The organism is Anaerobutyricum hallii DSM 3353 (genome assembly GCF_000173975.1).
In the GTDB taxonomy this organism is placed as follows: Bacteria; Bacillota; Clostridia; order Lachnospirales; family Lachnospiraceae; genus Anaerobutyricum; species Anaerobutyricum hallii.
Genome location: NZ_ACEP01000033.1, coordinates 1 through 52,513 on the forward strand (window position 1 = coordinate 1; position 52,513 = coordinate 52,513).

Here is a 52,513-nt window from a genome sequence, read left to right on the forward strand (position 1 = left end):
ATAAGTATTGCATTTTGTGACTTTGCACTATGGAATTCTGACCATAGGAACTTGGGACTCGTTTTTCCCAAGTTCCTGTTTTTCTGGGCAGAATGGAATGTTTAGTGCAACGGAACAAAATCTAACTTATAACAATTCTTTTTTCTTTAGAATACTCCATACAATCCAGCTCTGTATCTTCTACTAAAGCGGCGTCTGTATCCCCGCAAATTATTATTTAGATAACTTCTCAATTGCAGCCTTAATTCTGCTTACTGTCTCATCCTTACCGATAATTTCCATAATCTCTGTTGCTCCGCCCGGAGTCATGCGCTTTCCGGAAACAGCGGTACGAACTGGCCACATAACAAATCCTGGTTTATAACCTTTTTCATCTGCAAATCCACGAAGCATCTGATATAATGCATCGTTTGTGAAATCTTCCTGTGCTTCGATTACTGGAAGTAATTCCTGTAATACTGGTAAAGACTTCTCTGCATTTGTCTTATTTTTCTTGTTAGTATACATATCTACATCGTATTCTGGAACTGCTTCAAAGAAATCAATCATTTCACCAATTTCAGGGAATACTTCGATTCTTGTTTTAACAAGTGCTGCAATCTTCTTTAAGTCCATATCCTTCTTGATGACTTCCTTGATATAAGGCTCTGCCATGTTGTAGAAAGTATCAGAGTCCATTGCCTTTAAATATTCTCCGTTCATCCATTTTAACTTAACCATATCAAATACGGCTGGAGATTTGCTGATATGCTTGTAATCAAATGCTTCTACTAATTCTTCTAAAGAGAAAATCTCTCTGTTATCTGGAGAACTCCATCCAAGAAGTGCTACGAAGTTTACAACAGCTTCTGGAACAAATCCCTGCTCGATTAAATCTTCGTAAGAAGAATGTCCAGAACGCTTTGAAAGCTTCTGATGCTCTTCATTCGTAATTAATGGACAGTGAATATATTTTGGTTCTTCCCATCCAAATGCCTTGTAAAGACGAGTATATTTTGGTGCAGAAGAAAGATACTCATTACCTCTTACAACGTGTGTAATCTGCATCAGATGGTCATCTACTACGTTTGCAAAATTGTAAGTAGGATATCCGTCTGACTTGATAAGAATCATATCGTCAAGCTCTTCATTTGGCTGCGTGATGTCTCCATAAATCTCATCATGGAAAGTTGTCTCTCCCTCATTAGGCATATTTGCACGAATAACAAATGGCTTACCTGCTGCAAGGTTCGCTTCTACTTCTTCTTTGGAAAGGTGCAGACAGTGCTTGTCATATACACTGATTTCTTTACCACCTACATTCTGTTTTAAGGAATCTAATCTTTCCTGATCACAGAAACAATAGTAAGCCTCACCTTTTTCAATAAGCTGCTTTGCATAGTCCATGTAAAGTCCGGACGCTACACGCTCACTCTGAACATAAGGGCCAAATCCGCCGTCTTTATCCGGACCTTCATCATGCTTTAAGCCAGTCTTCTCTAAAGTACGGTAAATAATTCCCAGTGCTTCTTCACAGTAACGTCCCTGATCTGTATCTTCTATTCTTAAAACGAAATCTCCACCTTCATGCTTTGCAATCAAGTAAGTATATAAAGCAGTACGAAGATTTCCAACATGCATTCTTCCTGTAGGGCTTGGTGCAAATCTTGTTCTAATCTTTGCCATCTCTAATTCCTCTCTTTCTGAATCTATAAAATATAATCTAACTATTTAAAACCCACCTTATCCAAAATGTATCTGGAAAATGTATTAGCAATAACTATATATACCATCACTCTGCACATCTTCTATGAGACTATTGTATAGCTGACAATAAACTCTGTATCCCTTATACACCCGGAAATATACAGCTTTAAATAGTTTCCAATCGACTCGTATTATCATACCATCTTTTCGCGTAAAAATCTATAAAATCCTCTATATGAAATAATTTGCGGAATATTCTTTATTATGCTACTCTTATTTTAATCCATTGTCAGTAATTTACGGATTCTGAACAGATAGCTGCTGCTAATAATCATTCCTTTTTTGTTAGAAGTGGATACCGGTTCATCTGACACTACTTATATATAACTTATATAACTCACTGTCTCTTTGTACAGCACCGAGATATACATATTTCTGTACACAACTGCAAAAAATTTATAAAAATATATTACGAAAGAAGGTTCTCTTATGCTATCACTACTAAATATTGATTACAGCTCCATGATAAGCACACTTCCACTAGACTCCGGAAGCAGCGACAGTCTGAGTAATTTTATAAACAACGGACTTGTCGGTCTCGTCACCGAAGCCAATACAACTTACAAAATAGCTGGCTCTGTAATTGCTCTCATTTTAGCTCTCATCGGATGCTTTTTCGGCTATAAACTGTCCCGGCTCTTTATGGGCATTACCGGATTTATTGCTGGCGCTATAATCGGACAGATAGTTGCTTCCCAGATTCTGCATGTAGAAGGATTTGCCTCCGTCCTTTGTATCATACTTTGCGGAGCATTCATTGCCTCTCTCGCCTTTTGGATTTATCGTATTGGAATTTTTATTCTCTGCTTTGCATTAGCCTTTAGTGCCGCAGGAACATTATTTCCATTTGAAGGTGATGTACAGTTCTTTGCGAATGTAATAACTGGTCTTATCGTTGGAGTTCTCGCTGTCAAATATATGCGTCCAGTCATTATACTTACTTCCGCAATCGTATGTGGAACTTCCGCTGCCGGGCTACTTCCGGGAGTTACGGAATATATGGGAATTACGACACTTTCTTCACTGAACTCCAGTGCAGCGCTGACACTGGCATTGTGTGTGCTCGGGATTGCCGTACAGTTTCTTACTACGAAAGAACCGGTGAAGAAAACTGTTCCCAGACATAAACATGGGTAGGTGATTTGCCACAGGCAAAAGAGACGCCCTCTGAGAATGAAAGAATCCTTATTTGTGACTTTAGTCGCGGCGTGTTGAATACTCGTTCTACTCGCTCGTATCCAACACTTGCTCCGAGGTCACAAATAAGGATTCTTTCATTCTCAGAGGGCTGTCTTTGGCTATTGAAGCAAACTCAGAATTTGTTTTTGAGAAATCTGAGGAAGTTTTCAAAAGATTATGACTTTTCGGAACAGCCAATGCACAAAACTCTACTGTTCTTCCCAAAGAACAACTTCTCCTGTTTCCAGCGTCTTCTTCACATCAATAATTCTCTGATTAGAAGAACCGCGGAATTTAAGACTAATATTCTTTTTTTCCATAACAAACGGACCATCTACAAGATAATCGATCTGTTCTAACATCTTCTTTGTATACTTCCACTTTGGAATCATTCTGTGTAAAATGTCCTTTTCATAAACATAACCAGTAAAGCACCAGATACTCTTCTCTGGGAAGCGTTCTTTTACCTTTTTTAAAAATGGAAAGAGGACTTCCTGATTCATATATTCCATAGGTTCTCCGCCCAATACTGTAAGTCCAGATATATAAGATGGTTCCAATAATTTCAAAATCTGTTCTTCTGTTTCTTCTGTAAAAGGCTTTCCATACTCAAAACTCCATGTTTCCTCATTAAAACAGCCCTTACAATGATGGGTGCATCCACTTACAAAAAGGGATACTCTGACACCTGGTCCGTTTGCAATATCACATTTCTTAATTTCACCGTAATACATAACCTATTCACCTCTTTCAAAAATCAAATAGAGTGCCCATTATATTTAGCAACTACCCAAACCAATCTTTCGTATTATATATACAATACTTCTTCTATATTTTACATGGTTCTTACTAATTACATTTTATAATATTGGCACTCTATTTACAATCAATAATCTACTATTTTATATATTTTGAGACAATTTTATTTTTTAGTAACACATAATTTGGCAGTATATTCATTATCTCAGCTTATATTTTGTTGGTATTTTAAAATTATTCAAATTTCCCCATACAAACATTACCACAAAATAGTAACTTCAACTCCAGCAAAAAACAGCGCCCAAAGGGAGAAGATACCTTCTCCTTTTGGGCGCGTCTCCCTGCCTGCTTTCTACAAATGCATTACACGTTCCTTAATCTCCTGGGTTCTTCCCTGATTCCAGAACTGTGTTCCAATATAACCGCAAGTTCTTCTTGCTACGTTCATCTTTGCCTGATCCTGATTACCGCAGTTCGGGCATTCCCAGATGAGCTTACCGTGTTCGTCTGTTATAATCTGGATTTCTCCTTCATAACCACAGCACTGGCAGTAATCGCTCTTTGTGTTAAGTTCTGCATACATGATGTTCTCGTAAATATGCTTCATAACAGCTAATACAGCCTCGATATTATTCTGCATATTTGGTACTTCTACATAGCTGATAGCTCCTCCTGGAGAGAGTTCCTGGAACTGTGCTTCAAAGCTTAATTTATCAAATGCATCAATTTCCTCTGTTACATGGATATGATAGCTGTTTGTGATATAGTTTTTATCTGTTACTCCTGGAATCATACCAAAACGCTCCTGAAGGCATCTTGCAAACTTATAAGTTGTAGATTCCAGTGGTGTACCATAAAGACTGAAGTCAATATTACTTTCTGCTCTCCACTTATTACATGCATCATTCATATGCTGCATAACTTTGAGTGCAAATGGTTTTGCTTCTGGGTCTGTATGGCTCTTGCCTGTCATATATCTTGTACACTCACAAAGTCCTGCGTAGCCAAGAGAGATTGTTGAATAACCATTATATAAAAGTTCATCAATGGTCTCTCCCTTTTTAAGACGTGCTAATGCACCGTTCTGCCAGAGAATAGGTGCTACGTCAGATGGTGTACCTTTTAAACGGTTGTGGCGGTACATAAGTGCCTCGTGGCAAAGTTCAAGACGCTCATCAAAGATTTCCCAGAACTTATCCATATCTCCACCTGAAGAACAAGCTAAATCTACTAAGTTCAGTGTTACAACACCCTGATTAAATCTTCCGTAGAACTTTGGATTATCGTTCTCATCATGATATACCGTTAAGAAAGAACGGCATCCCATACATGGGTAGCAGTTTCCGTCTTTTAACTTCTTCATGATTTTCTCGGAAATGTAATCTGGAACCATACGTTTCGCTGTGCATTGTGCAGCTAACTTTGTAAGATACCAGTATTTGCTGTTCTCATGAATATTGTCTTCCTCAAGAACGTAAATAAGCTTAGGGAAAGCGGGTGTGATATATACACCTTTTTCATTTTTAACACCGAGAATACGCTGATTAAGCATTTCCTCGATAATCATTGCAAGGTCATCTCTTGCAGGACCTTCTTCTACCTCATCAAGATACATGAATACGGTAACAAAAGGAGCCTGTCCATTTGTAGTCATCAGTGTGATAACCTGATACTGAATAACCTGAACTCCCTGCTTAACCTCTTTTCTTACACGCATTTCTGCGATTTCATTTATCTTCTGCTCATCAAGTTCCATTCCTTCTACTTCGAACTCCGCCCGAACGTCACGACGATACTTCTGACGGCTGATTTCGACAAATGGAACCAGATGGGAAAGTGTAATACTCTGTCCACCGTACTGGGAACTTGCGATCTGGGCTACTGCCTGTGTTGCGATGTTACATGCTGTAGAAAAGCTCTTTGGCTTCTCAATCATAACGTCGCTGATTACTGTTCCGTTCTGGAGCATATCTTCTAAGTTTACCAGACAGCAGTTATGCATATGCTGTGCAAAGTAATCAGAATCATGGAAATGAATGATTCCTGCTTCATGTGCATCCACAATCTTCTGTGGAAGGAGGAAACGTCTTGTAATATCCTTACTTACCTCTCCTGCCATATAATCCCTCTGTACACTATTGACCGTTGGGTTCTTGTTAGAATTCTCCTGGATAACTTCCTCGTTATTACACTCTAACAGACTCAGAATCTGCTTATCTGTAGAATTGGACTTTCTAACCAACGCTCTCTTATAACGGTAAGTAATATAATTACTTGCCAGACGGAATGCCTTCTGGTTCATGATCTGATTCTCTACTAAATCCTGAATCTCCTCTACATTGAGCGCACGATTCATTCCCTCACAGATAGTCTCAACATTCTCTGCAATTTTCTCTACCTGTTCGTCGCTTACTTTTTCACCTTCTACGACACTGTTGTTTGCCCTCTTAACCGCTGCGATAATCTTGCTGCGGTCAAATTCAACTTCCATTCCACTTCTTTTAATGATCTTCATACCAACACTCCAATTATAAATTTTTAAAAATCATGCATTGCCATTGTAACACATAATTTTGTATGATGCAATGATACTTTATACAAGATATTGTGTTTTAGTCGCATAAAAATCTCACAGCAACACAAAATATTATCTTGCTGTGAGATTTGCCAATACCCATTATATGATGTTTTCCCGTAAATATCAATATGCTCTATGAATAATCTTGTACTAATATTTTCCCTGTTTTTTCATCAGATTGACAACCGCTTTATAGAGTGCTTTTCCATAAGCGCTTGTATTTGCCTTCATTCGGGCAGACTCTTTTTTATTACTGATAAATCCGTATTCAATAAGACATGCTGGCATATTTGTGTGTTTTAAAACATACAGATTTGGTCTGTCGACAAGTCCCCTGTTTGTAAATCCTGTAGCTGCAACCGCTGCACTCTGCATTGCTTTAGCAAGAGTCTTGGAAGTTAAGCCTTTTTTCTGTGTTGCAGAGTTTCTGCTCTTACTCCATAAAGTCTCTGTTCCATGTGCAGAAGCACTTGCTGAATTGATATGTACACATAAAAACATATCTGCATTCTTATTATTCGCCAGCTTAGCTCTCTGAGACAAACTTGGATACGTATCGGATGTTCTTGTATAGGATACCTGAAATCTGCTGTCCTTATCAAAAGAACGCTTTGCAGCGAGTACAATAGCTAATGTCAGGTTCTTCTCTGCCATTCCATTCCCTGTCGCACCAGAATCTGATCCACCGTGTCCTGCATCAATGACAATCTTAATCTTATCTTTGCTGCTTGTCGTACTCGGTTTCGTTGTGGTTGTCGTTGTGCTGCCTGTCGTATTATTTGAACTACTCTGTGTCGTTCCTGAAATATAAATCCTTCCCTTTGACAGCTTGTAGTTAATACCAAGTCTTGTACACACACTATTAAGCGGAACAATCCATCTTCTCTTACCTGTAGCTGTGTATGTTCCATGAACTACTGGTGCCCCCATTGTACTTTTCTGTCCATTCGTTACTGCTATTCTGCTGTCTGCCCGTACAATAACTGTGTTTGGACCATAAGTTAAAGTTAATTTATCACCCTTAGCTGTTGCCTTCACCTTTAACTTACTGTTCTTTAAAATCGCTCCTACCGGTCCCATATATGCTCCGGACTTCTTAAAAATCGGATACTTTGTTAATTTCCTCTTCTGTCCATTCACATAACAATAACTCTTTCGTCCGGTATAAGAACTGGTAACCCCTTTTACTGTTCTCACGCGAACCTGTGCTGCCGCATCTGTATTAACCGGCATAATCATACAGATACATAATAACAATGCTGCCAGCACACCGACTACTCGCTTTGCTTTCATCAAACTCTCCTTTCTCATCTCTCTGAACTTCACATCCTCTTGTCTTAATCCATTCTATAACAATTTCATAAAACAATGCAATAGAGCCTTATAACATTTTATAAAACCTCTACAAATATCTTATACATCAAAACAGTATCCAACTCCATAAACCGTCTTAATATACGGATATTCTTTGGTTAACTTAGCTCTCAGCTTCTTCACTAAAGTATCTACACTGCGGTAGCCGCCTATATAGTCAAACCCCCATACAGAATCAAGTATCTTATCTCTGGAGAGAATCATCCCTTTATGCTTTACAAAATATTCTAGTAAATCAAATTCCTTCGCAGTTACCTTGAGAACCTTGTCTGCAAGATAAATCTTTCTTCCTTCATAATCAATGGATAAGGCTCCAACCGATTCTACTGGATTCCTCTTTTCCGCCGTCCTGCGTATTACTGCCTCTACATGGGCCTCTAATAATGGTAACGGCGCTGGCTTCACCATATAGTCATCTATCTTTTTTGAATAAGCGTATAACTGGCTGTCCAATTTATCATCCTGTGAGAGCATCAGCACTGCCATATCAGATAAACTCCTTATCTTTTCAAGTGCCTCATATTCTCGTCTCTTCGGTAGATCTACATCAAAAATCAGTAAATCTGGTTTGTTCTTTCCCCTGGAAAGAATTTCTGTCGCCTCATCATATTCGGTGCACCAGATTACGCTGTAACCACTGTCCTGGAAATAAGCTGCCATCTCTTTGCACTCCGCTTCTTTCTGATTTAGAATCAGCAATCTGCTTGTGAGCATTCGACATCTTCCTTTCATCATTATTTGTTAAAATTATATTACAACATCATGACCCAAAAATGACTTATTTAAAATTATTGTAACATAGACAGTAATTATGAACAACCCTTGTTACCATCTTACAGGGTATGGAAGTAAAATTCAAGTGGTTTTTTTACAGACGAAAATCCGAACCTTAGAACGTGTAATAAATACTTCGTTTCACTGCGTTCCAAATGCTCGTCCGCATTTGGAACTTGCTCTAAGGCGTATTTATTACACGCTCTAAGGTTCGGATTTTCTGTCCTTAGTAAAAATTTTGTTCAAATTGTTACTTTCCATTTGGAGGGGAGGTGGAGAAGAAATTCAAAATGATATTATAAAATATAAATTATAAAGGAATATAGTAGAGATATAAGAAAAATCAATATCATTAGTTCTCAAGAAAGGAACTGGATAAAGTTGGTACGAGATTATTTGAATCAAAAAAACAGAGGAAATAAAAAAGAATTATAAAAGATTAAAATTTCTTTTTCGTTTCCTCTGTTTTTGATTATAAGAACATATTTATTTTGATCTATAATTAGAAATTATAGGAATCGCCGGGATTATAATAAATCAGCGATTTCGTAAATTAAGCGTTCGGATTTCTCCCAGCCGAGGCAAGGGTCGGTAATGGATTTACCATAGCAGCCGCCGCCTACTGGCTGATTGCCGTCTTCGATGTAACTCTCAATCATGAGACCTTTTACAAGTCCTCTGATATCTTTGGAAAGATGGCAGCTATGCATTACTTCTTTTGCAATACGAATCTGCTCAAGGTAATGTTTACCGGAGTTTGCATGGTTTGTGTCAATAATTACACCTGGATTCTTTAAGCTACTCTCCTGATATAACTCAAACAATTCATTTAAATCTTCGTAATGATAGTTAGAATATGTCTTACCATGTTTGTCAACATATCCTCTTAATAATGCATGTGCATATGGATTACCTAATGACTGTACTTCCCATCCACGATACAGGAATACATGCTGTCCCTGTGCGGCTGTAATAGAGTTCATCATAACGGATAAATCTCCACCTGTTGGATTCTTCATTCCTACTGGGATTCCAACACCACTTGCAGTCAGACGATGCTGCTGATCTTCTACAGAACGTGCTCCGATTGCGACATAAGATAATAAATCAGAAACATAACGATGATTCTCTGGATATAACATCTCATCTGCACAAGTAAGTCCACTCTCAAGAATCGCTCTCTGATGAAGTTCACGAACCGCAATAATACCCTGAAGCATATCTGGCTTCTTTTCCGGGTCTGGCTGATGTACAAGACCTTTGTATCCGCCGCCTGTTGTACGAGGCTTATTCGTGTATACTCTAGGGATAATCATAATCTTATCCTTAACTTTCTCCTGCACTTTTGATAATCTTGTCAGATAATCAAGGACAGCATCCTCTCTGTCTGCAGAACAAGGTCCGATAATTAATAATAACTTGTCAGACTTTCCCTCAAAAATTCTTCGGATTTCAGGATCTCTTTCCTGTTTAATCTTTACGATTCTCTCATCTGCCGGAAACTGCTCTTTTAATTCCTTTGGTACTGGCAGTTTCCTGAAAAATTTCATATCCATATCCATAATCGTCTGTTCTCCTTTATATTACTTTCTTCTTTGTAAAAATGATTGCGTATTTATAAATCTTCCTTATCTTAACATAAAAGATGTATTCACACAACACTTTTTAGCTTTAAAGTGTGGAAAAATATTTTTCAACTATTTTAGAACGTGTTGCAAAAATGATTTTTCAAACACGCTCTATATATTTTGCGAGAGATTTCAATATTTTTTTTACTTTTACCTTCTGATGCTTTATAATAATATCATATAATAACGCCAAAGCACGTTTGAAAAATATTCTAAAAATTTTCAGGAGGAATTTATTGTGGATTCTACAACCAGCACAATCACAGAAGCTTACTCTATGGATTCTGCAGCTAACACAAGCATAGAGTCTTATACTATGGATTCTGCGGCCAGCACAATCACAGAAACTTACTCTATAGATTCTATAGCCGACACCCTTGCAAAGGCTTATTCTATTATAGAAGAAGGAGGACAGCCTTTAGCTTCGGAAACTACTTGTATACAATACATATTTTTATCTCCTTCTCACATTGAAGCTTTCCACAATAATGAACTGTATTTAGAATATATCCAGAATCTCGTAAAAGAAAGGTTCAATGTTTCCTTTCCTGAAGAAAAGTCTACATTTGACCAATATTTTTCAGATTGCATTCAGCTAAAAGAACAGTTAGAGTCCCACGGAAATTTTGATAAGACTGTATGGCTTTCTTATACAACAAGCCTTCTTGAGTCTTTAAAAACACCGTACTATTCCGTGTATTCTTTTACTTTACTGACGTTAGAGTCCTGTTTTACAGACCCACAGCTTTTTGATAAGGTTCAGAAGTCTTTTTACTCTGTACTAATCAAATCTTCCGAAAAAAAACAGTCTATTATAAGAAAAATTATTGAGCACGCACCAGTTTATAAAAAATATTCTTATATCAAAGAAAATCTTCTTTCTGATATTTTGATAAATACCCTGGCTCTTTTTGGTGATGAAAAAGAATACTGGCTGGCATCTTTTATTAATCTTTTTGAAAATAACAATGCCGTACATTCTTTACCTAAAAATACAAGTAACAAGGAATGGAATACTCCCTCTCTTTTAATGACATTTTTTGAATGGGAGGAACTCTTCTTAAAAAACAGAGCATCAAAAGATTTTTCTTCTTTTTCTGAGTATCTTTCCAGCAGGACTTTATATTTTTATAAACACGCCGGAACTACTTCTGATAATTTACTGAAAAATGCAACAAGCAACGCATCTGTCACATCTGCAGGAACCTCTGCCTCCATAGATTCTGCAATTCTGTCAAATATAGAAAATGCTTATGTGGACAGCGAGTTTTTAAATACTTTTGCCTACAACATGACCACACGCCTTTATCATGCTAATCCGGCAATTGGTCGCGATCAGGAGATTTCAGATTTAGAATTAATTTTGATTTCTCCTAAAAAATCTCCTTTATTAATTGGAGAAGCTGGTGTCGGAAAAACGTCCGTCGTAGAAGGGCTGGCCTATCGTCTTCAGCGCGGCACTGTCCCTGATTTGTTAAAAAATAAAAAAATATTTAAATTGACTACGACTTCTCTTTTGAGTGGCACAAAATATGTTGGCGAAATGGAAGACCGTATCAAAAAGCTTGCTGGCGAATTAGAGGCACACCCTGATGTCATTTTATTTATCGATGAAATTCATACAATTGTTGGAGCGGGCTCCACAGAAAGCTCTAATAATGACATTTCAAATATGCTGAAACCCTATATTGACAGAGGAGATATTAAAATTATTGGCGCAACGACACGAGAAGAATACACTCGTTTTCTTCTTCCTGACAAAGCACTTACCCGCCGTTTTTATCCAATTTCTATTGAAGAACCTGATGAAGAATTAACTTTATCTATCCTTAGTGGAAGTATTCCTTCTATAGAATATGAAACAAAGGTAAAAAATACTTTCTCTGCTAATACAACGGAACGAATTCTGCGCACTTTAATCTCTATATCCATGCCTGAAAATCAGCCAGATGACCAGCCTGCAAAGCGTCCCGAACTTCCTCTCACACTTTTAGAGATGGCCTTTTCCTATGCTGCGCTCTCTGGAAAAACTGCTTTGTCTTGTGAATATATCGAACAGGCTGTACACCATAGTAATCGCTTAAGAAAAGAAATCCGAACAAACTTTACCTGTGCATTGTAAGATTTTTATGGTATTTCTGAAAAACTTCATATAGAATAGAAACTATAGCAACTTCATAAACTACGTCTGCATACCTGTAATAAAAAACTGCCAAATAGGCAGACTAACAGAAAATAATAAATAAATTGGGACTGTGTAATTAAGATTAAATATTATGTTCAAAAATAAAAATAATAATTATGAATCAGAACTGCCTTCAGTCAATTCTCTTTCATAAAAAAACCACGGACTCACCCCTAGTGTACTGCAGATTGTTAAATAATCATCCGCGGAGAGTGAGCCCTTAGCCTTTATTAAAGAGGACTTAGAAAGTCCAGTAGAGATCATAAATGTTTCTTCGGATATATTATGCTGCTCTAAATAATCTATTATCTTTTGTAAATTTATCATAAAGCAACCATCCTTAATAAGAGCCTTTTACTCTTAGAAACTAAACACATTATAGCATAGCAATTCTATTTAAACAAGAAATTTTTAATATTTTTTCTAGTTTAAATAGAATTTCCACAACAAGCGGAGGCCGCAATGAGAAATGACAATATTGCACGATCATTAAGATACTATAGAAATGTCAATCACAAAAGCATTGACGATATCATAGCTTTTTTAAGAGAACATGATTATGATGTCTCTGAAAAAACTATTTACGCATGGGAAAATGGTTCTAACCAGCCTCGCGCAGATATCCTCATGCTCTTATGCGAATATTACCAGATAGATGATGTCCTTACCGCCTTTGGATACAGAGATGCTGAGACCTCTTTCCTTCAAGACCCACTGTCTGTCTCGGAAATCTCTCTCATAAAATCATATCGTGAACACAAAGAAATGCAGCCAGCAGTACACAAATTACTCGACCTGCCAGCACCAGTAACAAGGACGCGCAGAAAAAGAAAACCTAAGAAATCCAATCCAGAAGTCTGATTCACAGAAAAAAGTTCTTGCATTCATATTCTATTTATGGTAAAATTAATATTCGTAAGCGGATATGGCGGAATTGGCAGACGCGCTAGATTCAGGTTCTAGTGAGCATTACGCTCATGCAAGTTCAAGTCTTGTTATCCGCATTACAAAAATAGTAAAGGGTTTGGAACATCTCCAAACCCTTTATTTTTTATCTGGAGCGTGTCTGAAAAATGCTCTAATTCTTATTTTTCAAACTTCTTATTCCATAATTCCACTGTACTAGTCATCGCCCCACTAAAACCGGCCTCTTTACATTTCTTTAATTTTTCTTCTGTATTAACAAACCCAGCTACATAATATTCTCCGTCCCATACTTTTTTAAATGTAGGAAGAAATTCTATAGCATGATAATACGGACGTAACTCAATAGCATCGAATTTCACCTCATTGATCGTCTTCAGGGCATTATCTACAGAAATGGAATCCATCAGCGTAATTCGATAAATCACCTTGACATTTAATCCCTTCATCATATGTAATTTCGTAATACTCGATCCAATAATTCCATCCACATGATAAAGCTTTTTGAGCATTTGAAAAGCAATCCTGTCTTTTCCCAGTCCATCTACCAATTCATGATTTACAATAACCGTCTTTCCAGCCTGATGACATATGTGACTAAGCTGCTGCAAATTTCCAATATGAACACCTGTAAGCTGTATACAGAGATTATCGGATTGTATCGCTTTTTTTAAGTATTTTACCTCTTTTACAGATGGAATAATTTTAAAATTACTTGTATTTTTCTCATTCTCCATAATAATTACATTTTCCTTTGCAAATTACTGTTTTCATTATAATATATTCCCCAGATAAATTAAATAGTAATTTGCCGGGGTGAATAGACAGACGAAGTCTGAGAATCAAATCACTCCAACAATAAATAGCAATTCCCTCCCAGCCAAAGCACAGCCCCCGAAGAGAGTCTAACCCCTATATTTGTAGCCTCGGAGCAAGGTTTGGATGCGAGCGTTTAAAGCGAGCATTCAAACCGCCGCGACTAAAGTCACAAATATAGGGGTTAGACTCTCTTCGGGGGCGTCTCTTTTGCCTGCGGCAAATTCCTATTTCACCGTCTTACAGGCGACTAATTCTACTCCGCTTCCTGCGAGGTTTTCCTTAATGACATCCCCCATCTTCACTGGAGCATTCACTTCAATTTCCTGAATCTCTTTCATAGCCTCTGTCATAATCTTTCGTGGAATCGGTTCTTTGGATTTTACAGGGATGAGCAGTTCTTTGCCGTTAATTACTGCATATACAGTACTTGTCAGCATACGTTCTGGATTTATCCATTCCTTGTGGGCAAATTTTTCTCCTCGTGGGCAGTTATTTCCTTCTACGCTTACTACTTCGTTGTTGTCAATCATTACTTTTAATGCACAGCCGGAAGGACAGGTTGTGCAGCACATTGTTACTTCTTTCATTACAGTAGCCTCCTTCTGTAATTATGTATACTCAGAATCTTTCTATGCTTAATTTTGTAAGAAGATTTTTATCAGTTGCTGTTCAATTTTCAGTTATACATTGACAAAACTCAAGTACAACTGATAAAAAATCAATGCTAAAGAAAGATATCAATCATACATATTAATTAAACTAATGTTACCTTAATCTCGTCCTGAACGTCTGCAAGCTGTGCGGCTGTCAGGTTTACATTTTCCATTATACTCGGTACAAATTTCTTTGCTTTTTTGCTTTCAAAGATTACTTTATCGCCGCTTGTAATGCGGATTTTTGCAGTTTCCACTGGTCTGCCGACACGGAACTTAATTTTTGTAACTGGGGTTCTGTTTGCACAGATTCTTGTTGGAACCGTGTAGCGGACCATGCCTTCTGGGATAACTGCAATTTCTGTTTCTGCATTTGAAGTTCCACATGCTTCTGCTGCTGTCTCTACATCTGTAGATACTGCGGCATCTGCCTGCTGTGCGGCTGCACATTCTGCAGCATATTCAGCCGCATAAGTACCGGCATCTTCTGCTTCTTTTGTTACCTGATCTACAAGGTCGTGTACATGGAGCACATTACCACAGGCAAAGATTCCTTTTACGGATGTTTCTAAAGCGTTGTCTACTTTTGGCCCATTTGTGACTGGGTTTAATTCGATTCCTGCTTTTTTGGAGAGTTCATTTTCTGGAATTAATCCAATGGATAATAGTACAGTATCGCAAGGGATGATTTCTTCAGTTCCCGGAATTGGTTTTAAGTTTTCATCTACAGCGGAAACTTCTACTGCCTGTACTCGCTTGGAACCTACGATTTTTGTTACGGTTGTACTTAAATGCAGTGGGATTCCGAAGTCATCCAGACAGTTTTTGATGTTACGGTAAAGTCCATTTGCATATGGCATCAGTTCGTATACACCGACAACCTTAATGCCTTCGAGGGTTAATCTTCTTGCCATAATAAGACCGATATCTCCGGAACCAAGGATGACAACTCTGCTTCCCGGTTTGAAGTTTTCAAGGTTTACATAACGCTGTGCCAGTCCTGCGGTAAATACACCTGCCGGACGGGTTCCTGGAATACGAATCTGTCCTCTTGTTCTCTCACGGCATCCCATAGCAAGGACAACAGAACTTGCCTCAAAAACAAGCATTCCGTCTTCACTCATAGCAACGACATGTTTATCTTCTGTCACATCAAGTACCATTGTATTTAAGTAACAGGAAATGTCTGTTTCTGCCACCATATCTACATAACGCTGTGCGTATTCTGGTCCGGTTAATTCTTCTTTAAATACATGGAGTCCAAATCCACTGTGGATACACTGATTTAAAATTCCGCCAAGTTCATCATTTCTTTCAAGAACTGCAACTTTTTCTACTTTTTCTCTTGCCTTTAATGCTGCTGCAAGACCTGCCGGGCCGCCTCCGATAACTACTACATCATATTTTAATGTCCTCATTTTCTCTCACCTCACCCTTTAATTTTTCCGTATAATACCTGTGCTCCCTGTTCTTCGAAAAGTACCTGTTCTTCAGGGATTCCAAGTTCTCTGGAAAGAATCTGCATTACCTTGTACTGACAGAAACCACTCTGGCACCGTCCCATTCCTGCACGAGTTCTTCTCTTGACACCTTCTACGGTTCTTGCACCAAGTGTGGAATGAATCGCTGCAATGATTTCACCCTCTGGAACAGTCTCACACCGACATACAATTTTACCCCAGGCAGGGTCTTTTTTGATGAGTGCATCCTGTTCTTCTAAGGAAAGATCGCTGAAATCCGGGATTGGTTCACGGTATGGGTTGTAGTCTGATTTATCTTTCAGATCTAATCCGGCATTTGCCAGAAGGTCTCTTACATACTCAGCAATCGCAGGGGAAGAAGCGATTCCCGGGGACTGGATTCCGGCAGCATGGATAAAGCCTTTTACTATCTCAGATTCACGAATGTAGAAATCGTTTCCGTTGTTTAATACAACTGGTCGCTGTCCTGCAAAAGTACGAATAATACATCTTGGGTCAAAGTCTGGAAGAAGCATTTTGGCTCCTTTTATTAATTCATCAATACCATGTGCATCGTTTGTTACGTCATATTTATCTTCTCGCATTGTGGCAGTCGAACCGATAAGGAAGTTACCAGAAACAGTAGGAATCAATGCGATGCCTTTTGTATCCGGTCCCGGACAAGGGAACATAACTGTATGAATCGGAAGCACTTTATCCAGTACGCAAAGGTTTCCGTGACGGCCTTCCACCTGATATTCGTGGATACCTGCCATCGCTGCAACATCGTCCGCATGCACACCGGCTGCATTAACGATAAAACGAGTCTCATACTGTCTGTCCTGTGTGTATACAACAAAGTCTTCTTCTGCACGTTTTTCAATTTTACGCACTTTCTGGCAAAGACCAAGTTCTACACCGTTCTGCATTGCATTTTCCATAAAAGCAATGGCTACTTCAAATGGGTCTACCATTACGGTTGTATTTGCAAGTAGCGCACCTAACGCCTTATCACTGATATGTGGTTCTCTGTTATGGAGCTGCTCAAAATCTAAACGTTCTACTTTTTCTACACCGTTGATTCTGGCATTATCCATCAGTTCGTCTACCTTTTTTAAATCCTGATCGGAGTAGGCAACGACAAGTGTTCCTGTAGGTAATATTTTAAAGCCTAATTCTTTAGAAAGTCTTGGATACATTCTTGCTCCCGGAGGATTCAGTTTTGCTTTTAATGTGCCCGGATGCGGGTCATAACCTGGATGGATTACTCCACCATTTTGTTTTGTTGCAGAAAAAGCTACGTCTGTACCGCTCTCTAACAAAATCGTTTTTAACTGATATTTTGCCAGTTCATGAGCAATTCCTGTACCGGTGATTCCACCACCAATAATTACTACATCATACTTCATATGTCTACCCCTTTCTAGATTAAAAGATTTTATAACCAGTCTTTAGATTTCTCTACTGCCTTGCACCACTGTGCGTAAAGATTTTCTCTTGTTTCCTCATCCATCTGTGGTTCAAATACTCTGTCGGCTTCCCATAATTCCTTGATTTCATCTTCACTCTTGAAAATACCACAGCCAAGTCCTGCTAAATAACATGCACCAAGTGCGGTTGTCTCAATGTCTTTTGGACGTACAACGCGGCAATTTAAAATGTCTGCCTGGAACTGCATTAAGAAGTCATTCTTAGAAGCTCCACCGTCTACTTTCAGCTCTTTTAATTTGATTCCTGAATTGCGCTCCATCTCTTCAAGAAGGTCTCTTGTCTGGTATGCCATGGATTCTAATGCTGCTCTTGTAATCTGTTCTTTTGATGTAGCAGCAGTAATACCAATGATCATTCCTCTGGCACCTGTATTCCAGTGTGGTGCACCAAGTCCGGTAAATGCAGGTACGAAGAAAATGCCTCCGTTATCCGGGATACTTTCTGCCATAACACTTGTCTTAGCAGCATGGTCAACTAAGTTAATCTTATCTCGTAACCACTGAATAACCTGACCTGCAATTAAAATACTTGCACCCATAGAATATTTTACTTTTCCATCTTTACCCCATGCAACTGTGAGAAGTCCTTTCTCTGTTTCTGGTGCAACATCACCTGTATACATCAGTGGTACTGCACTTGTTCCATATGTATTCTTTGCTGCGCCTTCCTCGAAACAAGCCTGTCCAAATAATGCGGCACTCTGGTCACCAGCAATACCTGTGATTGGGATTTCTGCACCAAACCATTCTGGATCTGTATATCCAAAGATTCCTACCGATGGTTTGATTTCCGGAAGCATACATTTTGGAATATTCAGCATAGAAAGAAGTTCATCATCCCATTTTAATTCATGAGCGTTCATAACCATAGAACGAGCTGCGTTAGAATAATCTGTTGCATGTACTTTACCTTTTGTAAGGTTATAAAGCAGCCAGCAGTCAATTGTTCCGAATAATAATTCACCCTTTTCTGCTCTTTCCTGTGCGCCTTCTACTTCATCAAGAATCCAGCGGATCTTAGAACCAGAATACGTTGGGTCAATTACCAGACCTGTCTTTTTGTTTACAGTATCGTTGTAACCCTCCTCAATCAGTTTCGCACAGATATCTGCCGTACGGCGGCAGCCCCAGACAATCGTGTTGTAAATCGGTTCTCCTGTTGCCTTATCCCAGATTGTTGTGGTCTCTCTCTGGTTGGCAATACCGATTGCCGCGATGTCTTTTCCTGTAAGACCTGCTTTTTTAATTGCATTCCGGGATGTTCTTAATGTAACTTCCCACACGGTCTTTCCACTCTGCTCCCACCAGCCGGAATTCGGGAAAAACTGCTCATACTCTTCATAGTCAATCGCTACTGTTTTACCCTTCTCATCATAAACAACACCTCTTGACCCCGTTGTTCCCTGATCCATTACTAAAATGTAGTTTGCCATATACCTGCTCCTCCTTTTTTAATTGTTCCTGCCAGCTTCACCCTTTAAAACCGGTCAGGATGTTAGATAATTAAAAAAGTCCTGCTTAATAAGACTGTCAAAACTTCAACAGCCTCATAAGCAGGACTCATAACTCTCTCCCGTTAATACATTATTTTGTTGTATCGAAAATAAATATTATAAACTTTAATAAGCCTTTGTACTTCCTCTCATCAATATCACTACTGATTATTAATGAAGCAGTATCCTACACATCGTGATGTACTAGTTTGGCATATCCTTGTAGAATACTTCAAGAATCTCTGCGGCAGATGCAGCACCTGGGTCAAGATGACCGATAGCACGTTCTCCAAGTCTCATAGCACGGCCTTTTGTTGCTACAATATTTCTTGTAGACTCTAAACCTGCCTTACCAGCTTCAACAGCTTTCTCCATAGCTTCTTTGGCTGGTGTTCCGCCTTCGTATTCTTTGCGGAGTGTCTCAACTGCTGGAACAAATGTGTCAAGCATAGTTTTCTCTCCAGTTGTGGACTTACCACGCTTTTTGATAATCTCAACACCTTTTTCCATCATGGCGATAAATTCTTCAAAAGTTGCTCCCTCATCTGGGCCTTTTGTCTTAATTGGAAGTCCAAACTTCATAAAGAAGCTTCCGTAAAGTGGTCCTGAAGAACCGCCTACCTTGTCAAGAAGTGCTGTACCAACTTTGTTATAAAAGTCTCTTACACTTAATCCCTTCCAGTCTTCAATATTTTTATTAACTTCACGGAAACCGATAGAAAGGTTGATTCCGTGGTCACCATCACCGATTGCTGAATCTAGGTCTGTGAAATACTCTTTTCTATCTTCAGCTAAAACAATTAAATCTCTGATTACCTGTACGAAGTAATCTTTACTTAACATGTATTCACTCATTATTAATCACCTTTATTATTTCTGTGTAAAGTATGGAGTGTCGCAAGGTGCATCCATTAATTCTTTTAATTCGTCATCCAGTTTCATTAATGTTACAGACATACCAGCCATATCCATAGAACAAGCAAATGGTCCTACTAATGCTTTGTAAACTTTGATTCCCTTTTCTTCAAGAATCTGAGCTACTCTTCTATAACATACATGAAGATCGATAAGTGGTGTAGCACCTAAGCTGTTTACAAGAACGTAAACTTCGTCTCCTTCAACGTATGGAAGATCTTTAAGGATTGGCTCCATAATCTCATCAATTACATTATCTGCTGTGTCGATCTTACCTCTTCTGATACCAGGTTCGCCGTGGATACCCATACCGATTTCCATGTCACCATCTTCCATATCGAAGATGGTTCCGCCCTTTGCAGGAAGAGTTGCAGAAGACATTGCAACACCCATAGAACGAGTATTGTCATTCGCTTTCTGAGCTGCTGCTACTACTTCGTCTAAGTCTGCACCAGTTGCTGCCTTAGCACCTGCTACTTTAAATACGAAGAAGTCACCAGCGATACCTCTTCTGTCAGGAATATTCTCAGAAGAAACAACATCGTCTGTTACGAGAACTGTCTCTACTCTGATATCGTCTTCCTCATCAGCCTTCTCAGCTCCCATATCGAAGTTCATAACGTCTCCGGCATAATTACCATATAAGTAAATACATCCTTTTCCGTTATCACATGCTTTTGCTGCTGCGTAGCATGGGTCTGGAGATGGGGATGTGTTAATGTTACCGATTACAACAGCATCTGCGAAATCTTCTCCCACATAACCGATGAATAATGGCTCATGTCCTGAACCTCCACCGATGATAACACCAACTTTGTCCTTTGTTCCAGCGTCATTCGCTAAAACAACACGTCCCTGTGCCTCATCTAAATCACACATCTTAACATATTGTTTATGTGCGCCTACATAACCTTCTACCATTTCTTCTACGATATCATATGGGTCGTTAAAAAGTCTTTTAATCTTTGCCATTGTAAGTCTACCTCCCAAAACTTAATTAGTTTTTATGTACATTGCGTGCATCTTCTGATGCTTTGATAACATCCGCTACATCATCGCTGATCGTTCCCTGAACAACACCAGCTAAAGCACCTTCAACAATCGGTGCGTCTACTAACTGAACCTTCTCAGCTAAATCTTCATCAATTAAATCAATCGCTGTCTCTGCGCTTAAAATAGAACTTCCTAAATCAGCATAGATTAAGATATGATCACAATCTTCTACAGATTCAATAGCTCCCTGAATCTTGATTGCACTTGTTCCGATTCTTCCTCCGTCTGCGCCACCTGCAGCAACTACCTGCACGGAACCATCGTTCATCTCATCCACAAGTTCCTTTAAGCCCTTTGCGATGTATTCGCTATGTGATACGAGTACTACTCCAAACTTTGCCATGTATTTCTCCTCATCTCTGGTCTTCTGTTATAATCAGCCTTTATAACAAAAGTATAATTGCAACATAAAAAAGCCATCATCATGTTGCAATACCTACAACTATTCTAGTTCATTATCCATTAAATTTCAATATATTTTTAAAAAATTCATAATTTATTTAAGAACATCTCTGATAATCTTGTTAAAATTATCTGCCTGCCATGCAGAACGTCCGATAAATAAGCCATCAATGTGTTCCATCTTACTCAGACCTACTGCATTCTCCGGATTTACACTTCCTCCATATAAAACCGGAATCTCATTCCCTGCCTCTTCTCCAAAGAGTTCAACTAATGTTTCGCGGATGACGATATGGATCTGCTCTGCATATTCCTTCGTTGCAGGCTTTCCGTTCACCCCAATCGCCCATACCGGTTCATAAGCAATCCAAAGCTTTTCTGTCTGTTTCTCCGTTACACCGTAAAGCCCCTTCTTTAACTGAATACGGATAACCTCCTCTGAAATTCCGTAATCCTTCTGCTCTCCGGTTTCACCCACACATAAAAGCGTTGTAAAATTATGATTTAAGGCACATAACACCTTTTTATTCTCTTCTTCATCGGTCTCTCCAAGAACATGACGTCTCTCAGAATGTCCAATCATTACGATATCCGTTCCTACTTCCTGAAGCATCAGTGGAGAAATCTCTCCTGTGAACTGTCCCTGTTCCTCCCAGCCCATGTTCTGTGCTCCAACCATCAAAAGGTCTTCATCTTTTGCTTCATTCGCATCTCTCAGCGTTGTATAAGAAGGGATAACAAAGAGCTGCATGTCTTCTCTGCTGATATCCTTTGTCAGCTCCTGCAACTGAGAAACAAATTCCACAGTATCTTTGATTGTCTTATACATTTTGGTATTTGTACCAAAGTAAATCTTCTTTTTTGCCATTATATCGACCTTTCTAGAGCGTGTTTGAAAAATACTTACTAAAAAATGTACATCACACTTTATAAATGCTTTTCAAATACGCTATAATGCAAATATTTTCACTTCAAACAACAACACCTTGTTATTTTAGCATATATTTTCATTTTTACCCACCGTAATTTTTGGTAATGTTGCGTATATTTTTTTGTTGTTATGGACAGACGAAACCCGAAAGCGCAGAATATTCCAGATGTAATATTCTGCGCTTTCGGGTTTCTGTTTGTTGCTAAATTCAAAAATACTTTGCTATATTGGAGGGGGATTTGTGGCTTTTCTCTTCGGGATTGTCTGTTAATCTATGTCTGTTGATTTACGTCTGTTAGTTATTTTATCGTAGTTTCCTTCATTAATGCGTCCATCAACTTAGTGTACTGTAATTCAGAATGAATTTCATCTTCAGAAATGGCGGAAAGGACTTCTTTTTTGTCTTTATATCCAAGTTCATCGATGTAGTACTGGATTTCTTCATCTACGTCGGCATCTGTTATTTCAATGCTATTCTCTTTTAAGAGTAAGTCCTGCACACACTGTTTTTTGAGATTTTCTTTGGCGTAGTCTTCGAGGGACATTTCGTAGTACTGTTCAATGAAATCACTTACGCTCATGCCAAAGTATCCTGCCATCTCTTTATTCTCAATTTTAATGTTTGAGACTTCCTTTTTGATATCTGCTTCAGAGAAATCTTTAAGCTGTGTAGCATTATCCATAATCTTATTCCAGAGTGTCTCCTGGTTTGTCTGCTCTGCCTCTGATTTCTTATCGCTTACAAGGCTGTCTCTTACCTGCTTTTTATATTCTTTTACTGTCTTACAGTCTGTATTTTCCTTGACAAGAGCATCATTCACTTCTGGTATTACTTCCTTTTCAATCATGTTAATAGAAACTGCAAGTTCACATTTTTTACCTGCTATAGAGGAATCGTCATAATCTTCTGGGAAAGTAAATTCTATTGTTACTGTATCACCAACTTTTGCTCCAATAAGTTTCTCATCAACATCGACATTCTCATCAACATTTAAGTTGCCATCTCCAAGATGCATATCGAGATTGCTGTCTGAATAATCGCTATTCTCTTTGCCGTTAATTGTTGTTGTATAATCTACATTAAGATAATCGTCTTTCTGTACGGTCTTTCTATCCTTAATCTCTTCATAGGATGCATTATCGTGGGCTAGTTCATTCACCTGATCTTCTACATCCTGATCGGTTACTTTTGTGGATGCTCCCTTAATTGTGAGTCCCTTATACTGTCCAAGCTTCACATATTCTGATGCATTAAGCTTCACTGGTGTAGCCTTCGCCTGCTGCGCGGCTTCTGTAGTTGCCTCTGCTGCCTTCTTACTGGACTTTGATGTTGCACATCCGCCTAACATACAGATGGATGCAAATACTGCTGTTGCGATAAATATCTTTTTCTTTATCATAAAAATCTCCTCTTTATTATTTCATTATGCGTTTTCGAATTGCCACACCTATTTTATTACTGTACCATTAATCATACAATCTTACCATTCTTTTCACAAAATCTACATATATTTCTTTTTTCTGTCTATTTTATGACTCTGGGCAAATTATTTTTTTGAAATACCATTTTACAGACTATCAAGTTGTTTTTTATTCTGAAAAACTATTTCTACAGACTGCCAAGTTATTCTATAATTTTAGAAAATCATTTTTGTGACATCATCTCCCACCTTAGAGCGTGTCTGAAAAACGCTTTCTGCAAGATGTACGTCGCAATTTGTGGGAGATTCCGCCTGAATGAGGGCGGCGTAGCGAACTGAATGAAGGATAAATCTACCGAACAATTTTGGCACTTCTATAACGGCTAAGACACGCATATAACTCCTGCTTTCTTGGTAAAACAGGATGACCTCCTGAGCAACTGGCTGGTATAATTGCTTCCATTCCTCGTTTTTCTATGATTGTATACATTCTTTCTATTATATGCTGAATATCTTCTTCAGCTTTCACATTATCAAGAATCCAGCTCATCATATGTGCAAGTGCTGTTGTCTGCCCATTTTCTGAAAGCTGCTCTAAATAGCGGACATCTATTGCCTCTCTGTCAATCAGAACGGTATCTGTTCCCATTGATTTTATTTTCCGTCTGCCCGGCTTTACCGGTTTTAATTTGCGGGAAAATGCCGGGACTGTGATTTCATTTTCTGGGTACTGCCCTGCAATTCCACATTCCTCGCAAATAGATTTCGCTTCTTTTGTAACGTCTTTTACTTTATAATGATCCATCTGTAAGACGAAATCTGCCACAGATAAATAATCTCCAGAACTTCCTACTACAATAACGAAAGAAATTCCCAGTGTTCTATAAATTCCTCTTATATGACGAAGCAATGTTGTAATTGGCTCTTTTTCGTCAGATACTAATCGTGCCATCACCTTATCACGAATCATAAAGTTTGTCGCAGACGTATCCTCATCCAGCAATAAAAGACCTGCTCCCGCCTCAACTGCCTCGATAAGATTCGCCGCCTGAGAAGTACTTCCACTGGCATTTTCTGAGGAAAAATCTGTAGTGTCCTGACCTGCTGGAAGGTGATTGATAAACATAGATATGTCTGTGTGCAGCACATTTCTTCCGTCCTCGGCACGAATTTTCATTCCGCTATTATCTGCCACGACATACTCTCTGCCATCCCCGCAAATATGATTGTATACACCCTGTTCCAACGCCTTTAACAAAGTAGATTTTCCGTGATATCCACCACCGACAATAACCGTGATTCCTTCTGGAATACCCATTCCAGTGACCTTTCCCTTATGTGGCAGTTCCACCTCTATTCTCATAGATTCCGGCGAAGCAAATGGAACTGCTCCACGCATTGGCCGGTCGGAAACTCCGCTCTCTCTTGGCAAAACAGCTCCGTCCGCAACAAATGCTGTAAGATTTCTCTTTTTTAATTCTTCCCGAAGGACTTTCTGGTCATCTGCAAGGAAAATCGCCTGTTCCAGATATTTTTTATTTTTTGTATCCCAGTTTCGATAGAAAAGCGTATTTTCTGCTAACTGTGGCAAAATATCAAATACTAACTTCTGCATCTCTTTTGCCAGAATCGTTCTTCCTCTTGCTGGAAATCCCATCTCAAAACGAAGTTCCATTTTCTCTTTAGAAAATACAACTGCAATCCTTTCTTGCACTGTCTGGTTCGCTGGACAGATCGTGATTCTTCCACTTTTACCAGAACCCATAAAGCCCTTATCAATCTGTCTTAACTCATATAAAAATCTCCGCAACACCTGATCTTCTAAGGCTAAGCGGCGATGCTTTTCCTGGTAATATTCTTCTGGAAACCCATGCCTGTCCCTCTTTACTTCAAAATGAAGTCGGGATGGAGAAGCGAATGGGTCTCCCTGTACATGGTCGATATACAAAATGTAATTGCCGAAGCTATAACTGCCTCCGAGCGTCTTATACATTCCATAACTTTTATGGTCAATTTTGATGAGTTCTTTTTTTAAATCTTCTTTATTTTTCATTGTTATTTCCTTATTTTACTTTGCATTCACAGTTATTCTTCTGATATTTTTAATAGCATCATTTTTATTCAATCATGACTATAATTCACTTGATTTAAAGAAATAAAAATACTGAGATTCCAACGCCCCGGACAACAGCCGGTTCACTCCAATCCAGTCTCCAAATGCCGACGTCGCACGTTTTGGCAGATAATTAGAATCTAATAAAAGGTATTTCTTCGTCTTTTTATTATAATCGGAAATGGAAACATAATGTCCCTGCACATGGACAATGGCGGTATCGCCTGCCTTTAATTTCTTCTTCAGCACGTCAATACTTCCACTTGCCCCATCCCATGCAAAACCATATTTTTGTCCGTATTTCTTCGCTGCTGCCTTAAAGATTCCATCATCCGTTCCGCTTCCCACAATACGATAATTCTTTTCTACCGCATAATTGGCAAGTTCCATCACGTCCATATACTGTCCGTTTAACGCATAAACTGCATTCACTGTCGCAAGAATTCCACAGCCTGCCGTTCCCATACAGCCTCCGCCACCATACGGAGTCGCACACCATTCTGGATCGTACTGAGTAAATATAAATGGTTTCTTTGTGTTACTCATTTTCTGTGCTGCGTGAATTCGCCAGTGAGTTGGCTGTGTGCTTCTGGATTTTTCTAAAGTAAATGCTAATTCAGTATTGCTCTGCTGTTTTGCATTTTTCGATGAAGTATCTGCCTGATTTTCTTCACCGCTATTCGCCACTTTCAGTTCTTCACTGTTTTTCGCTGAGTCACTCTCTTGAGAATCTTCGCTATTTTCTTTTGTATCTGTAATCTGTCCCAGAAAATACTTACTTTTCACATTTTGAATGGAAAATGCTCCATTTAACCGCTGTAACTGGAACAGCCCATAAGTCTTGTCCGGCTGCTTCGTCCAGCAAACAACATACTTTCCGACACTTCCTTTTTCCGCCTTTTTACTCGCCGACTTAAAGGTTACGGCAAGATATTTTTCAGTTTCAACATTTTGAATATAATACTGATTCTGTGTCGTATGCATTATTTTAAATGTATACTCTGGATAAGCTTCCATCGCGGACTGATTTTTACTTCCCCCGTTTTCATCATCCTGATAGCCACATCTAAATTTGTAAATGCCATCTGCTAATGTCTGTTTTTCACGCCCATCATACAAAAGTGTGTTAGAAAATGCACTTGCTGTCATCCAGCCAATCTCATAATGATCCTTTTTATCACAGATAACCTGTCTGTCTCCGTCTACTTTGCTGATAACAATTACACCACTATATTTTTTTATCGTTGTCTGTACTTTAGAATAACTTCTACTTGTATAAATGTACATGTGATCTCTGACTGTCGCATATACATTTTTATACTTTGGATTTACGACAAAAGTATTAAGAGAAAACCATCCTGTACCAGATCTTTTTCCACTTTTGTAATTGCCGTAAATACCATTTTTACTTACTTTATATGCTTCTATCGTAAGATTATTTCCTGCTACTTCTTCTTTTTTATTCTTTAAATTCTCATCACTATAAACTGCAACTTTTCCATCCTGTATAGATGTAGCTGTCACCGGTTTCTGCTCCATGTCGTAAGGGAATGCCGCCTCTGCCTTTTTCCCGGCACAGAGCAACACCGCTATACAAAATAAAGAAGCAAATACAATTCTTTTTATATTCATAAATAAAATCTCCTACAATTTTAAATTCGCCAGTGCATCTGCCAAAGCGTTATTCAACGGCTGTTTCTCCTCTTTTTTCATCTTCTTCATATAATTTGCCACATCTTTCTTTGAAACACCCGCTCCCTCTTTCTTACGGCGGTTTTCAAATGCCTGCATGGATTCTTTATGCCCGCAGGAACAGACAAACTTCTGCCTATCTTTCGCCCCGACTAGCTCCATCTTTTTATGACAAACTGGACAGCGGGCATTGGTCAGTCTGGAAATACGCTCTTTGTAGCCGCACTCTCTATCCTGGCAAACATAAAGTTTTCCCTGTTTTCCGTTTACTAAAAGAAGTCGCTTTCCGCACTCTGGACAGATTTTATTTGTCAGATTATCATGACGGAATGTTCCTGTTCCATTCTGAATCTGCTTCATCAGTTCTTTTGTATATGTTGCAATCTCACGCATAAACTTACGGTCACTTGCCTTGCCTTTTGCAATCGCAGATAACCTTGACTCCCACTCTGCGGTAAGTTCTGGTTTCTTCAAATCTTCTGGCACAAGGGCTAAAAGCTGTTTTGCCTTACTTGTAATAAAGATTTCATTTTCCTTTTTTTCAATAAGATAACTGCCAAAAAGCTTGTCAATAATGTCTGCTCTTGTTGCAACAGTTCCGAGTCCACCTGTTTCCTGCAATGTTTTCGCTGCTTTTGCATCTTTTTGCTGCATATATTTGACTGGATTCTCCATCGCCTTTAACAAAGTTCCCTCGGTAAATCTTGCCGGTGGTTTTGTCTTTCCTTCCGTCTTTTTCAGTGAAAAATCTCTGATTACTTCACCCTCTTTTAAAGCAGGAAATACTTTGCCACTCTCATCGCCATCCGGTGCTGTTACTTCCTTGTATCCTCTGTTTAAAGGTACATTTCCCTCTGCAAAAAATGTCTCGCCCTCACATTCCAGTGTGATTTTGGTCTGCTCGTATTCATATGGCGGATATAAAACGGCAAGAAATCTTCGTACAACCAAATCAAAAATCTTTCTCTCATCCACAGAAAGCTGTGCTAGAATCACTGGCTGCTCTGTCGGGATAATCGCATGATGATCGGAAACTTTCTGGTTATTTACAAAAGACTTTTTCGGTGTGATTTTTCCTTTTAACACTGTATTTGTGAAGCTTCTGTACGGACCGACCGCAATCGCCTCCACACGCTCTCTTAATGTCTCTGCCACGTCTGTTGTCAGATAGCGGGAGTCCGTTCTTGGATAAGTCAGCACCTTATGATGCTCATAAAGACTCTGCATAATATTTAAAGTCTGCTTTGCTGAAAAACCAAATCGCTGATTCGCATCTCTTGAAAGATCTGTAAGATCATAAAGACCCTCTGCCTGAGAAGTCTTCTTCGTCTTTTTCACCTCAGCAACAACCGCTGTTTTTCCAGAAAGATTCTTATAAATCTCCTCATTTTTCTCCTTAGAAAATGTTGCTGAACTTCCTGACTTCTTATCTTTCCATGTAAAAGTAATGCCCTTGCCAGTAAGCTGCAATCCATAATAAGGTTTTGGTCTAAAATGCCTGATTTCCTCTTCTCTTGCAGCAATCATCGCAAGAGTCGGAGTCTGTACTCGCCCACAGGAAAGCTGTGCATTATATTTGCAGGTTAATGCTCTTGTCGCATTAATACCTACCAGCCAGTCCGACTCCGCTCTCGCCGTTGCCGCATGGTAAAGATTCTCATACTCCTTCGCATTCTTAAGATGAGCAAAACCGTCACGGATTGCCTTATCCGTCACAGAAGAAATCCATAACCTCTTCAACGGTTTCTTGTTCCCTGCCTTCGCCAGAATCCATCTCGCAACCAATTCTCCCTCACGACCGGCATCTGTCGCAATGATAATCTCTGCAACATCCTTTCGTTCAATCAGGGACTTCACTGCCTGAAACTGCCCTCTTGTCTGAGGAATCACTACTAACTTAAAACGCTCCGGCATCATCGGAAGATCTTCCATTCTCCATGTCTTCAACTTCTTATCATACCCTTCCGGGTCCGCCAGTGTTACCAGATGTCCCAATCCCCAGGTGACAATGTATTCATTTCCTTCAATATATTTCTTCCCCTGCTGTTTACAACCGAGCACGCGGGCGATGTCACGGCCAACGGAGGGTTTTTCTGCGATTACTAACTTTTTCATTTATATAATCTCCTATATAATTTCCATCTTTTATCCAAAATAACACGTTTAACCTTTAGTATAACATAAAATTGCAATTTTGTGGCAGATAGATGCTCCCCAGCCAAAGCACAGCCCGCTGGAAAATAAATAAACCATATTTGTGACCTCGGAGCAAAGTTGGATGTGAACGCTTTTATGCGAACATTCAACCTGCAGCGACTAAAGTCACAAATATGCTTTATTTATCTTCCAGCGGGCGTCTGCCTTGTCTATTTGGTTTAACTCAAATCACAGGCCTCTCTTCTTCAGCACCCTCTTTTCTACGTTATAGAACACCACTTGGTCAATGAGGATTCCCACCACCACAATGACAACCATTACTAACATAACCTGGTTAATATCTGCCAGATTTCGTCCTGTCATCAATGTCTGTCCAAGCCCAATGGATGTTGTCATTACTTCGCCGCTCATCAACGCTCTCCACGCAAATGACCATCCCTGTTTCATTCCCGATATTAATTCAGGGAGACTTGCCGGAAATATGACTTTCCAGTAAATCTGCTTCTGATTTGCTCCCATTGTGAGGGCTGCTTTTTTATAAATTGGAGGTACATTTAATATTGCATTGTCTACGGCGATTGCCATGCTGAACGCCGATCCCATGATTACTACGAAGATGATTGCTGTTTGTGTAAGTCCAAACCACAAGATAGAAAATGGTACCCAGCAGATGCTTGGTAATGTCTGGATTCCCATAATCAGTGGTCTTAAGTTCCTATGTAAAAAAGAAAAATGGTTGATTAATATTCCGATTACTGCTCCGATTATAAGTGAAAGAATGTATCCGATCGCACCTCGGAGAATACTGTTTCCAATTGCAGCAAGTAATGTTCCCTGCTTCATCATTTCCACAAAGGAATTCCACACACCGACCGGGGATGGCATCGCATATGCTTTCCATATTCCAAGTCCGTCAACACCTGCCACATAGAATATCTGCCACAAAATGATGATTCCAAGAAGGAACAGTATTTCCCCTGCTATATTGGATTTTCTTATTTTTTTCATTAATAATCCCCTCCCTGTATCTCTTCTAATATTTTATGGCGATATGCGATAAATTCTTCATCATAGACATGTCTTGGTCTTTCCAGATTAATTGGCACAATATTTCTGATGCCGCCATTTTCTCCTGACATTACCACTACTTTGTCACCAAGATATACCGCCTCTTCAACGCTATGTGTAATAAAAAATATTGTCTTGTGTGTCTGCATCCAAATGTCCTGTAATTCTTTTCTTAAATGATTGGATGTCTGTTTATCAAGTGCAGAAAATGGTTCATCCATCAAAAGGATATCTGAGTCCATCGTAAATGCTCTCGCCAGGGCCACCCTCTGACGCATTCCGCCAGAGAGCTGATGTATTGCGTAGTCTTTATATTGTTCTAACTGCATCATCTTCAAATATTTTTCTGCCCGTATTTCCTGTTCTTCCTTCGGAACTCCATTTATTTTCATTCCAAACTTTATATTTTGGATAACATTCAGCCACGGAAACAGAGCATGTTCCTGAAACATCACTGTCCGTTCTGAACCCGGGCCTTTTACTTCTTTTCCGTTTAAAAGAATTCTTCCTTCTGTCGGAGCTTCTAATCCTGCAATCAGGTTAAGCAGTGTACTTTTACCACATCCGCTTTTACCAACTACACAAAGGAATTCTCCCGGCTGTATTTCAAGATTTATATTTTTTAAAGTGGCCTGACCCGTATTTTCAAAAGTCTTTCCCACATTTTCTAATATTAATGCCATGCTCTGTCTCCTTTTAAATGTCTGATATACGCAATAGGTACTATAATTTCTGGATGATTAAAATTATTTTACTTCCGTAATAAAGTCATCGGAAGGTTTCTGGTCAATGAATTTTTGTTCAAGGGAAATTGCTGCAAAATCATCCACTGCATCTTTATTTACCTCTGTTGAAATGGTTAATTTCTGAAATGCCGTCTGTAAAATGTCCTCACTTAATGATTTACCTGTTGCCGCATTAATCTCGTCATTAATAATTTTTGCCGCCTCATCTGCATTTTGATTAATTTCATCCGTTGCCGCTTCATGCTGCTTTAAAAATTCTTTCACTAAATCAGGATGCTCTTTTAAAAACTCATTTCTTACAACAACCACCGCTACCGGATAATTACCTTCCATGTAGACTCCATTGTAATCTAACACAATCTCCGCACCATTTTTCACAAGTGTAGAACCCCACGGTTCTGGTACAAGCGCCGCATCTATATTTCCCTGATCCATCATATTCTGAATATCCGCATTTTCTACAGCGGTAACAGTGACTGTTCCGCCTTCCTCTACTGTCTTTAACCCATTATCAGAAAGAAGTTTTAACAGGCACAAATGCTGTGTATTTCCAATTTGCGGAATGGCTACTGTTTTTCCGTCCAAATCTTTTGCTGACTCAATCTCTGAACCCGGTGCCTTTACCAGTTCTGCTCCTGCCTGAGACGCTCCTGATATAATACTGACATCTCCTTTTGACTTAACATTTGCACTGATTGCCGGAACTGGTCCAATGTATCCGATATCAATATCTCCTGAAAATAATGCCTCTACCTCCGATGGTCCTGCGTTAAAAGAAGTCCATTTCACTTTTGCTTTTCCATCAAATGCTTTGTCGAGAGTTCCCTGTGCTTTCATATAAAGAGCCTGTGCATGTGTTACATTATTAAAATATCCCACATTAATTTCTGTTGTTTTATCAGCATCTTTTTTCGTTCCGCCGCATCCTGCAAGCCCTGCTACCATTGCTGCGACTCCGGCTATCACAAAAATCTTTTTTAGATTCCATCTCTTTATGCTTCTTTTCATATCGAATCAACATCCTTTCCCTGTTCTAATTATCTATCAGCATTTTTTATATCCTTTCCGTCTATCTTTGGTTAAGTGCTGATTTTTACTTATCTCTGTGTTATTTTTTCTGTCTGACATCAGCTTGTTTTTCCTCTCACATGTGTTGTATTTATCTTATGTGAAAATACATTTAACAACAACACGATTTTTTGATAACGTTTTCTATCTCATAATATTGACTTTTTTTCTTGTTTTTTTTATAATTTTTTCATGTATACATGATTTTATAATTTATTTTTCAAAATATTTTTGATAACGTTATCAGGAGGTTTTTATGTCATTAAAAGAAATTGCCCACCGAGCCGGTACTTCAGTATCCACCGTTTCAAGAGTCTTAAATCATCCAGATTATAAATGCAAAAATCCAGAACTAGAGGCACGTATCTGGGCTGCTGCACAGGAAATCAGCTACACACCAAATACTGCCGCACAAACATTAAAATCCGGAGCACCTCAAATTAAAACCACTCCCCTCACTTTCGATATTTTTCTGACCCGTTTTCCCTCACTTTCTCAGGATTTATTTTTCAGCGAACTTTTTGAATCTCTGAAAAAAGAACTTCTACGTCAGCAATGTGTTCCCGGAAAGTTTCTCACCCTCCCGGAAGTCACTTCCATGTTAAAAGAAAAATCCTATTTTTCAGTAACAGACACCCACGCTGATGGAATTATCCTTCTTGGAAAATGTCCTGCTGAACTGATTTCCACTTTACAAAATCATTATCACAATATCGTAGGAATTGACCGTAACCCGACAAACTTTGATTATGACGAAGTAATCTGCAGCGGAACAACTGCCGCCGTCACTGCCATGAACTATCTCATCTCTCTTGGGCATAAAAAAATCGCCTACATAGGCGATTGCTCCTATGAGGCGAGATATATTGGTTATTATCAATCTTTAATTTCGCATAATTTACCTTTAGACTACTCTAATATTTATCCAACCAGCCAAACCAGAGAAGAGGGCATGAAAACAATGGAACTTATCTTACAACGAGAAGAACTTCCCTCCGCCATTTTTTGTGCAAATGACAGCACTGCTCTCGGCGTTTTTGACTGTCTGCAGCGCCACCGCAAAAAAGGCTACATTCCTTCCGTTATTTCCATCGATAACATACTGGAATCTGAGCAGACAAAACCTATGCTCACCACCATTGATATTCCCAAAAAAGAAATGGCTCACCACGCAGTAAACCTGCTCCTTGACCGGATACATAACCAACATAGTAATGCGGTGCGGATTGAACTTCCATGTAGGTTGATTGTACGCGAAAGTTGTTCCTATTGTGGGCGATAACTTTTGAGTTTCCTACCAATGCACTACTACTGGATAGGTGGATTCAATATTGTTATAAATTTTCTGTACTGCGCTTCTCGGTGTATTTACACAGCCGTGAGAACCATCGTATGTGAAGATTCCTCCACCATAACTTCCACGCCAGGATGAATCATGGATTCCGACACCAATCTGAATAAATGGAAGCCAGTAGTCTACATGGGAGGCATAGCCCTGGCCAGTTAAAGTATAATCTGTTGTTTTATAAAGGATATAATAAACTCCTGTTGGGGTTCCATGTCCCTTGCTGATATCACCAGTTACAACATCTGTGGATACTAAAGTTTTTCCATTTTTGTAGAACCACATATGCTGCTCACCTAAGCTTACTTCTACATAAGTACTGCCGATATCAAACTTTTTACGGCTCTTTGCTCTGTGAGCATATTCTGGTTTTATCTTAACAGATTTACCCTTTTTAATTGTTTTAACAAGGTTCTTTGTTTCCGCTTTCTGATCAATTCTCCATCCGTAAGTACCGCCACTGACACTTACCTTATTGCCGCAGATGGACGTAAAATTTCGTTTTATTCCAACAGTATCGTATTTATCAGCAAGTTTTTTGATATATTTTGCGGCCATCTCACTGTGAACTTTAACCTCATGTTTATCTGTTTCATACAGCCATTTGCTGATTTTCTTTCCCTTAAGTTCTTCAGTACGATCATCAAAGTCGTATGTAATTGTTTCCTGAACATATTTGTTCATCGTTTTATTTGCTTCTACGACTTCCTTTGTATCCTTCTTATAAGCAGGATTTTTATAGCAGTCATTTTTTTCTATATCAATGGATTTATCCATATTTAAGATTGCTTCTTTTAAAAGTGGTTTCAGTTTTTTCTTCTTTACCGTATTTCCGTAAACTTCCGGCACAATACTATAGCTGTTTGTAGCTTTATCATAGGTAGAATATGCATCAACCGGTGCAACTACCATATCTTTATTAAATGCATTGAGATTATTATATGTATCATTAAATGCTGTATCGTCCATTGTCAATGTAATCGCATCTCTATAATCCTGAGACTGGAATAATGCAGTAATCCATGCATAGCCTTTCTGCTGTGCTTTAATTCCCTCAAGCTTTCCATCATCCTTAAATGCAAGATTTACCTGAGAAAATGAAATACTTTCCTTTTTCTTATTTCTTTCCTTAATTGTAATCTTATAGGCTTTGATATCTTCCTTTATCATTTCTTTTGTCTTTGAAACACTTCGGAAACCACAGGAATAACCATTCACTTTTGTTCCGATAAAATAATGATATTGAAAAAATACAGAAATAGCCGCATACAATAAAATAACAACAAGTACAGCCAGGCCGATTTTTTTCTGTTTGTTCATTTTTCTTTCCTCCTGTTCAAATTTATGTACTCTCGGAATCTTTTTATGCTTGATTTGGTGAGAAGATTTTTTGTCAGTTGTTCCCAAATTTTTGAGGCGTACGCGATGCATACGTTGATGAAATTTGGGTGCGGCTGTCGGAAAATCAGCCACAAAAGCAAGTGCAGGAAATACTCCGAGAGTACATATTTTAATAACTATTGAAATAACTATTAGATATAGTTTTTTGAATATCAATCGTATTTCCAAACTGTCAAATTACCTGTCCGTTAAATATATACGAAATATTCTCGATATCCCACAGTCTCCTAGTATAGTTCATTTCTCCAGCAGAAACAAGAGGGAAAATTGCTATTTAATTCATTAAGTAACAGACGCCCGAGAAGAGAGAAGATATCCTATATTTGTGACTTTAGTCGCGGCGATTTAAATGCTCGCTTTATGCGCTCGCATCTAAACCTTGCTCCGAGGCCATAAATATAGGATATCTTCTCTCTTCTCGGGCTGTCTTTGGCTGGATTTTGTTTGAATTAAATAGTGGTTGTGAGGATTTGGGGGAGAGGGCAGAAGTTTTCTGCTTACTCTCAGAATATTGTAGATGGATATTTTTATCTAAATTGAAACGGTAGATATTTTAGAAGAACAGAAGTCCACTACTTGCTCTGACATTATTGAAATATTACGGTGATAGTCATTAAAAAATCCAAATCATACCCTCTATTCCCAGTCATTCTCGAGTAAGCAGAAGACATCAGCTTCTGTCCCCCAATCCCCCCTCCTGTTTAATTCACCTTCTCCAGCAATGGCTTCGCCTGTAGTTTGTCTAATGAATTAAATAGTAATTCTGTATACATTTTGACGCTATATTTCTTTTGTGCTATACTGATTATTAATAAAAAGGGAAGTCGGCTCTATTAGAGCCTATGGGGGCAATATTATGAAAAAGACGATTAACAGAATTATGAACTCGTATATTCAGTTCTTTAAAATAAAGAATTTAAACGTTCAGATTGTACTGACAGACGATATGTATACCTGTCAGAAAAAATATGGATTTAATAAAGAAGACTCTCAGACTCTTGATGAGGCAACTGCCCGCAAAAACTGGAAGCATGTAGCTGCCTGTATGAAATATCCAAAGCATATGAACGAGCCGTTTACACTGATTTTTAAGGAACCATATTTAAGACGTTCCCCACTTTGTGAAGTATATCGTCTTGTCTTCCATGAACTGACACACATTTGTGATTATAGAGACTATGCCCGACTTAATCACCTGACTTCCTACAGACAGTTATTTGATGACCCGGAAACAGTATTGTTCCAGCACTGGTCTGAGTATCACGCAGAACGCCGGGGCTATGCCGCATGGCTGAAACACCGCTACGGTATTCGCGTTAAATACGACATTAACAATAGTAAAGTTGATATCTTACATAAAGAAACAGTAAGTAATATTCAGTATTACGGCGAGCATTACACCAACACCGCCGAATACGGCTCTACCCGCCAGATTTATTTTACAATGCATCTTCTGGCTCGTATGAGTATCTGGATGCAGATTCTTCCTTATCAGATGAGTGATATTTTATCGAAAGACCCATTTGATTATAAGGGAATTGAGTGGATTAAGAAGCTGATGTATCTTTTCCATAAGTATCCGAATATTGATCAGATGAATGATCATTTTATGGAGATTGCTAAGATTGTTGCGGAGAATTTTTCACTTTCCAGAGAGGAAATCTGGGAAAAAGTTTCTTGATAAATTCTGATTTGCCGCAGGCAAAGGAGACTCCCCCAAAGAGAGAAGGAATATAACGATGGAATTTTTAGATATAAGAGATAAAAATGGGAATCCCACAGGTGAAGTAAAAGAACGTTCCTTAGTTCATGCCGATGGAGATATTCATGGAACTTCTCATGTATGGATTGTGCGGAAAAATGAAAAAGGCAGTTATGATTTGCTGTTACAGAAACGTAGTGAAAATAAAGATGCATTTCCAGGATGCTATGATATTTCTTCTGCAGGACATTTACCAGCAGGTCAGGATTATCTTTCTTCTGCATTAAGGGAACTGGAAGAAGAACTTGGAATTAAGGCAAAGCCGGAGCAGCTTCATTTTATGGGACTCCATGAGGGATGTTGCGAGGAAACATTTTATGGCAAGCCTTTTAAAAATCACGAAATCAGTCATGTTTATTTGTATCAGGAACCTGTTAATATAGAAGATTTAACCTTACAGAAAGAAGAAGTTCAAGAAGTATGCTGGCTTGATTTTAAGGAATGCTGCAAAAAAGTAAAAGATGGAGATAGAAAGTATTGTCTGTTTCCAGAGGAACTTTTGATGATAAAAAAATATTTACAATTCTATTTAAAATAAAAAAAACGCATCGACGTCATCAATATGACTCGATACGCACCATATAAAATCTGCAAAGCAGTTAAAGGGGAAAATTAAGATTTATATTTAAGGTCTCACCGCAATGGCTCAACTCTTCTTTTCAACGTTTCTTATTATATAATATTTTTCTTTTTTTTCAATTCACAATCTTCACAAAAAAATTTAGTTTTACTTCTTTTTTGTTAGGCGATTTCACATCCTATTGAAGTTTATTATCAAAATTGCCCTCAATTCCTGCTTTTTATCTATTTTTATTGTATTTCTTTTTCTTAACCTCATGTCAAAAAAATTTCTATTTATGCCCGAAAAATAGCCGAAGTCACCGCATTATCCTCTATTCAAACTGATTTTCTTTTGTTATAATAAAATAACAGAATTTAAGTTGGGAGGGAAGCAGTATGCAACATATGACGTTAAACAAGATTTCTATTGAACACATTACACTCGAACATATCGGTTTTGTTCATCACGGATTCGGCGTTGACTTACCTGATTATCTTCTGTAAGAGTCGTTTAGTTTTATTAAAGGAAACGGAACCGAAAGAAGGCATTATGTAAAACTACTTCGTATCACTGCACGATAAATGCTCAACCGCATCTATCGCTTGCTAGAGCGTGTTATTACATAATGCCTTCTTTCGATTCCTGTCTTTAACAAATTACTATTTAATACTCTTCAATGCCACCATTCCGCCTCTCTTATACATACCCGTATTCCAAAGTCTTTTAAAATCAACAGACAGAGCTTCTCCATATGTATGATAATTTAAGTAAACTCTTTCTTCTAAGTTGATGCCTTCTTTAATTTTATTTTTATTCATTTCATTTGCCTGAATGGAAGCTGTGTGGATACAAGAATTTTTTATTTGACGCTGCTGGACTTCTTCTTTTTCTGTTTTATATCCTGTTATACAAAACCAATGCCAATTCAGATCCTTAAATTCCTTATCCCGATGACGAAGCATGAGATAAATTACCGGAAGATTTCTCTCGATTGCTTTTTTCACAAATTTCTCAGCTTCTTCATATGGTTTATCCCCATCTAGAGTCTCAAATTCAGCCCCATATCCACAATCCTTTAAATATTGTCCACACCCATCTGTAAACATAGAAAGTTTTGTGACTCCTCCGACTCTTGGATGAATATAGGGTTTCATTTTCATGGAGAAGTCCACATATTCTTTTCTAGTGAGATTTAATGCATCGCCGGGATAACATTTTTTCAGACCATAATTTCTCGCCAGGCAAATAGATAAATCGCAGGCAGCTAATGCACCACAGCCGCCAAGATACATCCAGAAGTCTGTGCACCATTCCTGATTGCCGCCGGGGGTTCCTTCTATCTGAAAATAATCAATATTTTTTTCTTGTTTCATAAAGTATTCCTCATTTATTACTTTTCCAACTTCTATATTTTCTTGTTATTTCTCATATAGTCTTTATTATGTATACAATAGCTATTAACCAGTAGTTCTTAAACTTATCTTAATTATAGCTGGTCTTTTATATCAGATGTAAGATGACGCACATCTTGCAGAAAGCATTTTTCAAACACCCTCTAGTAATTACGCTTAATACTATATTGATTAAATCACATAATCAATTCCGTTATTGCCACGCTCGCCACCGCTCCTGCTATCGTCGCAAACATCGCTCCCGGTAAAGTCCAACGTGTTTTTTTTATATTTACACTCATGTAGTAAATCGTAATTGTATAGATTACCGTCTCTGTACAACTCATCATGATTGAGACAATCATTCCAAGCCTTGAATCCGGACCATATTCTTTAAAAATATCAAGGACAAAGCTGACCGCTGCCGATGAAGAAAATATTCTTACAATAAATACGGGAATAACTTCTACTGGAATGTGCAAAAGCTTTCCTGCGGGAGCAAGCAGTTCTGAGAAAGAATCTAATGCTCCTGATGCACGAAAGATTCCTATCGAAACGAGTAATGCTATCATTGTCGGCGCGATTTCAATAACAATCTGAAAACCCTCTTTTACTCCCTTTAGAAAGCTTTCATATACATCGGTGCGATTAAAGAAGCCATATACAACAATATAGAACATGGTAAATGGCACGATAAAATCCGAAAAATAAAGAAGAAACTTCACTGTATCCATCTCCGTTTCTTCTTATTTTTTCTATTATATTTCTTTCCATTGTATCTTGTTATTTCTATTATTTTAATGAATACAATTCCTGCTATGGTAGAAATCATTGTCGCACAGATTGCTGGAAGTACAACCGCGGCTGGATTCACGGAACCGTACTGGCTTCGATAGGCAATCATGTTAATTGGAACAAGCTGCAGCGATGAAATATTCAAAACAAGAAAAGCACACATCATATCAGAAGCTCTGCCCCCGCCTTCCTCCAGCTTCTGCAGCTCTCGCATCGCCTTAAGCCCAGCTGGGGTCGCCGCCCAGCCTAGCCCAAGAATATTAGCTGCCATATTAGCCGCTATGTATTCATTAGCTTTATGGCGGGGTGGTATGTCTGGAAATAGCCAGTGGATAAAGGGATACATTGTCTTTGCAATCTTTTTCATAAGACCACTCTTTACCGCTATTTCCATCATGCCGTTCCAGACACCGATAACTCCAAGCATAAAAATACATAAATTCACCGCCTCTGTTGAAGATGAAATAAAACTTTCTGTTATCTGCCCCATTGTGCCATGAAATGCCGCAAAGAAGATTCCTCCGGCAATCATAATCACCCACAATATATTCAGCATAAACCACTCAAACTCTCTCAACCTTTTTCTTCATTATATTGTTCCTGGCTTGTACGGTATGCTTCCATATCAAAGTAACCAAACTGATTCTTAACGGTATGTTTAATCTGATACATCGCAAAATCCGCATACTGCATAAATATCTTGCTGTCTGTCGTATCCTGTATGAATGTCCATTATCTATCTTTTATACACTCTAGGAACTCTCTTTCCTACATCACAAACAAATTCATAGTTAAAGCTTCCGGCAAGGTTCGCCATATCTTCAACACTGATATAATTATCCCCGTCTTTTCCAATCAAGGTAACGATATCTTCAAGCTTCACATCTGGAATATCTGTAATGTCTACCATCATCTGATCCATGCACACTCTCCCGACAATCGGTGCTTTCTGTCCGTGAATCAATACCCAGCCTTTGTTAGAAAGACTTCTTGCATATCCATCCGCATATCCAACAGATACTGTAGCAAGACGGCATGGATGTTCAACAATATAAGTCGCTCCATAACTTACACCTCGTTCCATCTCTGGCTCCATAATATTTACTACATGAGAATACCAGCTCATGGCCGGTGTCAGATCTAAATTAGAGAAATCCACTTCATCAGAAGGATACATTCCATAAAGAATAATACCCGCCCTTGCCATATCATAACGATGGTCTTCATATTCCATGATAGCGGCACTATTACAGATATGTTTTACTGGAATTTCAATTCCCGCTTCATCAAGTAACTGAACAAAATGATCATATCTCTCCATCTGACTTTCTGTGTATGCCTTATCTGTCATATCTGCACAGGATAAATGGGTAAATAACCCCTCAATCTTTATATTGGGCAGCTCTGCAATCTGCTTTACAATCGCAAGCCCTTTCTCATCTGGAGATAAACCGATTCTTGTCATTCCGGTATCTAATGCGATGTGAATTCTCGCCGTCTTTTCTGCCTTTACGGCAGCTTCAGACATTGCCTTAGCCGTATCATAGCAATAAATCGTCTGATCTACACCATACTCCAAATTCTTATAATAAAGAGAGGGGGAATTATAGCCAAGAAGCAAAATTGGCTGTTTTAATCCAGCCTTTCTCAGTTCTACTCCCTCATCAATTGTAGCAACACCAAAATAATCTGCAATATCATTTAAATAATGTGCTACTTCCACTGCACCATGTCCATAACCGTCAGCCTTTATGACAGCCATAGTCATCGCATTATCTCCTGTTTTCTTTTTGATATTTATATAATTCTCCCTAATTGCTTTTAAATCAATTTCACAATAGGTACGCAAGTATTCTTCCATTATGTTTGTCCTCTTTCCCTTACTTCTACAGTAATCCTGTAAAATCATACTTTACTCAGGTTACTGTACATATCTATATTATGTCACATTTGGTATACTTATAAATGGGCGCAAAACACCCCTTATAAAAAAGTCTGTAAACAAATAAATTCTACCACATTTTTTCCTATTGTGAAGTTTTTTATACAGAAAAAATTCGGGAAATATAGCATCTCCCGAATTCTTTCAATTATTTCACTTTTACTATTTTACTTTTACTATAATTACTTTCTTTTTTCCATCACTGGTCTTTACAGTAATTTTACATTTACCTTTTTTCAAGGCCTTAATAACACCTTTTTTTGTTACTTTGGCAATCCTCTTATTGGAAGAGCGATACATAATCTTAGCAGTAGAAGATGCTGGAATCTTCTTGGCTTGTATTTTATATTTCTTTCCCTTCTTTAAAGTAACTTTTGTCTTCTTCACTTTTAAAGACTTTGTTTTTATTGTTTTCTTAACTGTAGAACCTGAAGCTGGCTTCGTCTCTGGCTTCTTTTCGGATGTTCCCGGCTTCGTATTTGGCTTATCTTCAGAGCTGCCTGGTTTCGTATTATCCTCTTCATCAGAACCATTTACTTCTATCACATACTTGCTCACATCTGGAACTTTTGTAATACTTGACCAGTACAACTCAGAAATTGTTCCATAGTTATCCTTGATTTCCTTACCGTTTAGCAATGTCCGATTGGATGTCTTAGCAAGCGTTACCCCATCTGCAATTGCTTTTCCCGCAGTAGCACCTGTTTTTGGTATACTGCTGCATCCACCTTGTGCATAAACATTTTTTACAGAAACAGTACCATTACCGCTGATAGCATCTGCGCCATCATCATATGTACCGTTACCGCCAAATGCAATTAATGTTCCCTCACCGGAAATACTTCCATTATCTAAAATAATTCCGCTGCCGCCTACGGATGTTGTTGCAATATATCCTCCACCAAATGCCGCTACTACGGAATCCTTTTTAATATCTAAAGAACCATTCTCAATACGGATCGCTGGCTGACCGGAAAGGCTTTTTCCTGTTGTTTCATCCTGTCCGGTTGCTGCTTCATCTCCCTTTACAAATACCTGCCCATCTACGGTAACCTTTCCTTTTACAACAATAACAGGATTCGTATTCTGTCTGATGATATGTCCATTTGATATAAAATTGGTGTTAGAATAAATAGATGAATTTTCTAAAATTGCTCCATCATTTAAAATCAACTGTCCATTAATTGAAGAACCTGTGAGAAACTGACTGCCATAATCATCATAGTTTGATGAGAACTTACCGCCATTTTTCACTTCAATATTTCCATGAATAGAAGAATCACGAAGAACAAGCTTTCCGCCATTCTCTACAACAATATTTACGCTGCTGAAAACTTTCATATTTACAAGAGTAAGATTACAGCCATCTGGAACAATCAATGTCTGTACTGGACTACCATCTACAGCATAACCAAGTTCTCCATAAGTTCCACTTGTATGAGAACCGTACCATGCTTTAATATCCTTTGGTACCGTAACGGTTTCGTTCTCTCCACCAAAAGAAGCGATTGCCCATGGCTCCATATCATACATATACTTTCCATCCGCTGTCTGCTTACAATTCTCAAGTTTAAGCTGCTTTGCAAGTACTTCTGTACGAGTATAAACTTTAAAATTCAGCTCATTACTTGTCGCAGTACGACCGCTCTCATCCGTTACTGTTACACTAATTGGATAAGAGCCGGCTTTTAACGGTTCCCCTGATAAAGAAAGAGAACTGTCGTGGACAGAATAAACACCTTCCATTCCGCAGGCTTCTGTATCAATATTTATCTTTGTTCTGTTCTTATTTACTGTGATTACTTCACTTAACGGCTTCCAGTCGCTGTTCTTCGGCTCCTGTCCATCAGGAAGAACTGCTGCTTCAACAATCACATCACTATTTTTATTTGTCGTAACAGAAGTAGAAGCTCCACTGATTGCATCATATTTCTTCTGTCCTTCTAAAGCACTTTCAAAGCTTCCTCGTATTCTTACATGAAGCGTATTAATTCCATCAGAAGGTCCTGAAGGAGTCTCTGCATCTGAATCTGTCTTTTTAACAGTAAATGTATCTGCTGTTGCCTTTATCACACGTAAGTACAGCGTTTCATATCCTTCACTCTCAATCGTGAGAATATTTCCACTCTTTAACATGCCGTCAGAAGAACCATCAAAATAAAGTTTATTTTCATCTGTATTTCTGTAGTATGCTTCTCGTCTCATTAAAGATAAACGAGAACTTGCTTCTTCCCACTTTGTTTTATTTACAGAAACACTTTTTATTCCTTTGACATAGTCAGGTGCATCCGCAAAAGAAAGACTCTGAAAATCATAAACTACATTTTCTTTCATTGCTTCTACATTGCCGACACTGGCAGAATTTGCAGAGTTTGCCGCAAATGAAGGAATAAAGGATAATGCAAGTAAACACACTCCCAAAACTACACTAGCTAATAAATTTCTAACCTTCCTATTCATATCCGGTTTCTCCTATTTTACAGTTACTTTAACAACTGCTTTCTTTCCACTTGCTGTCTTAACAGTAATCTTGCATTTACCTTTTTTAACGGCCTTTACAACACCGTTCTTTGTTACTTTGGCAACCTTCTTGTTAGAAGACTTAAAGGTAACTTTTTCTGTCGCATTGGCTGGTTTTAATTTTACTTTAAGTTTAACTTTTTTGCCTTTCTTTAACACAATACGCTTTTTGTTAACAACAACTTTTTTTGCTTTTACAGTTTTCCTATCTGGTTTTTCTGCTGGTTTTGTATCATCTTTTTTACCTTCTGTTGTTTTGTCTGCTGGCTTAGGATCTTCTTGCTTTAAATCTCCATATTCTGCTCCACATACTTCACAGACTGCTCTCTTTGTTGTTGTAGCTTCGCCACCTTTATGTGCTTCTTTTTCAGTCGTAGCATCACAACCTTCATTCTGACATTTCTTCCAGTGATAAGTTCCGTCAGACTCATATTCATCTCCATAGTTATGAGATGCGCACTCTCCGTATTCTTCTCCACAGAAATCGCAGACTGCTTTCTTCGTACAAGTAGCTGTTCCGCCTGTGTGTTTTGTGTGGATGGCAACTGTTTTACCATCTTTATTTACTTCCAATACTAAGTCTTTATATCCATCTGCAGAAATAACAACTTTATTAACTGCTGATTCATCTTTTTCAAATTTGCCCTCTCCAATTAATAGGTATCTTACATCCGTACTATCTGAGGAATCAAGCGTTGCCTTAGCATAATATTTCGCATTGTTCCATATACTATAAGAAGAAGTTGCTTTTTCATACTCTATTCCATTTACTTCAACCTTATCAATTGCTGAAAGCCATTCTTCAGCATCATCGCCATAATTCAATTGACAATCATATCCAGCAACTGTCTTATATGTTGAAGGAGCTTTTGGTGCTTCCTTTAATTCTACCGTTGCTGTCTCCTCAGCCTGTACCGCTACCTGTGGTGCAACTGTTCCCACTACTGTCATTGACAGGCACATTGCACATGCCATAATGAATGAACTAATTTTTCTCATTTGTTTCTCTCCCTTTCTCTCTCTCAAATAAACTTAATAAAAAAACAGGTTTCCATTTAAAACTAATTTATGTTACTCAATTCTAACATCGGTTAGTTTATTTAAAAGATTACCTGTTTTTATACTCCCTGTCAATTCTACAGTTGATAACATTTCTCAACTATAGAATTCTTAAGAATTCATTTATTTAATTTTTAGAAAAAAGGATTACTTTTTTAACAGTTCCTGATAAATATCCCTTTTACTTACTCCGCGGTCTTTTGCTACCTGTTTCATCGCACTCTTTTTATCCATCCCTTTTTCAAGATAATGTTCCATATGTTCCTGCACAGTAAGCTGATTCCACTCCTGTTGTTTTTCTTCTTTCAGTTCCTGTAAACTCTTTCCCTCAAAGATTAAAACATACTCCCCTCTTGGCTCGTTCTCCTCATAATAAGCAATCATTTCATCGAGAGTTGCCTTGCGCTTCTGCTCATATCGCTTCGTCAGTTCCTTACATACCGTCATATTTCGGTTACCAAGATATTCCCTGCACTCTTTCAAAGTCTTCTTTAAATGATGCGGCGCTTCGTAAATAATAATCGTTCTTGTCTCATTGCGAAGATTCTCCAAAATCTGTGCTCTTTCCTTCTTGTCATACGGTAAAAATGCTTCGAATGCGAATCTCCTTGTCGGCTGTCCGGACATAGTAAGTGCCGTAATGCAGGCACAAGCTCCCGGAAGTGATGTAACATTAATTCCCGCTTCATAGCACTGTCTTACAAGTTCCTCTCCTGGGTCAGAGATTCCCGGTGTTCCCGCATCTGTGATTACTGCGATATCCAGTCCTTCTCTTAATTTATTTACAAGATAAACTGCCTTATCGACTTTGTTGTACTCATGATAGCTCGTCATCTTTGTTTTTATCTCAAAATGATTGAGAAGCTTGATACTGTTTCTCGTATCTTCTGCCGCTATCAAATCCACTTCTTTTAAAATTCGTACTGCCCGATAGGTCATATCTTCGAGATTTCCAATCGGTGTCGCACATAAATATAATGTTCCTGCCATTTTAATTCTTCATTTCTCCATATATCTGATAAATCTCATCGGTATAAGAACCATCCTTATTGTATACAATTAATGGGGGTTCTACCGTAATCCTCTGCTTACCACCTTTTACAACATCAATCAAAACCATATTTGGCTCTTTATCTACATAAGGATGTACGAGACGCATCCTCTTCGGCTCTAATTTATGCTGTTTTAATGTATAAATAATCTCCGCTAAGCGAAAAGGTCTGTGCACCATATAAAAATGGCCGCCTGTTTTCAACAGCCATTTTGCTGCATTTACTACATCTTCAAGGGAACAGGTAATCTCATGTCTTGCAATTGCCTTTGCATAATCTGGATTCGTCAGACCATGTTCTCCTGTCATATACGGAGGGTTACAGGTCACCCAGTCAAAACTCTCCCTCTCATAGTCTGTCTTTATATTACGAACATCCCCCTGTACAATATGCACTTTTTCTTCCTGACCATTCATCTTCACAGAACGCTCTGCCATCTTGGCAAACTCTTCCTGATACTCTAAACCTTCTACATGAGCAAGCGGATATTTACCCTCCATCAGTATTGGAATAATTCCTGTACCGCTACACAAATCAATCCCTTTACTTTTCTTTTTAACTCTGGCATAATCAGAAAGCAGTACCGCATCAATCCCGAAGCAAAAACCATCTGTTTTCTGGATAATACGGTAATCCTTTATCTGGAGATCATCAATACGCTCATTTTCTTTAATTTGTACATTCTCCATATAAGTATCCTATTTTAAATCTTCATTTTCAACTACAATTAAGTGAAGAACCTAGTAATTAAACTACCGAAGAACTCTTCTTAATTTTTCAAACTTCTTATATCAACAAAACCAAAATTTGAGTATTATAAAAAATTATGAGGAATAAAACAATAATAATAACAGTAATTGTTATTATTCAAATTCCCTTCCCTTATTCTCCTCGTTTCATTAAAGCTTAGACTTTCTTTCCTTCTTCTCCATCGCCTCTAATTTTTTAAGCTCATCATCCATTTTTACTTTTTCTCTGCGCTTCCGAGGACGGAAAATCAAATCATCCACTTTATAATCTACGAGCTCCTTTTCTCCTTTTTCGTCAGTAACTACGAGCTTCACTCTCTGTCTTAACACGCTGACTTCGTGAACAACACCTTTTACTCCCGTATTCGTCTTTACTTCATCACCAACATTCGGAAGCTTACTGTTCAGATACTCATAAGTATCCTGCTCATTTTTCAGACAGCACATCAATCTTCCACAAACTCCTGAAATCTTTGTAGGATTCAGAGAAAGATTCTGCTCCTTCGCCATTTTAATTGATACTGGCACAAACTCAGATAAAAATGTATTACAGCAAAGGCTTCTTCCACAAATACCGATACCACCTTTAATTTTTGTCTCATCTCTTACACCAATCTGTCTTAATTCAATTCTTGTCTTAAAAACTGAGGCTAAATCTTTTACCAACTCACGGAAATCAATTCGTCCATCCGCCGTAAAGTAAAATAATACTTTATTATTATCAAATGTATACTCACAATCAATGAGCTTCATTGCAAGCTTATGTTTTTTTATCTTCTCAATACAGATTTTATAAGCTTCTTTGCTCTTTTCTTTATTATTTTCCTGAATCTTATCGTCTTCTGGTGTTGCGATTCGGATAACTGGCTTTAAAGTTGCAATAATCTTCTCATCGTGAATCTCACGATTTCCTAAAACAACTCTGCCGTATTCTACTCCACGCGCAGTCTCCACGATAACATTCTGTCCAACTTCTACCTCAAACTGCTCTGAGGCAAAATAATATATTTTACCATTATCTCTAAAACGAACTCCTATTACTCTGGCCATTTCTACCTCCTGTTCTTCTTAAAACTCTCTTCTCGCTTCTACAATAAGCAACTCTAAAGTTGCGTCAAAATTCACATTAGACTTTATGCGGACTCTGGCACGATGAATTTTGCCTATAACATAATCAATTGCCTCTAAATCTAATTTATCTACCTGCTTTTTCAGATACGCATACTCATTTTTAAAAATAATTTTCTTTTTGGCAGCTTCAGCATTCACTGAATTATCTGCTTTCAGTAACATAATATCCCGAAACCACATCAGAAAAATATCGAAAAAGTCCTCAATTCTGTTTTTATACTTTTTATATTCCTTTACTTTATCTGCAATCTCGTAACTCTCTATCTCATGGATATACCGCAAAATGGACAGAGTCAACTCCTTTAAATCCTGAAATTCTTCTGAAGAAATGATTGCTTCTGCCTTTCCTATATTTCCAAGAGAAAATCCTGCTGCAAATTCTGCTTCTTCCTTAGAAACACTACATTTTTCCACCAAGTATTTCTCAACAGCTGTTCCGGGTACCGGTCTTGTGGCAAGAAGAATACATCTTGAAAGAATTGTGTCTAAAAATGCTCCTCTGTTCGTAGTAAGTAAGAAAATAACTGCATATTCCGGCGGTTCCTCAATCGTCTTTAAGATGGCATTCTGCGCTGCAGCATTCATCTTTTCCGCCTCATCTACGATATAGATTTTATAAGGCCCCTTATATGGCATAATTTCTACTGTATTAACAATCTGCTCCCTTATCTCACCAACACTAATCACATTGGGCTTTTCATGAGAAACCCAAATTACATCCGGATGATCATGGTATTCCATCTGTATACAAGATTCACACTTTCCACAGGATTCCACCAGACCCGTAGTTTCCCGGCCTTCACACTGCAATATTTTAGAGAAGGCCTCGGCAAGCATTTTTTTCCCACTTCCCTTATCCCCCTCCATAATATAGGCATGAGAAATCTTTTTATGATGCACAGCAGTAATAAAATGCTCTTTTATTCTTTCATTTCCTAAAATCTCATTTAATTCAGCCATGACTTTCCCTCAAAATCTTTCTGTTAATCATCTTAATTCTTCTGCTAATTTTCTATTGGTACCTATTCTTTTATTGTTTTTTCTCAATGAATTCATGTCTATCGATTCTTCTTCTTCAATAATTCATCCACATGATTCCGAATCTTTTTCTGAATCGTATCAATGGATCTTCCACCATCAATCTTCATAACTTCCGGCCTGCCTGAAAGGACTTTTCGATATCCTTCCGATACCATATGATGAAAATCTATACCTTCCTGCTCCATACGATCAAGATTCTTCTGCTCTTTCTTTCTACGAAGTCCTTCTGCCTCTGATAAATCAATAAAAAAGATTCCATCGGGACGATAAATGCCGATTCCCGGCGCATTTACAGCCGAAACTGTAGAAATACCAAGTTTTCTTGCAATTCCCTGATAAACGATAGAAGAATCTACAAAACGATCGCTTATAACGATTTTGCCCTCTTCTAATGCTGGTCCGATTACTTCATGTACTAACTGCGCTCTTGATGCCGCATAGAGAAGCATTTCTGTTACTGGAGACATTTCTTTGTGTTCTGGATTCAGAATAAGCTGTCTTATTTCCTCTCCGATCACTGTTCCCCCCGGTTCTCTTGTTATGAGACATTCATAGCCTGCTTCCTCTAAGTATTCTTTTAATAAATTTATTTGTGTGGTCTTTCCTGAACCATCCGGTCCCTCCATCACAATAAATAATCCCTTCATCTAATAAAATCTCCCTTCAGAAGTACATGCACTTTTATTATCTGAATGTTATCTGACTTCTTCATCGTATTTTAGTCATAGTACTTTCAAACATGCTCTGGTACAATATTTTTATCATACTGCTTTTGCTATACTATCTATAAATCTTTTAGAACGATAATCTTATTACAGGACAATCCAAGTACATTATATCCATTATATAAATATTGACTGATATTTTCCACTGTTTCTTTGAGTATTTTTTCTCCAGGAACTAATATTGGTACTCCCGGCGGATAAATCATGACATATTTTCCTGAAACTCTGCCAGTAGAATCAGCCAACTCAACTGTCTCCATGGCTTTTCCCCGGCACTGCCAGGATTCTATGATTTTGGGAGGATATATTGTCTGCTCATTTTCTTTTTCTTGTATAACCTTATAGTGGTTATGAATTTTAGTTTCTATTTTGGGTTTGTTTTTATCACAAATTTCTATTTCAACTTTATCTTGGTTTTGGATGGCAATTTTTGTCTCATTTACAGCCTTATTTAAACTACGATTTTCCTTTTCTTTCTCTTCACACATTTTATCAATCTCAGAAATTGCCTTCCAAAGCTCATCAAAATCTTCCTTTTTATCACAGATAGAAGTCATGGCAATCCCATAAGTCAGGTTCTCCATCTCCAGTTCAATGTGATATTTTTCATATAATAACTGAAACAGCTCCTTTCCATTTATTCCGCAGCCCTTTACTGAAAAGACCAATTTCCCGTTATCATATGCAAAACAATTTAACTTTTTCTGATTGAGCAGGCTTATTTTTTTGAGTTGTTCACATTTTCGGCGAAAATTTTTAAGGTTATCCACATATTCGGCGAGTTGTCCCTGATTTTCTTTCATATACATGATTCCGTACTCAGCAGAAGCCATCAAAAGATACGATGGACTTGAGGTTTCATAAATATCGATGATTTCCTCCACCTGCTCTTTTGTCACGATGTCTGAGCAAAGATGAAGAACTGCTGTCTGCGTAAAGGAAGGCAATGTTTTATGCGTACTTTGAATCACCAAGTCAGCACCTTCCTGAACGGCACTGTCTGGAAAATACTTATGAAATATGAGATGCGCCCCGTGTGCCTCATCTACAATCAAAGGAATGGCATACGGCCGAGTTACTTCTTTAATCCCTGCTATGTCGCTCACAACTCCTTCATAAGTAGGTGAAGTCAGTACAACTGCCTTTATATCTGGATTCGCCCTTAATTCCCTTGCTACGGCTTCTGGCTTCATATCCTCGCATATATCATACTCGGCAGAAACATCTGCATAGCAATAGACGGCCTCCAACTGTAATAGCCTGATACAGTTATAGACCGCCTTATGACAGTTTCGCCCTATTAAAATCTTATCTCCCTGTCTACAGACCGAAGAAATGGATACCAGAATCCCAAGGGTACTCCCTCCAACAAGATACCATGATTCCTTACTTTTAAATATATCTCTTACAAGATTCATGGATTCACGAATAATGCCCTCTGGCTCATGAAGATTATCGTAATCTGTTATCTCTGTAATATCCATTTTTTCTACACCAAAAAAAGCCCCAAAATCAGCTCTTTTGTGACCTGGCATATGAAAAGGAATTCTTTTTTCTGACTCTAATTCTCTTAATTTATTATAGATTGGTGTATTCATAACTTATTTTTTATCTCTTCATCCTTTTAACTCTTCTTAGAATTTATGCTTTTTAAATTTATTACCACTTACCAGCCGACTATTAATAAGCTTATTAGACAAAAAAAATAGCTCAGTAAATAAAACATTTACTGAGCCTTCATGAGACATCGGGGATTCGAACCCCGGACAACTTGATTAAAAGTCAAGTGCTCTACCAACTGAGCTAATATCCCATATGCCCAGAACCGGAATCGAACCAGTGACACGAGGATTTTCAGTCCTCTGCTCTACCAACTGAGCTATCTGGGCATGAGTTGCGGGGGAAGGATTTGAACCAACGACCTCCGGGTTATGAGCCCGACGAGCTACCAGACTGCTCTACCCCGCGATAATAATTATTAATTTTTAAATGGGCGGAGGTGGATTCGAACCACCGAAGCAATTTGCAGCAGATTTACAGTCTGTCCCCTTTGGCCACTCGGGAATCCACCCATATTTAATTATGACTTTTAATAACCATAACAAGCCGATGAACGGACTCGAACCGTTAACCTGCTGATTACAAATCAGCTGCTCTGCCAATTGAGCCACATCGGCATAAATGGGACCTATAGGACTCGAACCTATGACCCTCTGCTTGTAAGGCAGATGCTCTCCCAGCTGAGCTAAGATCCCATATTCACTTATTAAAATATATCCTTGCGGATAAACGACCCGGATGGGATTCGAACCCACGACCTCCGCCGTGACAGGGCGGCGCTCTAACCAGCTGAGCCACCGGGCCAAAAAGGTATGTACCTTCAAAACCACACACAAACTATCTTTTTCCA

Annotated in this window: 44 protein-coding genes, 8 tRNA genes and 1 pseudogene; 8 read left to right on the plus strand and 45 right to left on the minus strand. The window is 38.3% G+C overall.

The window, feature by feature from the left end; all coding sequences use genetic code 11:
• Window positions 1-213 precede the first annotated feature (213 nt).
• The gene (gene gltX / locus EUBHAL_RS02435; protein WP_005344470.1) at window positions 214-1,665 is read right to left on the minus strand and encodes a glutamate--tRNA ligase; all 1,452 of its coding nucleotides are present in this window, start codon (window positions 1,663-1,665) and stop codon (window positions 214-216) included.
• Between the two features lie 510 nt (window positions 1,666-2,175).
• Here gltX and EUBHAL_RS02440 point away from each other — a divergent pair.
• Window positions 2,176-2,883: an ABC-2 transporter permease gene (locus tag EUBHAL_RS02440; RefSeq protein ID WP_044921622.1), complete on the plus strand. Its 708-nt coding sequence runs from the start codon at window positions 2,176-2,178 to the stop codon at window positions 2,881-2,883.
• 87 nt (window positions 2,884-2,970) lie between these two features.
• Here EUBHAL_RS02440 and EUBHAL_RS15840 read toward each other — a convergent pair whose 3' ends face one another.
• From EUBHAL_RS15840 to EUBHAL_RS02470, 6 genes are all read right to left on the minus strand, one after another.
• Window positions 2,971-3,150: a hypothetical protein gene (locus EUBHAL_RS15840; protein WP_005344474.1), complete on the minus strand. Its 180-nt coding sequence runs from the start codon at window positions 3,148-3,150 to the stop codon at window positions 2,971-2,973.
• Window positions 3,135-3,659: an anaerobic ribonucleoside-triphosphate reductase activating protein gene (gene nrdG, locus EUBHAL_RS02450; RefSeq protein ID WP_005344476.1), complete on the minus strand. Its 525-nt coding sequence runs from the start codon at window positions 3,657-3,659 to the stop codon at window positions 3,135-3,137. Before nrdG ends, EUBHAL_RS15840 begins: the two co-directional genes overlap by 16 nt.
• Window positions 3,660-4,036: 377 nt before the next feature.
• The gene (gene nrdD, locus EUBHAL_RS02455) at window positions 4,037-6,199 is read right to left on the minus strand and encodes an anaerobic ribonucleoside-triphosphate reductase (protein ID WP_005344478.1); all 2,163 of its coding nucleotides are present in this window, start codon (window positions 6,197-6,199) and stop codon (window positions 4,037-4,039) included.
• Between the two features lie 213 nt (window positions 6,200-6,412).
• On the minus strand, window positions 6,413-7,555 hold the full coding sequence (locus EUBHAL_RS14645) for an N-acetylmuramoyl-L-alanine amidase family protein (RefSeq protein WP_049940619.1): 1,143 nt from the start codon (window positions 7,553-7,555) through the stop codon (window positions 6,413-6,415).
• Window positions 7,556-7,675: 120 nt separating this feature from the next.
• Entirely contained in the window at window positions 7,676-8,350 is a 675-nt protein-coding gene (locus tag EUBHAL_RS02465) for a response regulator transcription factor (protein ID WP_022169963.1), read from the minus strand.
• Window positions 8,351-8,937: 587 nt separating this feature from the next.
• Window positions 8,938-9,972, minus strand: a complete 1,035-nt coding sequence (locus EUBHAL_RS02470) for a 3-deoxy-7-phosphoheptulonate synthase (RefSeq protein WP_005344482.1) — start codon at window positions 9,970-9,972, stop codon at window positions 8,938-8,940.
• Between the two features lie 304 nt (window positions 9,973-10,276).
• On the opposite strand from EUBHAL_RS02470, the gene EUBHAL_RS02475 reads away from it, so the two are divergent.
• On the plus strand, window positions 10,277-12,160 hold the full coding sequence (locus EUBHAL_RS02475; RefSeq protein WP_044921625.1) for an AAA family ATPase: 1,884 nt from the start codon (window positions 10,277-10,279) through the stop codon (window positions 12,158-12,160).
• 177 nt (window positions 12,161-12,337) lie between these two features.
• Here EUBHAL_RS02475 and EUBHAL_RS02480 read toward each other — a convergent pair whose 3' ends face one another.
• Window positions 12,338-12,550: a hypothetical protein gene (locus EUBHAL_RS02480; protein WP_022169965.1), complete on the minus strand. Its 213-nt coding sequence runs from the start codon at window positions 12,548-12,550 to the stop codon at window positions 12,338-12,340.
• 135 nt (window positions 12,551-12,685) lie between these two features.
• Between EUBHAL_RS02480 and EUBHAL_RS02485 the strand changes: the two genes are divergently transcribed.
• The gene (locus tag EUBHAL_RS02485) at window positions 12,686-13,084 is read left to right on the plus strand and encodes a helix-turn-helix domain-containing protein (protein WP_005344484.1); all 399 of its coding nucleotides are present in this window, start codon (window positions 12,686-12,688) and stop codon (window positions 13,082-13,084) included.
• Window positions 13,085-13,142: 58 nt separating this feature from the next.
• Window positions 13,143-13,227: transfer RNA gene (locus EUBHAL_RS02490), tRNA-Leu, on the plus strand.
• Window positions 13,228-13,308: 81 nt separating this feature from the next.
• On the opposite strand, the gene EUBHAL_RS02495 is transcribed toward EUBHAL_RS02490, so the two are convergent.
• The 11 genes and pseudogenes from EUBHAL_RS02495 to EUBHAL_RS16660 form a co-directional block, all read right to left on the minus strand.
• Window positions 13,309-13,884 carry a glycerol-3-phosphate responsive antiterminator gene (locus EUBHAL_RS02495; protein ID WP_005344485.1) on the minus strand — a complete coding sequence of 192 codons (576 nt, stop codon included), beginning with the start codon at window positions 13,882-13,884 and terminating at the stop codon, window positions 13,309-13,311.
• Between the two features lie 306 nt (window positions 13,885-14,190).
• Window positions 14,191-14,553 (minus strand): DUF1667 domain-containing protein, encoded by a 363-nt coding sequence (locus EUBHAL_RS02500; RefSeq protein WP_022169966.1) that lies wholly within the window; start codon window positions 14,551-14,553, stop codon window positions 14,191-14,193.
• Between the two features lie 167 nt (window positions 14,554-14,720).
• Complete coding sequence (locus EUBHAL_RS02505; RefSeq protein ID WP_005344487.1) at window positions 14,721-16,037, minus strand: NAD(P)/FAD-dependent oxidoreductase; 1,317 nt, start codon at window positions 16,035-16,037, stop codon at window positions 14,721-14,723.
• An 11-nt stretch (window positions 16,038-16,048) separates the two neighbouring features.
• On the minus strand, window positions 16,049-17,488 hold the full coding sequence (locus tag EUBHAL_RS02510) for an NAD(P)/FAD-dependent oxidoreductase (protein ID WP_005344489.1): 1,440 nt from the start codon (window positions 17,486-17,488) through the stop codon (window positions 16,049-16,051).
• Between the two features lie 29 nt (window positions 17,489-17,517).
• Window positions 17,518-19,002, minus strand: a complete 1,485-nt coding sequence (glpK, locus tag EUBHAL_RS02515; RefSeq protein WP_005344490.1) for a glycerol kinase GlpK — start codon at window positions 19,000-19,002, stop codon at window positions 17,518-17,520.
• Window positions 19,003-19,266: 264 nt separating this feature from the next.
• Window positions 19,267-19,917, minus strand: a complete 651-nt coding sequence (dhaL, locus tag EUBHAL_RS02520; protein WP_005344492.1) for a dihydroxyacetone kinase subunit DhaL — start codon at window positions 19,915-19,917, stop codon at window positions 19,267-19,269.
• A gap of 15 nt (window positions 19,918-19,932) precedes the next feature.
• Window positions 19,933-20,949: a dihydroxyacetone kinase subunit DhaK gene (locus EUBHAL_RS02525; protein WP_005344495.1), complete on the minus strand. Its 1,017-nt coding sequence runs from the start codon at window positions 20,947-20,949 to the stop codon at window positions 19,933-19,935.
• Window positions 20,950-20,974: 25 nt separating this feature from the next.
• Window positions 20,975-21,373 carry a dihydroxyacetone kinase phosphoryl donor subunit DhaM gene (gene dhaM, locus EUBHAL_RS02530; protein WP_005344497.1) on the minus strand — a complete coding sequence of 133 codons (399 nt, stop codon included), beginning with the start codon at window positions 21,371-21,373 and terminating at the stop codon, window positions 20,975-20,977.
• A gap of 153 nt (window positions 21,374-21,526) precedes the next feature.
• Window positions 21,527-22,300 (minus strand): triose-phosphate isomerase, encoded by a 774-nt coding sequence (locus tag EUBHAL_RS02535; protein ID WP_005344499.1) that lies wholly within the window; start codon window positions 22,298-22,300, stop codon window positions 21,527-21,529.
• Window positions 22,301-22,662: 362 nt separating this feature from the next.
• A complete protein-coding gene (locus EUBHAL_RS02540) occupies window positions 22,663-23,763 on the minus strand; it encodes an FKBP-type peptidyl-prolyl cis-trans isomerase (RefSeq protein WP_005344501.1) in 1,101 nt (366 codons plus the stop codon).
• A 237-nt stretch (window positions 23,764-24,000) separates the two neighbouring features.
• Window positions 24,001-24,090, minus strand: a pseudogene (locus EUBHAL_RS16660) (DUF6783 domain-containing protein); the annotation flags it as partial.
• Between EUBHAL_RS16660 and EUBHAL_RS16665 the strand changes: the two are divergent.
• Complete coding sequence (locus tag EUBHAL_RS16665) at window positions 24,067-24,123, plus strand: hypothetical protein (protein WP_370776243.1); 57 nt, start codon at window positions 24,067-24,069, stop codon at window positions 24,121-24,123. The pseudogene EUBHAL_RS16660 and the gene EUBHAL_RS16665 overlap by 24 nt on opposite strands.
• A 13-nt stretch (window positions 24,124-24,136) precedes the next feature.
• Here EUBHAL_RS16665 and EUBHAL_RS02545 read toward each other — a convergent pair whose 3' ends face one another.
• The 6 genes from EUBHAL_RS02545 to EUBHAL_RS02570 all read right to left on the minus strand — a co-directional run bounded on the left by EUBHAL_RS02545 (window position 24,137) and on the right by EUBHAL_RS02570 (window position 32,568).
• Window positions 24,137-25,837 (minus strand): ABC-ATPase domain-containing protein, encoded by a 1,701-nt coding sequence (locus EUBHAL_RS02545; RefSeq protein WP_005344506.1) that lies wholly within the window; start codon window positions 25,835-25,837, stop codon window positions 24,137-24,139.
• Window positions 25,838-25,915: 78 nt separating this feature from the next.
• On the minus strand, window positions 25,916-27,529 hold the full coding sequence (locus tag EUBHAL_RS02550; protein WP_005344507.1) for a C39 family peptidase: 1,614 nt from the start codon (window positions 27,527-27,529) through the stop codon (window positions 25,916-25,918).
• Window positions 27,530-27,541: 12 nt separating this feature from the next.
• Window positions 27,542-29,704: a DNA topoisomerase III gene (locus EUBHAL_RS02555; protein WP_005344509.1), complete on the minus strand. Its 2,163-nt coding sequence runs from the start codon at window positions 29,702-29,704 to the stop codon at window positions 27,542-27,544.
• A gap of 270 nt (window positions 29,705-29,974) precedes the next feature.
• Window positions 29,975-30,754 (minus strand): ABC transporter permease, encoded by a 780-nt coding sequence (locus EUBHAL_RS02560; protein ID WP_005344511.1) that lies wholly within the window; start codon window positions 30,752-30,754, stop codon window positions 29,975-29,977.
• A complete protein-coding gene (locus EUBHAL_RS02565; protein ID WP_005344513.1) occupies window positions 30,754-31,497 on the minus strand; it encodes an ABC transporter ATP-binding protein in 744 nt (247 codons plus the stop codon). Before EUBHAL_RS02565 ends, EUBHAL_RS02560 begins: the two co-directional genes overlap by 1 nt.
• Window positions 31,498-31,560: 63 nt before the next feature.
• Window positions 31,561-32,568, minus strand: coding sequence for an aliphatic sulfonate ABC transporter substrate-binding protein (locus tag EUBHAL_RS02570; protein ID WP_005344515.1), 1,008 nt, complete (start codon window positions 32,566-32,568; stop codon window positions 31,561-31,563).
• Between the two features lie 316 nt (window positions 32,569-32,884).
• Between EUBHAL_RS02570 and EUBHAL_RS02575 the strand changes: the two genes are divergently transcribed.
• Window positions 32,885-33,910, plus strand: a complete 1,026-nt coding sequence (locus EUBHAL_RS02575) for a LacI family DNA-binding transcriptional regulator (protein WP_005344517.1) — start codon at window positions 32,885-32,887, stop codon at window positions 33,908-33,910.
• 12 nt (window positions 33,911-33,922) lie between these two features.
• Here EUBHAL_RS02575 and EUBHAL_RS02580 read toward each other — a convergent pair whose 3' ends face one another.
• The gene (locus tag EUBHAL_RS02580; RefSeq protein ID WP_044921631.1) at window positions 33,923-35,293 is read right to left on the minus strand and encodes a L,D-transpeptidase family protein; all 1,371 of its coding nucleotides are present in this window, start codon (window positions 35,291-35,293) and stop codon (window positions 33,923-33,925) included.
• 937 nt (window positions 35,294-36,230) lie between these two features.
• Here EUBHAL_RS02580 and EUBHAL_RS02585 point away from each other — a divergent pair.
• Both EUBHAL_RS02585 and EUBHAL_RS02590 read left to right on the plus strand, forming a co-directional pair.
• A complete protein-coding gene (locus tag EUBHAL_RS02585) occupies window positions 36,231-37,055 on the plus strand; it encodes a hypothetical protein (protein ID WP_005344520.1) in 825 nt (274 codons plus the stop codon).
• 58 nt (window positions 37,056-37,113) lie between these two features.
• Window positions 37,114-37,674, plus strand: a complete 561-nt coding sequence (locus EUBHAL_RS02590) for an NUDIX hydrolase (protein ID WP_005344522.1) — start codon at window positions 37,114-37,116, stop codon at window positions 37,672-37,674.
• Between the two features lie 683 nt (window positions 37,675-38,357).
• Here EUBHAL_RS02590 and EUBHAL_RS02595 read toward each other — a convergent pair.
• The 19 genes from EUBHAL_RS02595 to EUBHAL_RS02685 all read right to left on the minus strand — a co-directional run bounded on the left by EUBHAL_RS02595 (window position 38,358) and on the right by EUBHAL_RS02685 (window position 52,467).
• Window positions 38,358-39,071 (minus strand): hypothetical protein, encoded by a 714-nt coding sequence (locus EUBHAL_RS02595; RefSeq protein ID WP_005344524.1) that lies wholly within the window; start codon window positions 39,069-39,071, stop codon window positions 38,358-38,360.
• A 215-nt stretch (window positions 39,072-39,286) separates the two neighbouring features.
• Window positions 39,287-39,823: a spore maturation protein gene (locus EUBHAL_RS02600; protein WP_005344531.1), complete on the minus strand. Its 537-nt coding sequence runs from the start codon at window positions 39,821-39,823 to the stop codon at window positions 39,287-39,289.
• Window positions 39,811-40,440 (minus strand): nucleoside recognition protein, encoded by a 630-nt coding sequence (locus EUBHAL_RS02605; protein ID WP_049940621.1) that lies wholly within the window; start codon window positions 40,438-40,440, stop codon window positions 39,811-39,813. The genes EUBHAL_RS02600 and EUBHAL_RS02605 overlap by 13 nt, the downstream gene beginning before the upstream one ends.
• Before the next feature lie 180 nt (window positions 40,441-40,620).
• Entirely contained in the window at window positions 40,621-41,745 is a 1,125-nt protein-coding gene (alr, locus tag EUBHAL_RS02610; protein WP_044921634.1) for an alanine racemase, read from the minus strand.
• 243 nt (window positions 41,746-41,988) lie between these two features.
• Window positions 41,989-44,286 (minus strand): Ig-like domain-containing protein, encoded by a 2,298-nt coding sequence (locus EUBHAL_RS02615; protein WP_005344541.1) that lies wholly within the window; start codon window positions 44,284-44,286, stop codon window positions 41,989-41,991.
• A 12-nt stretch (window positions 44,287-44,298) separates the two neighbouring features.
• Window positions 44,299-45,345, minus strand: coding sequence for an Ig-like domain-containing protein (locus tag EUBHAL_RS02620; RefSeq protein WP_044921637.1), 1,047 nt, complete (start codon window positions 45,343-45,345; stop codon window positions 44,299-44,301).
• Between the two features lie 207 nt (window positions 45,346-45,552).
• Window positions 45,553-46,395, minus strand: a complete 843-nt coding sequence (gene rsmI, locus EUBHAL_RS02625) for a 16S rRNA (cytidine(1402)-2'-O)-methyltransferase (protein ID WP_005344545.1) — start codon at window positions 46,393-46,395, stop codon at window positions 45,553-45,555.
• A 1-nt stretch (window position 46,396) separates the two neighbouring features.
• Window positions 46,397-47,146 (minus strand): tRNA1(Val) (adenine(37)-N6)-methyltransferase, encoded by a 750-nt coding sequence (locus tag EUBHAL_RS02630; RefSeq protein ID WP_005344547.1) that lies wholly within the window; start codon window positions 47,144-47,146, stop codon window positions 46,397-46,399.
• A gap of 210 nt (window positions 47,147-47,356) precedes the next feature.
• On the minus strand, window positions 47,357-48,256 hold the full coding sequence (locus tag EUBHAL_RS02635) for a PSP1 domain-containing protein (RefSeq protein WP_005344549.1): 900 nt from the start codon (window positions 48,254-48,256) through the stop codon (window positions 47,357-47,359).
• An 18-nt stretch (window positions 48,257-48,274) separates the two neighbouring features.
• Window positions 48,275-49,297 carry a DNA polymerase III subunit gene (locus EUBHAL_RS02640; RefSeq protein WP_005344551.1) on the minus strand — a complete coding sequence of 341 codons (1,023 nt, stop codon included), beginning with the start codon at window positions 49,295-49,297 and terminating at the stop codon, window positions 48,275-48,277.
• 98 nt (window positions 49,298-49,395) lie between these two features.
• Entirely contained in the window at window positions 49,396-50,025 is a 630-nt protein-coding gene (tmk, locus tag EUBHAL_RS02645; RefSeq protein ID WP_005344553.1) for a dTMP kinase, read from the minus strand.
• A 137-nt stretch (window positions 50,026-50,162) separates the two neighbouring features.
• Window positions 50,163-51,701, minus strand: coding sequence for an aminotransferase class I/II-fold pyridoxal phosphate-dependent enzyme (locus EUBHAL_RS02650; RefSeq protein WP_005344555.1), 1,539 nt, complete (start codon window positions 51,699-51,701; stop codon window positions 50,163-50,165).
• 142 nt (window positions 51,702-51,843) lie between these two features.
• Window positions 51,844-51,916: transfer RNA gene (locus EUBHAL_RS02655), tRNA-Lys, on the minus strand.
• A gap of 3 nt (window positions 51,917-51,919) precedes the next feature.
• Window positions 51,920-51,992: transfer RNA gene (locus tag EUBHAL_RS02660), tRNA-Phe, on the minus strand.
• A gap of 5 nt (window positions 51,993-51,997) precedes the next feature.
• Window positions 51,998-52,071 (minus strand) — tRNA-Met (locus EUBHAL_RS02665).
• A gap of 22 nt (window positions 52,072-52,093) precedes the next feature.
• Window positions 52,094-52,175: transfer RNA gene (locus EUBHAL_RS02670), tRNA-Tyr, on the minus strand.
• Window positions 52,176-52,207: 32 nt separating this feature from the next.
• Window positions 52,208-52,280 (minus strand) — tRNA-Thr (locus EUBHAL_RS02675).
• A 5-nt stretch (window positions 52,281-52,285) separates the two neighbouring features.
• Window positions 52,286-52,358 (minus strand) — tRNA-Val (locus EUBHAL_RS02680).
• Window positions 52,359-52,393: 35 nt separating this feature from the next.
• Window positions 52,394-52,467, minus strand: a tRNA-Asp gene (locus EUBHAL_RS02685).
• Between the last annotated feature and the right edge of the window lie 46 nt (window positions 52,468-52,513).

Bases quoted from the DNA above. Each gene is read 5' to 3' on its own strand.
- EUBHAL_RS02480 (WP_022169965.1), bottom strand. From the start codon at position 12,550: ATGATAAATTTACAAAAGATAATAGATTATTTAGAGCAGCATAATATA.
- EUBHAL_RS02500 (WP_022169966.1), bottom strand. From the start codon at position 14,553: ATGAAAGAAGTAACAATGTGCTGCACAACCTGTCCTTCCGGCTGTGCA.
- EUBHAL_RS02470 (WP_005344482.1), bottom strand. From the start codon at position 9,972: ATGGATATGGATATGAAATTTTTCAGGAAACTGCCAGTACCAAAGGAA.
- EUBHAL_RS02650 (WP_005344555.1), bottom strand. From the start codon at position 51,701: ATGAATACACCAATCTATAATAAATTAAGAGAATTAGAGTCAGAAAAA.
- EUBHAL_RS02560 (WP_005344511.1), bottom strand. From the start codon at position 30,754: ATGAAAAAAATAAGAAAATCCAATATAGCAGGGGAAATACTGTTCCTT.
- EUBHAL_RS02595 (WP_005344524.1), bottom strand. From the start codon at position 39,071: ATGAAACAAGAAAAAAATATTGATTATTTTCAGATAGAAGGAACCCCC.
- nrdG (WP_005344476.1), bottom strand. From the start codon at position 3,659: ATGTATTACGGTGAAATTAAGAAATGTGATATTGCAAACGGACCAGGT.
- EUBHAL_RS02565 (WP_005344513.1), bottom strand. From the start codon at position 31,497: ATGGCATTAATATTAGAAAATGTGGGAAAGACTTTTGAAAATACGGGT.
- dhaM (WP_005344497.1), bottom strand. From the start codon at position 21,373: ATGGCAAAGTTTGGAGTAGTACTCGTATCACATAGCGAATACATCGCA.
- EUBHAL_RS02635 (WP_005344549.1), bottom strand. From the start codon at position 48,256: ATGGCCAGAGTAATAGGAGTTCGTTTTAGAGATAATGGTAAAATATAT.
- EUBHAL_RS02585 (WP_005344520.1), top strand. From the start codon at position 36,231: ATGAAAAAGACGATTAACAGAATTATGAACTCGTATATTCAGTTCTTT.
- EUBHAL_RS14645 (WP_049940619.1), bottom strand. From the start codon at position 7,555: ATGAAAGCAAAGCGAGTAGTCGGTGTGCTGGCAGCATTGTTATTATGT.
- EUBHAL_RS02640 (WP_005344551.1), bottom strand. From the start codon at position 49,297: ATGGCTGAATTAAATGAGATTTTAGGAAATGAAAGAATAAAAGAGCAT.
- dhaL (WP_005344492.1), bottom strand. From the start codon at position 19,917: ATGAGTGAATACATGTTAAGTAAAGATTACTTCGTACAGGTAATCAGA.
- EUBHAL_RS02605 (WP_049940621.1), bottom strand. From the start codon at position 40,440: ATGCTGAATATATTGTGGGTGATTATGATTGCCGGAGGAATCTTCTTT.
- EUBHAL_RS02550 (WP_005344507.1), bottom strand. From the start codon at position 27,529: ATGAATATAAAAAGAATTGTATTTGCTTCTTTATTTTGTATAGCGGTG.
- nrdD (WP_005344478.1), bottom strand. From the start codon at position 6,199: ATGAAGATCATTAAAAGAAGTGGAATGGAAGTTGAATTTGACCGCAGC.
- gltX (WP_005344470.1), bottom strand. From the start codon at position 1,665: ATGGCAAAGATTAGAACAAGATTTGCACCAAGCCCTACAGGAAGAATG.
- EUBHAL_RS02615 (WP_005344541.1), bottom strand. From the start codon at position 44,286: ATGAATAGGAAGGTTAGAAATTTATTAGCTAGTGTAGTTTTGGGAGTG.
- rsmI (WP_005344545.1), bottom strand. From the start codon at position 46,395: ATGGCAGGAACATTATATTTATGTGCGACACCGATTGGAAATCTCGAA.
- EUBHAL_RS02510 (WP_005344489.1), bottom strand. From the start codon at position 17,488: ATGAAGTATGATGTAGTAATTATTGGTGGTGGAATCACCGGTACAGGA.
- tmk (WP_005344553.1), bottom strand. From the start codon at position 50,025: ATGAAGGGATTATTTATTGTGATGGAGGGACCGGATGGTTCAGGAAAG.
- EUBHAL_RS02570 (WP_005344515.1), bottom strand. From the start codon at position 32,568: ATGAAAAGAAGCATAAAGAGATGGAATCTAAAAAAGATTTTTGTGATA.
- EUBHAL_RS02505 (WP_005344487.1), bottom strand. From the start codon at position 16,037: ATGAGGACATTAAAATATGATGTAGTAGTTATCGGAGGCGGCCCGGCA.
- EUBHAL_RS02540 (WP_005344501.1), bottom strand. From the start codon at position 23,763: ATGATAAAGAAAAAGATATTTATCGCAACAGCAGTATTTGCATCCATC.
- glpK (WP_005344490.1), bottom strand. From the start codon at position 19,002: ATGGCAAACTACATTTTAGTAATGGATCAGGGAACAACGGGGTCAAGA.
- EUBHAL_RS02545 (WP_005344506.1), bottom strand. From the start codon at position 25,837: ATGAAAAATAAAGAAGATTTAAAAAAAGAACTCATCAAAATTGACCAT.
- EUBHAL_RS02555 (WP_005344509.1), bottom strand. From the start codon at position 29,704: ATGAAAAAGTTAGTAATCGCAGAAAAACCCTCCGTTGGCCGTGACATC.
- EUBHAL_RS02465 (WP_022169963.1), bottom strand. From the start codon at position 8,350: ATGCTCACAAGCAGATTGCTGATTCTAAATCAGAAAGAAGCGGAGTGC.
- EUBHAL_RS02580 (WP_044921631.1), bottom strand. From the start codon at position 35,293: ATGAACAAACAGAAAAAAATCGGCCTGGCTGTACTTGTTGTTATTTTA.
- EUBHAL_RS02440 (WP_044921622.1), top strand. From the start codon at position 2,176: ATGCTATCACTACTAAATATTGATTACAGCTCCATGATAAGCACACTT.
- EUBHAL_RS02525 (WP_005344495.1), bottom strand. From the start codon at position 20,949: ATGGCAAAGATTAAAAGACTTTTTAACGACCCATATGATATCGTAGAA.
- EUBHAL_RS02535 (WP_005344499.1), bottom strand. From the start codon at position 22,300: ATGGCAAAAAAGAAGATTTACTTTGGTACAAATACCAAAATGTATAAG.
- EUBHAL_RS02590 (WP_005344522.1), top strand. From the start codon at position 37,114: ATGGAATTTTTAGATATAAGAGATAAAAATGGGAATCCCACAGGTGAA.
- EUBHAL_RS02495 (WP_005344485.1), bottom strand. From the start codon at position 13,884: ATGGAGAATGAGAAAAATACAAGTAATTTTAAAATTATTCCATCTGTA.
- alr (WP_044921634.1), bottom strand. From the start codon at position 41,745: ATGGAAGAATACTTGCGTACCTATTGTGAAATTGATTTAAAAGCAATT.
- EUBHAL_RS02575 (WP_005344517.1), top strand. From the start codon at position 32,885: ATGTCATTAAAAGAAATTGCCCACCGAGCCGGTACTTCAGTATCCACC.
- EUBHAL_RS02485 (WP_005344484.1), top strand. From the start codon at position 12,686: ATGAGAAATGACAATATTGCACGATCATTAAGATACTATAGAAATGTC.
- EUBHAL_RS02630 (WP_005344547.1), bottom strand. From the start codon at position 47,146: ATGGAGAATGTACAAATTAAAGAAAATGAGCGTATTGATGATCTCCAG.
- EUBHAL_RS02620 (WP_044921637.1), bottom strand. From the start codon at position 45,345: ATGAGAAAAATTAGTTCATTCATTATGGCATGTGCAATGTGCCTGTCA.
- EUBHAL_RS02600 (WP_005344531.1), bottom strand. From the start codon at position 39,823: ATGGATACAGTGAAGTTTCTTCTTTATTTTTCGGATTTTATCGTGCCA.